The organism is Nitrosomonas sp. Nm34 (assembly GCF_900113925.1).
In the GTDB taxonomy this organism is placed as follows: domain Bacteria; phylum Pseudomonadota; class Gammaproteobacteria; order Burkholderiales; family Nitrosomonadaceae; genus Nitrosomonas.
Window position 1 is genome coordinate 1 of record NZ_FORD01000003.1, and the last position, 57,671, is coordinate 57,671.

The window sequence follows — 57,671 nt, forward strand, 5'->3', positions numbered from 1 at the left end:
CGCATAAAATAGCGATGGGGTGGATGGGCTATGCCTATTAACTGAAGAAATCCCCACTTTTTGCCATAACTCCACCAGAAAACACAAAAAAGCTTAATGCTTAACAACAAATTCTGACTACAAATACGATTCATCCAAATTAAAAATCAATTTCTGGCAAATTCGCTCTTAGTTTGGATGCTCGTGCAATATTCGGGCTAGGGCGCTGCTAAGCAAGCCGGGCAAAATTAATACACGAAATCTCGCACAGCCAGATAATTATGATTATCATATAAAGGGGTATATTGATTGGATTTCCGCCGTAAAGTCCTGTCTGTTCGAGAGAAAGAAGGATTGACGATATCCGAGGTAGAGCGACCTGATTTGATGTTGGCGTGGTAGGGTGACGCGCTGGATCAAGAACATTAAGCGCAAATCTCAAGGAGTTCACAAACACAAAATTGATCTTGATGCACTGTGGCAGGAGTGCTATTCCTGATTATCCGATACCTATCAGTACGTGCAAGCAAAACGTTCATGTGTAGCGCAGAACGCTACAAAGCACTGTGTAGCCAACGAAATCAAACTGCCGATATGTTCTTCAAACCCTACACATTCTGAATCATTCTTGGTTGGTTAGGCTAATAGCTGGTTTGAATCTCATTACGGCAAGTGCTCCGATAAAAAGCTCTGGCAACTTATTCCATTTTTAAATCTAAACTGACTTTGTCAGCTTCAACTTGCCATATTAATTATACTGCCTACGGCTCGCCTTCGCGTCATTTTTAATTTAGAAATGAAATTATAAATACGAATATGGCGCACATTACTGCGCATCAGGAATTGAATCTGGGATAATATCAGATGGCAAATAAGACTAGTAGCCACGCGCCACTTAACGAGGAAATTGAGTAAAACTGACTTCAGTTTATACAAAGAAAACAGATAAATGTAGAATCATTACCATACTAAGACAAAAGAATTCCTAAAAATTTCTTTAATTGATATCTACTTTATCGATTCAGGTAAAACTGGATTGGAATGAAACAAATGAATGAACAACACTTTCGATAAACTAAACTAAGATAAATTGTATTTATATAATATCTTAATAGCTTTTTAAGTGTAAGAAAACAATAAGCTTGGCGGTGACCTACTTTCACATGCGAAAACACACTATCATCGGCGCAACTTCGTTTCACGGTTCTGTTCGGAATGGGAAGAGGTGGTTCCAAAGCGCTATAGCCGCCAAGCGTAACCTTTTTGTTTTAAAGTAGATTAAAACAAATAAACTTTTAAATTAATTTTCCTGTCAAGAGATGTTAATTTATTCTCAAAATTATAGGATCAAGCCGCACGGCCAATTAGTATCGGTTAGCTTAACATATTACTATGCTTCCACATCCGACCTATCAACGTTGTAGTCTTCAACGAGCCTTTAGGGGGATTTACTCCCCGGGAAATCTAATCTTGTGGCAAGTTTCCCGCTTAGATGCTTTCAGCGGTTATCTTTTCCATACTTAGCTACCCGGCAATACGACTGGCGTCATAACCGGTACACCAGAGGTATGTCCACTCCGGTCCTCTCGTACTAGGAGGAGCCCCACTCAAATTTCCAGCGCCCACGGCAGATAGGGACCAAACTGTCTCACGACGTTTTAAACCCAGCTCACGTACCACTTTAAATGGCGAACAGCCATACCCTTGGGACCGGCTACAGCCCCAGGATGTGATGAGCCGACATCGAGGTGCCAAACTCCCCCGTCGATATGAACTCTTGGGAGGAATCAGCCTGTTATCCCCGGCGTACCTTTTATCCGTTGAGCGATGGCCCTTCCATACAGAACCACCGGATCACTATGACCTGCTTTCGCATCTGCTCGACTTGTCAGTCTCGCAGTTAAGCACGCTTATGCCATTGCACTATCAGCACGATTTCCGACCGTACCTAGCGTACCTTCGTACTCCTCCGTTACACTTTGGGAGGAGACCGCCCCAGTCAAACTGCCTACCATACACGGTCCCCAATCCAGCTTATGGATCTAGGTTAGAATCTCAACAACACCAGGGTGGTATTTCAAGGACGGCTCCATATACTCTGGCGAGTATACTTCACAGCCTCCCACCTATCCTACACAAGTATTGTCAAAATCCAATGTAAAGCTACAGTAAAGGTGCACGGGGTCTTTCCGTCTAGCCGCGGGTAGATTGCATCTTCACAAACATTTCAATTTCGCTGAGTCCCAGGAGGAGACAGTATGGCCATCGTTACGCCATTCGTGCAGGTCGGAACTTACCCGACAAGGAATTTCGCTACCTTAGGACCGTTATAGTTACGGCCGCCGTTTACCGGGGCTTCAATCAAGAGCTTGCACCCCATCATTTAACCTTCCGGCACCGGGCAGGCGTCACACCCTATACGTCCACTTTCGTGTTTGCAGAGTGCTGTGTTTTTATTAAACAGTCGCAGCCATCTTTTTATTGCAACCTTTCTCAGCTCTTCGCGCAAGGCGATTCACTTACTAAAGGCACACCTTCTCCCGAAGTTACGGTGTCAATTTGCCGAGTTCCTTCTCCTGGGTTCTCTCAAGCGCCTTAGAATTCTCATCCTTCCCACCTGTGTCGGTTTACGGTACGGTCCTTACATAACTGAAGCTTAGCGGCTTTTCCTGGAAGCATGGTATTACTCACTTGGCACTCCGAAGAGTGTTTCGTTATCACGTCTCAACTTAGCCGCCCGGATTTGCCTAAGCAGCATGTCTACACGCTTCAACCAGGACATCCAACACCTGGCTGAGCTAACCTTCTCCGTCCCCGCATCGCATTATGTAAAGGTACTGGAATATTAACCAGTTTCCCATCAGTTACGCATTTCTGCCTCACCTTAGGGGCCGACTCACCCTGCGTCGATTAACGTTGCACAGGAAACCTTGGGTTTTCGGCGAGGAAGCTTTTCACTTCCTTTATCGCTACTCATGTCAGCATTCGCACTTCCGATACCTCCAGCAATTTTTACAAATCACCTTCACAGGCCTACGGAACGCTCTCCTACCATTCGCACTTACGTGCGAATCCCTAGCTTCGGTGTATAGTTTAAGCCCCGTTACATCTTCCGCGCAGGACGACTCGATCAGTGAGCTATTACGCTTTCTTTAAAGGATGGCTGCTTCTAAGCCAACCTCCTGACTGTCTATGCCTTCCCACCTCGTTTACCACTTAACTATATCTTTGGGACCTTAGCTGAGGGTCTGGGTTGTTTCCCTCTTGACACCGAACGTTAGCACCCGATGTCTGTCTCCCATGCTAAAACTCTTTGGTATTCGGAGTTTGCAATGGTTTGGTAAGTCTCAATGACCCCCTAGCCATAACAGTGCTCTACCCCCAAAGGTTATACATGAGGCACTACCTAAATAGTTTTCGGAGAGAACCAGCTATTTCCAGATTTGTTTAGCCTTTCACCCCTACCCACAGCTCATCCCCTAATTTTTCAACATTAGTGGGTTCGGACCTCCACGAAGTGTTACCTTCCTTTCATCCTGGCCATGAGTAGATCATCTGGTTTCGGGTCTACACCCAGCAACTTAGTCGCCCTATTAAGACTCGCTTTCGCTACGCCTCCCCTAATCGGTTAAGCTTGCTACTGAATGTAAGTCGCTGACCCATTATACAAAAGGTACGCAGTCACCCCATACAGGGCTCCCACTGTTTGTATGCATGCGGTTTCAGGATCTATTTCACTCCCCTCCCGGGGTTCTTTTCACCTTTCCCTCACGGTACTAGTTCACTATCGGTCGATTACGAGTATTTAGCCTTGGAGGATGGTCCCCCCATCTTCAGACAGAATTTCACGTGTTCCGCCCTACTTTTTTCAATCCTAGTTCCACATCAGAATTTTCGCCTACGAGACTATCACTCTCTATGGTTCAACTTTCCAGAAGATTTGACTAATTCCAATGCTAAAGATTGATGGCTGATCCCATTTCGCTCGCCACTACTTTGGGAATCTCGGTTGATTTCTTTTCCTCTAACTACTTAGATGTTTCAGTTCGTTAGGTTCGCTTCGCTCATCCTATATATTCAGATGAGGATGATCCTTGCGGATCGGGTTTCCCCATTCGGACATCTCCGGATCAAAGCTTGTTTATCAGCTCCCCGAAGCTTATCGCAGATTTCCACGTCCTTCATCGCCTGTAATCGCCAAGGCATCCACCACATGCACTTATTTGCTTGACCCTATAATTTTGAGAACTTCTTTTCTTGATACACAACTCCAGATTTTTAAAATACTACCGATCTTTCCAGATAATATTTTATGCTCCAACAAATATTAATCAATTGATTCAATTAATATTCATATATCAGCTTTTATGTTTCTGAATTTGTTTAATTTACAATCTACTTTTTCTATTTTTTTAAAGAACAAAGCCAAACCAGCAATAAAATATAATCTTATTTTTCATGATTACCGAGAGATATTTTTCTCGAACCATCAAGATTGGACATAATATGGTGGAGGTGAACGGGATCGAACCGATGACCCCCTGCTTGCAAAGCAGGTGCTCTCCCAGCTGAGCTACACCCCCTATCTGGTGGGTCTGGGTGGACTTGAACCACCGACCCCACGCTTATCAAGCGTGTGCTCTAACCAACTGAGCTACAGACCCATAAAGGATCCTATATTAGCACAACCTTTTGCCTCATATCTCATTTGCTATTTAACTTTTAAAACAACCAATAGATTGTAGGCGCTTAGCAATATTTCATTAGAAAGGAGGTGATCCAGCCGCAGGTTCCCCTACGGCTACCTTGTTACGACTTCACCCCAGTCATAACTCTCACCGTGGCAAACGCCCTCCTTGCGGTTAGACTATCTGCTTCTGGTGAAAATTACTCCCATGGTGTGACGGGCGGTGTGTACAAGACCCGGGAACGTATTCACCGCGACATGCTGATCCGCGATTACTAGCGATTCCGACTTCACGGAGTCGAGTTGCAGACTCCGATCCGGACTACGACGCGCTTTCTGAGATTAGCTCCCCCTCGCGGGTTGGCAACCCTCTGTACGCGCCATTGTATTACGTGTGAAGCCCTACCCATAAGGGCCATGAGGACTTGACGTCATCCCCACCTTCCTCCGGTTTGTCACCGGCAGTCTCACTAAAGTGCCCAACTGAATGATGGCAATTAGTGACAAGGGTTGCGCTCGTTGCGGGACTTAACCCAACATCTCACGACACGAGCTGACGACAGCCATGCAGCACCTGTGCCTCGATTCCCTTTCGGGCACTTCCACATCTCTGTGGAATTTCGAGCATGTCAAGGGTAGGTAAGGTTTTTCGCGTTGCATCGAATTAATCCACATAATCCACCGCTTGTGCGGGTCCCCGTCAATTCCTTTGAGTTTTAATCTTGCGACCGTACTTCCCAGGCGGTCAACTTCACGCGTTAGCTACGTTACCAAATCTTTTAACAGATCCGACAACTAGTTGACATCGTTTAGGGCGTGGACTACCAGGGTATCTAATCCTGTTTGCTCCCCACGCTTTCGTGCATGAGCGTCAGTGTTAATCCAGGGAGCTGCCTTCGCCATCGGTGTTCTTCCACATCTCTACGCATTTCACTGCTACACATGGAATTCCACTCCCCTCTATCACACTCTAGTCATATAGTTTCAAACGCAATTCCCAGGTTAAGCCCGGGGATTTCACATCTGACTTATACATCCGCCTGCGCACCCTTTACGCCCAATAATTCCGATTAACGCTTGCACCCTACGTATTACCGCGGCTGCTGGCACGTAGTTAGCCGGTGCTTCTTATGTCGGTACCGTCATTCATTATGGATATTAGCCATAACTATTTCTTCCCGACCGAAAGAGCTTTACAACCCGAAGGCCTTCTTCACTCACGCGGCATGGCTGGATCAGGCTTGCGCCCATTGTCCAAAATTCCCCACTGCTGCCTCCCGTAGGAGTCTGGGCCGTGTCTCAGTCCCAGTGTGGCTGGTCGTCCTCTCAGACCAGCTACTGATCGTTGCCTTGGTAAGCCTTTACCTTACCAACTAGCTAATCAGGCATCGGCCGCTCTAAAAGCACAAGGTCTTTCGATCCCCTGCTTTCCTCCTTAGAGATTATGCGGTATTAGCACATCTTTCGATGCGTTATCCCCCACTTTAAGACACGTTCCGATGTATTACTCACCCGTTCGCCACTCGCCACCAGGGTTGCCCCCGTGCTGCCGTTCGACTTGCATGTGTAAAGCATGCCGCCAGCGTTCAATCTGAGCCAGGATCAAACTCTTCAGTTTAATTTAATTCTATTTGCTCAGCATTTAGCATATATTAACATCTATACACTATTTACCTTGTATAACTCTTAGTTACTAATTTAATATCAATCAAATTAGTTATATTTACTAAGCGCCTACATCTATTGGCTGTTTATTTTTTTAAAGAGCTGGTTGCTTTTTTTTCGTCTCAAGCAACAGAGATGTGCATTATACAGACCATATTTTCTCCGTCAAGCTTTTTAACATTTTTTTTAAAATAAATTTTCTCAATCAACGAATACAATAAACTCACATCGATTATTTGATTATTGTTTCAATAGTTTACAGGCATATTACAAAATATTACCATCCTGTTATTCTCTATTGATTCAAGCGACATGTTTCAACTTTGCATGTTACTGCGCTTTTCCAGGATTAATTGGTTGCGCTATAAAGTAATGCTCACCACCTGACAATGAGTGACAGCAAATTACGATTTATTATTTGCCAGCCGCTACAAACACAAACAGGGCAACCCCTGAACCACTCTGATTGTTACTCAGAATACTCTTTTGCCTTCACTTCCAGAGTAATCCTTAATTCACGCTCAGTAACTGGCCAGATCAATTTTAATTTGACAGCCTGCATAATCTTTTCATAGCCTCCCTCCGATTGAGATACAGAAAAGTGAGGTTGCGCACAAAATCTGATTGGAGCAGAAGTACTCATTAGCAGCATACCCTGCAGAACCACATCCTCCATAGCGATGTTAGTGATATCCGCCAAATCCATATATTGCCCAAAACCGCCCAACACCGTGGATTCATCTTTAACATAACGGCCACCTGGACCATCACAACTGGGCATAGCTAAATTGATTTCGGTTTCCAGATGGCCCTCTACATTCCCCGACAAGTGATAGGAAACTAAAAGGCGGTTGCCAGAAAGCTCCAGTACCTTAACGACTTCACCTTGATCGTTTTTGGACAAGAAACGGATACGAGACTCATCTTGTGATTCGAGATGATAAATTAATGACACTTTATTTAGGTTGTCAAAAAACAGGCTTTGCGGATGAGCGTCAACCTGTAAGTCAGAAAGAATAATTTGATTCTTAAAATTGATCCGATCATGCGCAGATGCAATACCCGTACCGCTATGTTTGGGTATTTCAAGTGCATTGGGTTGTATTTTGCAGTAGTAATGTTCTATTTGACGACGTAACGTGTCACCAAAATTATGCTTGAGCTGATAGGCATCAAATTCACATAGGCTCGCATTGCCATCAAGCTTAACTACAGCCTGGAGTACTTGATTATGTAAATAGGCTTCTTCCACACCGTCCAGATCGGTATCCTCGATAAAAAAAGCAGGACGTGGTGCACACTCATCCAACAAACCTTCTAATTCGACAACATTATTGTATATAGCTCGTCGCAAATGCGGGAGATATAGACCACCGAACAAGCCATGCCAATAAGCATCATTGGCTTGTGCAGCATACAATTTTTGTCGCATCGCATCAGAGCATTGCGTTACCGGCAGCGCAGCAAAACGGGCAGAAAGGGATAGCATACGCTTGTGCATCCAGTTCGATTCAGGGTAACGAGAAAAAAAATTTTTCCAGATACCTCCGCGTAGAAAGGATTTATTATGCTCATACCAGCCAGTTGCTTTTGCCTGGCGCACTAGATCAGCATAAGCATTAGCTGGTCCAGCAGGTAACGTCCATTCATTCATCTCAATGTAGGAGGTAGTCGGCAGATAAATTATTCCATGAGATTTTTCCAAAGCATGATAATCATGATAATGTCGAGGAAAAATTTTGGGAGAAGCCAGTACACCTTGAATAAATTGCTCAAGCCAGCCCTTCTCATATACCCACTGATAGGTCTCAGGCCAAATGCCAAATTTCTCGATATCATCGAAATAAATAGCGGCAACACCCTTGTTTGTTGTTGAGTTTTCAGCTAGAGACTCAATATAGGCCACCGCTTCATGTGCTGGGGAAAAAGGTAACTTATAACGAAGCATTTCAGATATAGGGAAAAGATCCAAGGCGCGATCATCTTCCTCGGTGGTAAAGAAACCATTGAGTTCTGCTTTGGTTTTGCCCGCACACATAAAATGATAATCATCTACGATAACGTAGCGAATCCCGCAATCTACCAACGCGGGCACCACGGTTGATTCCCATACCCGCTCAGTGAGCCAAGCACCCTGTGGACGCTGCCCGAATCTTTCCTCTAATTTCTTGGAAAAAGTTTCAATTTGTCCAATACGGTCCCGATTGGGAATAACCGCTAATACTGGTTCTGTTTCTCCCGCACCGAAAAGCTCTACTTGCCCCCGCATGACCATCTCACGCAATAAAGCCATATCATTGGGGTAATGCTCAAATAAGAAATCAAGTAGCCATCCAGAAAAATGAAGAGCAAACTTAAAATCTGGATAACGATATAAAACTTGTAAAAAAGGTCTATAACAACGCAAATGCGCATCGACTAAAACTTCTGCAAAGTTTCCAACCGGCTGATGCGCATGAACACCAAATAGTAAAGAGATAGATTGAGATGCCACTAAGTTTCACTCGTTTTATGTTATGGACAGTTTGAAGCTCCTAAACTAATGCATTTTTTATTTTATGAAAACAATTTCATACCAGGCGTCTATTCTTTTTACTTTGACCCGCTTTACGATGAGCGCCGCATCGTTTCAATCACCTCAGTATATCTTCCACCCTGACTGATTGGCTCCAGCACGATTGCGGGTACTGGCAATTTCAGCAAACGATAGAGGTTGGCAAGATTTTTTCGAAACAATTGATCAAAACTAGCAACTGCCTGTGCAGAATTATAATCACCAAACCACCAGAACCAGTCAGAACTCTCACATGATGCAAGCTGCTGTTCTACCATTAATTTTTCTTCATCCGTCAGACGCCCGCTCTTCATTACAAAATCATAACTCTGTTTAGCTGTACATAATAGATCCCAGGCTAAATTTTTGTCATGATCACCTATCCAAGTAGAAAAGCTTCCGTAAACCCAGCTTCCTGCAGCTAGTACAGGTAAAATTTGGGTTTCAGCCTGCGTATCAATTAAATTCACAATATAATCACGATAAGTCGTTGTTTGAATGAATGGGTGGTTTTCAAGCAAATCGTAAAGATCTTTGAGAAAATAGTAACCATTATAAGGATAAGACTCCCAGGCATTTTCACCATCAAGAATGACACTTACAATGGGATACGTAATTGCCTGCACCTCATGATGAATTTTCTCAAGCATATGGATAAAATTTTCTGCTGCATCGCGCCCAAACCATTTTGAATATTCGAACCCGATCATATCGGATAATTTGTCATCACGAAAAAAACAAAACATCCCGTTTTTTTCCTCAGATACTTGGTAGGGGCGGTAAAGATAGTGATTCCGATTCGGTAACGATTGATTCGGAAACGATTTACGCAAGCTGTTAACCAATACACCCTCACCACTGGCACTCCATTGGCAGTCCAATTCCATGAAGATATTCAGCAAATCTTTTGATATCCCCCCTTCAGCAGGCCAGAAGCCCGCAGGCTGCGTATCAAAGTATTGTCTGTGACGATTGATAGCTGACTTTACATGAAAGGTAACGCGCTCACATCCTCCCGGATAAATTGCATTCGAAGGTAAAGTAGCCTCGGGAAGACTATCACGCGCTGACGAGAAATCAATCAGCAAAGGAGCCAACGGATGAAAATGAGGCGTAGTGGATAGTTCAATTTGACCGCTGGCAGCAAGTTCACGGTAACGTGGAATCAATTCCTGAATAAGCTTTCCAATAAGATTAAATAGCTGCAATCTATCTGTATAACTAAAATTTTTACCTTGCGCCATGAGCTTTACCACAAACTCATGGCTTCGCCGCACACTTTCCCCCGTCCATGCAAGGTGATACCACATTAACAGATCAGCCAGATACTGACCGGAAACATAGATTAAATCCTTATCCCCCTGCCTTTTGAGCATATCGTACACATCATGCAAATGTTGATAGGCAGGATAAGGTTTTAGCATGGTGGCATGATTGCTCTGAAAGCAGCTATTCAGTATAGATGCACGTTCATTCACCGTGATCATATTCAGATCGGGCGTAGCAAGCAGGCGTAATAATGGATCACGTATTTTTTTCTGTGTAAACTGCTGTGCATAATCTTCAAGTTGATCCAACAATATGGGCACAAAATTGACGATCGCCTTGACACAGGGATGTTGTTCTAAGTGATGCGCCATATCAGTGTAATCTTTGATGGCATGCAAATATACCCACGGCAGCAAGAATTCACCTGTGTCACGGTCCCGGTAATCGGGTTGATGCATATGCCATAGTAAAGCGAGATTCAGTGGTTTCATGAATTAAAAGCAGATTGCCTATCTAATTACTCAAAAAAATATGAATTCTTAGTTAAGACCCGTCATATGGGCATGCCCAAGAACACCATGCCGATTATGCTGATCCATTCCTAAATCAAGCCTGACTCTGCTGGCTTCACCTTGCTGTATTATTCATACTGCCTGCCGCTCGCTTTCACGCTATTTTTGATTCGGAAATGGAATGGCTTACTAATGAATTGAGGACGGTATTACCCTCTACCAGCCCCCCCTTTTCAGATGCTTAACGAACATAATGTATGCTTTGACCCAGCATTTCGGGCGTTATGAGTGTAATCCCTTTTTTCGTTACATAGAATCGCTTGCTGTCTTCTTCTGGATCGAATCCAACTTTCAATCCTTCCGGTATGACGCAGTTTTTTTCAACGACCACGCGCTTCAAATGGACATGCCGACCTATATCTACATTAGGAAGCACGACCGAGTCCTCGACGATCCCATAGCTTCGAACTTGGACATTGGAAAATAATAATGAGCGACGAATGGTTGCGCCACTAATAATACATCCCCCCGAAATCGTAGAATCAAGCGCATGTCCTCGTCGATCGTCACCATCAAACACAAATTTGGCAGGCGGTAATTGTTCCTGGTAAGTCCAGATCGGCCAGTCTTCATCATATAGATTAAGAGCAGGTGTAATGGTCGTAAGATCGATATTAGCTTCCCAGTAAGCATCCACTGTCCCCACATCGCGCCAGTAAGGAATACCGGCAGCCATATTGACACAACTGCTATGAAAGCTATGTGCATAAACACGATGATGATTCACTAAGTACGGAATCAAATCTTTACCAAAATCGTGCGAAGAATGAGTGTCATCGTGATCGCGAATCAATTGTTCAAACAGAAATGAAGCATTAAAGAGATAAATACCCATGCTAACCAATGCACGATCTGACTGACCTGGCATGGAGGCGGGATGATCAGGCTTCTCAGTAAAACTAGTCACATGCCATTTATCGTTTACCGCCACCACCCCAAAAGCAGTGGCTTCTTCCAGTGGTACCTCCAAGCAGGCAATAGTGATGTCTGCGCCTCTTTTTTTATGCTCGACAAGCATTCTACTGTAATCCATTTTATAAACATGATCACCACCCAATATCAGAACATAGCCAGGAGCATGATAACGCAAAATATCAAGGTTCTGAAAAACAGCATCGGCAGTCCCTTGATACCAAGTTTCTTCAGTTCGCTGTTGAGCTGGAAAAAGCTCGACATATTCTTTGAACCGCCCATCAAGAAAGCTCCAGCCACGCTGGATATGGCGAATCAGGCTCTGCGCTTTATATTGAGTAACCACTCCAATACGCCGCACACCCGAATTGACACAATTCGACAGAGGAAAATCTATAATACGGAACTTACCACCAAACGGCACAGCTGGTTTAGCACGCCAGTCTGTTAGATGATGTAAACGGCTGCCACGTCCTCCTGCGAGTATTAATGCAAGCGCGTTATGTGTAAGCATTCAATATCTCCCGATCTGAGAAGATCCATTTAATTGATAATATGAATATGGATAATCAATACATCAATCACAACACAAGCAATCCAGCATAGAAAATAAGCCCATCTAGTAGATGTTATAGCGTTACTATAGTCAAGCTCGCCACTTTATACTTTAGAATATGAGTTGTATTATGTAATCTATTGTATTTATAGCATCTTATCTTACTGGATCTTAATTGTCATTTCCAGACATAACCCTCTCTTGTTTTCTTGTTAGTTACTATCGAGGCCTATGAAATCTGAACTTGTACATACCAGCACTGATTCATTGCAAGAAATGTTGTTAGCGGCACGATTACATAACCCATTTGATTACCTGGGCGTGCACAGGGAGCAGGATGATGCGCTGGCAACAAGAGTATTCCAGCCTTATGCTGCCAATGTCTGGATTCAGACAGCCAATGGTTTTGAGCCAATGACACGGATCCATGATGAGGGTATCTTTGAATGGCATAGCAAAATACCTCCCATGCACCCCTATCTCTTGCGAATCGAGGAAAAGACTTCACTGGGAGCCGTGCGTGAATGGTATGACCCCTATGCTTTTCCTGTGCAAATTTCCGATTATGAGCTGTATTTATATAATGAAGGCAATCTGCGTCAAGCTTATCGAACCCTGGGTGCACAGTTGACTGCCATACATGGAATTGCCGGTGTCCGCTTTGCGGTCTGGGCACCCAATGCTGAACGTGTCAGCATAATTGGTGATTTTAATCGTTGGGATGGGCGAATACATCCAATGGCTGTTCATCATCATAGCGGCGTATGGGAATTATTTATTCCTGGTTTACCAAGTGGCACCCTTTACAAATATGAGATTCGCAATCGTAATACTGGCGATATCTTGATCAAGACAGATCCTTTTGCAAATTATCATGAGCTGCGCCCCAGCAATGCAGGCCGCACTCCAATGGAAGAAAACTTTGTTTGGCAGGATACAGATTGGATGCAGAAACGAACTGGCTGGGACTGGTTACATGCACCACTCAATATCTATGAAATTCATGCAGGCTCATGGAAACGGCATCCCGATGGGCGTTTCTATACTTATCGTGAGCTTGCCCAGCATTTGATTCCTTATCTGCTCGACATGGGCTATTCACATGTTGAATTATTGCCGATATCAGAACACCCACTTGATGAGTCCTGGGGTTATCAGACAACAGGCTATTTCGCGATATCAAGTCGATATGGCTTGCCAGAAGATTTCAAATTTTTTGTGAATGCTTGTCATCAAGCAAACATCGGAGTCATCCTGGATTGGGTGCCAGCCCATTTTCCTCAGGATATTTTTTCCTTAGCCCGCTTCGACGGCACTGCCCTTTACGAGCATGAAGATCCTCGTCTGGGATTCCATCAAGACTGGGGAACATTTATTTTCAATTATGGGCGTAATGAAGTGAGATCGTTTTTACTCTCAAGCGCGCATTATTGGTTAAATGTATTCCATATCGATGGATTACGTGTGGATGCAGTAGCTTCAATGCTTTATCTGGATTACTCACGCAAAGCAGGAGAATGGTTACCCAATAAATACGGTGGCCGGGAAAACCTCGAGGCGGTAGATTTCCTGCGCGAACTCAATATTATGGTGCATGAAGCGTTTCCCGGCGCGATTACTTTGGCGGAAGAATCTACCTCGTGGCCAGCAGTATCACGTCCCACTTATGTGGGTGGATTAGGGTTTTCCATGAAATGGAACATGGGTTGGATGAATGACACGCTTACTTATATGAAGCTTGACCCCATTCACCGTCGTTATCAGCACAATAATTTAACCTTTAATCAGTTATACGCCTACACCGAAAACTTTGTATTGCCACTATCACACGATGAAGTGGTGCATGGTAAAGGCTCTTTGTTAGCCAAAATGCCAGGCGATGTCTGGCAGAAATTTGCCAACTTGCGTTTGTTGTTTACCTACCAACTGACTTGCCCCGGCAAAAAACTTAATTTTATGGGTAACGAATTTGCTCATGGGTCTGAATGGCAAGTTAATAAAGAGCTTGATTGGAATTTGCTGGAATATGAGCCTCATCGCGGCGTACAAATGGCATTACGCGACCTGAATCATCTTTATATGAATACCCCCGCATTACATCAGCTTGATTTCTTCGCGGAAGGGTTTAGCTGGGTCGATTGTCATGATGCAGAGCAATCTGTCATTAGCTATCTGCGTCATGCGCAAGATGGTTCGTTTAGGCTGATTGTATTAAATTTTACGCCAGTCACGCGCATGAAATACCGTATCGGCACGCCTGTCAGCGGCTCCTACCAAGAAGTATTTAATAGTGACTCCGCTTATTATGGCGGGAGTAATATAGGAAATGCTGGCTGGATTACCACAACCGGAGAACCCTGTTTAAGTTTTGCTGATTCCCTCATGATCACGCTGCCACCATTAGCTGGGATTATTCTGAGGCCGAGTAATACTTAAACAGCCTAGTACCTCACCGAACTTTCTATTCATAGTCAGTAGCGTTTACATCCATGACATCAAACAAAGAAGGCATATTGGGGTTAGTCTGGATTATCTTCATAAACAAAAAATTTACGCAGAGCGATTACTCTTCCGTTTTTAATGCCTTGATCCATTTGCGGTATAACTGATCGGCAATGGTATTCAATTTCGACACGCGAGACTTCAGATTCATTTGCATGGCATCAGCTGATTGCACTGCAGGACTGGCCTGATTCTGTATAATTTCTGTCGCATTCATTCTACTCCAGCTAAGCACCATGTCTTCGGTCATCTCCACATGGCACTGCATTCCCAGATGAATTCCTAATGCAAATGCCTGATTTTGGCAATAATCGTTGGAAAGCAGCAATGAACTTCCAGCAGGTAAAGAAAAGGTCTCCCCATGCCAGTGAAATAGTTCAAATTCTTTTACATCCTCTAACCATTCGCGCGCAACCGGATTATCCGCCACGCGGACTTTTCCCCAGCCCAATTCTTTGATAGGATTCGCCTCAATAATACCTCCAAACGCTTTGGACATAAGTTGGCCACCCAAACAATGCCCCAATACAGGCACATCATGAGCTACTGCTTGCTTAATCAGGTTAAGTAATAAGTCAATCCAAGGCAGGTTATCGTTGACGCTCATGGGGCCTCCCATCAGAGCCAAGCCACTAAATGGATAAATATTACCAGGAAGGCCCTCCCCCTGATCGATGCTGATTAGCTGCCAGGGAATATGATTGTTGTCGAGAAATGTGGCAAAATAGCCAGGTCCCTCAATAGGGGAAAATCTAAAAATTGCAATTGGTTTCATGGCGATAACCTTTCTGGTATAACAAATCTTTAACTGCTAATTGTAGCTTTTTCCATTGAGTTCTTTCTTCTGATTGTATTTTTAAATGATTTTGTGAACCGGGACCATTCGACGCACTTTTTTCAGGCTCAATTTAATCGATGCCAATCACCTTTCAATCAGCTTGACAGATCAGGAGGAATAACGCTCTGTTTTTCCATTCTTTTAATCAACAGTTATGGCCACACACAACACTACGTTCTCTGATCTGGTTCGTTTAGAGCAATTGCGCCACATTGAAACGGGCAAAGCAGAAGCGCTGTCATACGCAAGCATCGCTGATATGGAAACCCACGCTGTTTCTGATTTCAATTACCCTGTTTTTCTAAAACGGCTAACCACCCGTGCCCGGCGCCTGATTCAGGATAATGCGCTAGCTACAACATTACAATATCCCCAAAAACTTTTTATCCGTGCGAGCCGAATAAGCTTAATAAGCTCGGCAATTTTGGGCGCATTGGCAGCAGGTAATGCAATAGGCGAGTCTTCCACGCTCAACATATATTGGTTATTAGCAGTTTTGCTCGGCTTCAATTTAATTTCCATTATGCTGTGGGTGATAGGTATTTCATTCAAATCACAGGGATTGAGTGCAGGGGTTGTCGCTCAGCTGGCTTGCTGGTTACCCTATCGTCACAAGGAAAAGGAGAGTGATACGATTGCTTTACTTGCCGCACGCGGCTGGTGGGAAGCCAATTTGACTGGTACAGTTGGCAAATGGCGCATCAGTATTCTCACTCATCAATTCTGGCTGACTTATCTGGCGACCGGGATAGTCTTACTGGTGCTGCTCATGATGGCAAAGCAATATGACTTTATTTGGGGAACGACATTACTACCAGAAAGCAGTCTTCCTGAACTGACTCAATGGCTGAGTAAACCTATGGAATTTTGGGGTCTGGTTCCTCCCGACAGCTCTCAGATTGCAGCAAGCCGAGTGAGCGCGATTATACAAGAACAAGATGCGGAAACCAGAAGTGCCTGGGCCAAATTCTTGTTGAGCGCCTTATTGCTCTATGGCATTGCGCCTCGGCTTATATTGCTACTTGTTTCTGTGCTGATGCTAAAACTAGCTGAGCATCGCTTCAAAATAGATCTCTATTTACCTTACTATATTACTTTACGACAACGTTTAATGGCGCATCAACTTGAGTCCAGCGTCATTGATGCAGACCCGAATATAGTCGTAGATAAAAAGATCACTCCTCGACAAGTTGGCCAGGGTATATTGCAAAATGCACTCGCAATTGGGATTGAACTTGATGATCATATCGTTTGGCCAGATGGCATGAACTGCAGCAAAAATGTCATTGATCAGGCATCGTTTTCGGAAGCAGCCAACATCATCCAGAAATCCGATAGTGCGTTGCTGATTGGTGTGGCTGCTCATCGCCTGCCAGACAGAGGCGTGCAACGTACCATCCGGGATCTGATGACTTATACCTCTGGAGAGGTTTGGTTAGTTTTACTGCGCAGCCGCGCAGCCATTCCCGTTGCCGACACACGCAAACTCGCATGGTTCAGAACGGCTGAGGCATGCGCTATTCCCGCTGAATGTGTTATCACTCAATAACCATGAATGTAGCAGATAAAGCATCACACCAGGATATTCCCTCATTGATAAATATTGCAGTGGTAGGCCACACTAATACCGGTAAGACCTCGCTGATTCGCACCATGCTGCGAAGCAATCAATTCGGTAAAATCGAAGATAGTGCAGGAACGACTCGCCATGTTGAACGGGCAACTATTTTTGCTGATAATGAAGCCATATTGAATTTACATGACACCCCTGGTATTGAGGATTCTCATGCACTGTTAAGGCAACTTAAATCGATTGGCACGCATCATAAATCGTTTTCACCCATCGAAATATTAGAAAAATTCATTGCCACCACGTCTATCGATGATCCATTAGAACAAGAAGCCAAGGTCATCAGGCAAATATTGCGCAGCGATGTCCTATTGTACATCATCGATGTGCGCGAGCCTGTATTGGAAAAATATCTGATGGAAATCGAGGTGCTCAGCAAGGCTATGAAACCCATCATCCCGGTTTTCAATTTTATTGCCAACCACACAGCAGAGCTTGCCATCTGGCGAAAAAAACTGGCTGCTTTCAATCTTCATACCTCATTAGAATTCGATACAGTCGCCTTTTCTTTTGAGGCGGAGAAGCGGTTGTATCAAAAAATACAAACTCTGGTGGAATCACACTATGAGCAATTGCAGAAACTCATCAATTACCGCGCCACGGTATGGGACCAACTCTGCCTGTCTGCAGCCAGACGCATCGTTGAGTTGATTGTATCGGTTGCCTGCTATCGTGAAAGCAAACGGAACCAGAGCGATAGTCATGCAAATTCAACCGCCGTCCAAAAATTAAAGGATTTCGTGAGAAAATCCGAACAAAGCTGTTTAAGAGATTTGCTAACCATTTTTAATTTCTCAGAGAAAGACATTGCTCTCCAAAAAATTCCTGTCAGCAATGGCCAATGGCAGCTTGATATATTTGCTCCCGGGGTTCTCAAGGCGTATGGTCTTGATATTGGCAGTGCTGCACTCAAAGGTGCAGCAACAGGCGCAGGAATTGATCTGATGGTGGGTGGGCTAAGCTTAGGAGCAGCCACTGCCTTGGGTGCGATCGCTGGCACTGGCTGGTCAACATTTAAACGCTATGGCAAGGAGATCAAAGCCAAAATTCAAGGCATGCAATGGTTGTGTGTGGATGAAAGCACGCTGCAGATACTCTACCTCCGTCAGCAGCAATTGTTGTCAAAACTGATGCATCGTGGTCATGCTGCGTACCAGGCAGACCAGATTGATACGACCACTGTATCTGCTTCAGAAAAATTACCCAGTAACTGGCCCGATATAATCAATACCCTGCAACAGAATCCGATATGGTGTAAACCTTCTACCGCTCGAAATCAAGATCCACAATATCAAAATATTGAAGCCAAACTGATCAATGCATTGCTAGCTAACGGCTAATTCCATTTCCAAATCAAACATGACGCGAAGGCGAGCTGCAGACAATCTCAATAATATGGCAAGGTGAAGCCGACAAAGTCAGTTTTGATTTAGAAATGCAATCAAACCCATCTGACGCTCGTCAAGAAACAGGCAGTAGTCATCTCCAGCACATGGCGGATAGAACGCGCACCGACACCGCCAAGATAACTCACAGTTCTCTTATATTTGGGAAAATATCGTAGATTCAGCTTTCATTCAGGATCTGCTGGATAAGATGACAGTCAGTATCGCACATGATGAATCCATCTCAATTATTAGTTGCTGAAACCAGCACAATGAGCATCACTGAATGGTGTAATTTGATAATTAATTTTGTTTAGCCTGGATATTTTGCCAAGCTGATTTAGCGAAATATCCAGGCTAACTCCACCAAACTCAAATAAAAATTGATATGAACAGATTCAAACTGATTTGTATGACTGTCGTCTTGGCTTGCTCGATATCGGCAGCTTCAGCATGGACCGCTGATGGGGATAGTATCGACTTTGATAAGAGTGATCTTGGAGACGATTTTGATTCTGATGTTGATTTTAGTAATGATTTCGGTAGCGATTCCGGAGAAAACTTTGATTGGAACGGAGATTTTACAAACAGTTTTGTGACAAGAGATATGGATCAAAGGGAAGACTTTTATCCAAGTGCAGATTCGGAACAGAGTAGCCTCATTTATCAAAACGAAAATTTTACTCAGCCGGAAAATTTTGAGCGAGCCGATAATCCAAGCCCAGGACGAGACTTTGAGCAATACAATGAGGTTATGACAAAGGATTACGCTAATCATGATATGGTGGGATCTGTTCATCAAGATAAGCAGTCTGTCGAACTCACTCACCCTCCGCAGGAAGGTGAGTTTGTCCCGGATAATGAATTCGCCCCAATTCATCAAGCTACCAATGGAGATTCCACTCAGCATGGTCAGCCTATTCAGCAGGATGGATCAGCTCAGGCAGACTCGTCCATCCAAACCAATGTTGCTCAGGGTGATTCTTTAGCCCAGAACATTCATATTCAGAACGCTCACTCGCTTCAGAATAATGAACATGATCACCACGGTGCACTTAGCCACGGTATTTTGCATGGTCAGCATCACGCACATTACCATGATTTTGGTATTGGATTTGGGCTAGGTATCGACCCAGGATGGGGAGCTGGTCCTTTTTATTCTTTCATCCCTTTCAGCAGCTTTGGTTATTATGGATATGGTGGTTTCGCACCTTATAATAGTTTTGGTTTACACAGCAGTTTCGATTCTTTTGGAGGAATTGGTTTTTATAGTGGCTATGTTCCTATTGCTTATGCTGGCTTTGGCTCCTATGGCCGTTTTGAAAGTTACTATCCGTCAGGTGGCTTCCCCGCGGTGATTGCTGATCCGGCATTCCCAATAACCATGACCAGCGTGCCGCCCAGCAAACCGGCTTATATTCAACAACAGAATGTTTCACAACCTGCTCCTGAGCCAAAAACCAATTATTGGCACTATTGTCGAAAACCAGAAGGGTACTATCCTTATGTTAGGAAGTGCCCTGATGGTTGGGTAAAAATTCCTTCACAGCCTTCTTAATTAAATTTCAAAGGAAATCTGGTTATGCCAAGAATTACTAAAATATCCATGCTGCTGTCACTCACGCTGCTCACAGCATGTGTTCACATACCGACGGGACCAGGCGTAATGGTTTTACCCTCAGCAGATAAAACGTTTGAGCAATTTAGATCGGATGACTTGCTCTGTAGACAATTTGCGAGCGAGCAAGTCAGCGAACAAACGCCACGCCGTGCATCCATATTCAGCGGTATGGAAACCGCCGCTCTTACAACTGCATTAGGCGCCATCGCAGGCACTGCTTTTGGTGGCGGACGAGGTGCGGCCATTGGTGCAGGGAGTGGCTTATTGGTGGGAGGATTGGCTGGCAGCAGTTCTGCACAATCTTCAGGAAATATCAATCAACAGCGCTACGATACAGCTTATATGCAGTGCATGTATGCCAATGGTCATCGCATCCCCTCTCCCGGGCGTTTTGTCAACGAGGGATACTCAAGCAGCGGTAGCAAGCCGGCACCCCAACGTGCTCCTTCAGACAGCTATCCACCTCCCCCTCCAGGCAGCCCTCCGCCGGCTCCTCCCTACTAAATTTATTTAATGATACTATTTCAAACGTCAATAAGTAGAATCATGAAATAATCCCATAGCGTAAATAGCGTAGTGAGTCGGATCGAGAATTGCGTCGATCTTACCGCAGGTAAAATGACCATACCTTACGTTCTGGCCGATGGTCATGAATATAGAGTTGAAATGGATCAACGCGATAATTAAATGAACTGGGAAGTTACTTTTGCAGAACCAGGCGGTCAATAATCATGCTTCATTGTGGATGGCTCCCCGCCCGATGGACAGGTGGGGTTGTATACTACTTGTCCGCTCATCTTCATCATATAAACGCATTAACCCTCATTCTCGCGCGATCTCATCTTCTAAGATAGCTGTTCTGAAAAGCCGGTCATGCTGAACCATACCATACGCTGGCGATCAAATTTTTGCTGAACTTATTTGAAAAAATGGGGATCCACATGAAAAAACGCACTTGGCTGAAAGGGTTGGCTACATTGATCACACTGCCTTTTATCTCATCCTATCCACGCGAGTTAGGTGCCGAACAACAAAGGAGCACAAAAATTAAAATCGATCCGATAACCGTTGCCCCGCTCAATAAACCGCATGAAGCGTGGCGTTCGTTATTGTCACCCGAGGCTTACCAGGTATTGTTTGAAGAAGACACGGAGCCTCCTGCAAGCAATCCTCTTAACCAAGAATATCGTGATGGCACCTACATTTGTGCCGCTTGCTATTTACCCTTATTCGATAGCAAACATAAATATGATAGCGGTACCGGATGGCCCAGCTTTACCCAACCTATTTCTGGCCATATCGGCACCAAACGTGATTTCAAGCTGATCTGGCCTCGCACCGAGTATCACTGCGCACGCTGTGAGGGCCATCAGGGCCATGTCTTCAATGATGGCCCACCGCCACGCGAAGAGCGCTGGTGTAATAATGGATTAGCGCTAAGGTTTATCCCTAAAGAAGAAGCACTCCCCGAACTGAGGGGATAAAACATAAAGGCTGAAAGATTAAATCAAATTACATGAAATGAATAGCCGATGGGCTGACATATGGCTATTCTTAATATTGGCTGCCCTTGCAGGCTGGCAGTAGCCGGATCGGATTGATCTGACCGGCGCTGACAAATCGTTTCTTAAATCAAACGCTTGATAAAGCTCATGGTATGATCGAAACCATGTCGGGATATATCAGTGGCTACTTACGAGTCAATCAGCAAGACAGAACTGACCACGTCGAAGTCGTACAGATTATTTTGGGCCAACCAAAAACAGCTCTCAGCATTATATAATCCCATTTGAGTATCTTATACTATTTACAAATCAAAGATGATGAGAAGGCGAACCGCAGACAGCATCAATAAAGCAGCAAGGTGAAGTCGACAAAATCGGAATCGATTTAGCAATAAAATGATTGGTGTATCGGGTCTATAGGCTAGCCTATTTTTAATCAGCACTGTCAATGTCCTCCTCAAAACACGATCATATAAAAGCTGAATTTCTCAATCCGCTGTTAGAGCAAAATTTGCAGCAATGGAAGCAAATATGTCCTTCCATTCAGGAAATCGAAATTCCTGATAAACATTTTCTCTATCGCCAAGGGGAAAGCTGCGCAAATCTTTTTTGGATAAAAGAAGGTATCGTAAAACTTACCTATCTCACGATCCAGGGTAATGAGTTGACGCTTGCTTTAATAAAATCAGGGTGTGTCATTGGACAACTGCAGCATGATTGCGCTAAACCAATCATGCAAGAAAGCGCACAGGCTCTGGGAAAAGTCTCGTTCTATCGGATAGAATATGAAGATTTCAGAAAGTTGATATATCGCTGGCCGGAGTGGTCATGGGCTGTTTTCGAGACCATGTCTAACCGTCAGCAGCAGATTGAACGCAAACTCCGCACTATCCTTACTCAGCCAGTTGGCAAACGGGTTGTTGCAACACTCCTTGATCTTGCTCAATTATTTGGAACACGATGTAAACATGGATATTCATTGGAAGTTTTCCTCACTCAGCAAGAGCTGGCAGATCTAGTAGGTGCCAGCCGTTCTGTAGTCAGTACCATCATGAATGAGTTTAGAAATCGAGGATTACTTGACTATACGCGCGAGCAGATTTGTATCAACGATGCCGCATTAATCAATGAGCAATCGTTTGATTAAACTCAGCTGTTGCGATATTTACCCTAAGCGGTTGTTGTCTAGCTAACAGACATTGGCAGTAACACCGTATTAAAGTACTGACTGTTACTCACCATCAATAAAGGAGCAGTCAAATGAAAATAATTTCACCACGTAACCATGGCTATTTGGATTTCCTGACAGTGGTTATATTTTTACTCGCACCTACCTTATTAGGTTTAAGCAAAATACCCGCAATGCTTGCATATGGGTTGGCTGCAGTTCATCTTGCTGTTACCTTGATTTCCGGTTTTCCCTTTGGCGCCTTCAAGATAATTCCCTTTACGTTGCAAGGCTGGATCGAGCGCATAGTTGGGCCGGTATTAGTGGCAGTTCCCTTCATCCTAGGTTTCGCTGACGAGTTTATCGCTCGGAATTTTTATATTGCCATGGGACTTATTATTATTGTGGTAGGATTACTGACAGACTATCGAGGTGAAAATCGCTCAATCTTTATGACGATAAAAGACTAATTTTCTAAAAAATGGCTATCACCAGGATATGAAATAGGTATAGGCACCACAGCCCGACAGGAATGCTTACGTCACACAAAGAGAGCGCCAGGATTCAACACCTCGCATGCTTTTTAGCACATCACTGGAGGAAGTACCATGCCTATACCAATCGTTATTTTGATACGGCTCTTACTGATCATTTGCGCAACATTGCTTCTTACTCCTATCAAACAAGCAGTAAGCGCTTCGCCATCCCTCTTTTACACTGTTCTACCCTTAAACATTAGTAAAAAAGATTGCCTGAGTCGTGCATACACAGCAATTGCTTCTGAAGTAACAGGACAAATCCTGCAGCGTGCAGATGATGTTGCGCTAGTCAACAACGATTATAACCTGGCCGTGCATTGCCGACGAACCAGTGATAAAAAGAGTTTCATCACCATCATGGTCACCCACCAATCGAGTTTCCAGGAAGCCAAAGAGCTTGCTTTGAGTATTCAGCACGCAATGGAAACCGGCTCGCTCAGATGAGCCTGTTGATTGAAAAATTTCAGGCCACCTCTAAAAATAGTTGGACATGAAATAAGATAAGCAATTGTTTCTGCCAGCACCTTCATTCCGACCTCCCAGTTCACATACATATCTATATAAAAAACCGTAACTGGACAAGGTGTAGCGTGCAATGATCCGGTTGGACCGTATGCATCGAGGCCACAGATCTGCTCCTTCTATGAGCACAATTTGCGCGATACTAGGGAGTGGCCTACTATACAGCTACATGAAAGAATTAGAATTGCGAAAAAGTGTTTCTCTAGTCCTGACATAGCCTTTTCCTTAAGCGATCAACTGCGATTGGCAGGTTCATTTATCAATAGCCAATTTCCCCTCAAGAATTTTTCATTATTTCTATCACATCTCACTTATGTCGCTAATTAGCGACAAATTACTTCACGTAAAAACAGATAGTTATACAAATGACACGAGATATGTTAATAAATTGGCGACAATTTATTTATAATCTTTCAACCTTATTTTAGTCAAGTATTTGATTATATTATATAAAATTTATTGGCACATATATTGCTCACAGAGAACATAATAATAATTATTATTAATTGTTTCTTGATTTACATCAAAGTATCGTAACTGATAATTATTAATAATTACTTTATTAAGTATCTAATCCATTATCAACAACAAAACATCAATAACCTCCAGGGCTGATTCCGGTATTGGGTGATGATTTCGCTTAATCAAGTGTTTGAAAGTTTTATCTTAATTTTTAAATGTTAGGTATGAAGCATTAGTAGATATCGTCAAATTGCAAGCAGTATCAGCTTACTTATGATGCTGGCAGCGCACTCTTGCAGATGCCAATAATTATCAATTCATTCAAGTGCAGTCAAAAGCTACCTACTATTGAAGCATTACGCTTAATCAACGTTATTGCCACAAATTTATTTCAGTAGTTACAAGCTTGTCTGGCCACCTCAGGGTTTAGAAAGTGTGCTTTTTTTACCTTTACAAATCTATAGCCCTGTTGAGGTGAGAAACCTCACAGATAAAGACTGCCTTTAAAAGCAAATTAACTTTTTCTAGCGGTTGCGCTTAACCCCCACACAAGAAATATCAATCTTATTTAATTTAATGAGGGCTTGGATCATGCCAAATGATTTTAAGAAATTAAACTCCGTAATGTTACGACTCGTATTGTTAATTCTCTTGCTATGCATTATGCCAAATGCAATAGCGCAGGAAGAAGATGATTCTGAGGGAGAAGCCCCAGACATCGTTCTCCGGGGTGATGGAAAATGCACAAAATGCCATGACGAGACCAGCGATTATCCTGTGTTTGCCATTGGCAAAACCAAACATGGGACTGTGGCTGATAGTCGTACTCCAACTTGTACAAGCTGTCATGGAGAGAGTGATCAGCATATGAATAACGACGATGCGATGCCGCCACCACCATCACGCACCTTCGGGAAGAATTCGACGACCCCTGTTTTGGAGAGGGATCAGGCATGTTTAGACTGCCATCAAGGGGGTAAACGCATGAATTGGATAGGCAGTGCTCATGCGAACCGGGATATAGCATGCACTTCTTGTCATCAGATTCATACCGACCGAGATAGAGTCCGTGACAAAATGACTCAATCAGAAACATGCTTCACGTGCCATAAGGAGCAACGCGCCCAGATTAACCGTCCTTCCCGCCATCCCATTCGAGAAGGAAAAGTGGTGTGCTCAGACTGCCATAATCCGCACGGCTCAGCTGGTCCGAGCATGACAGTGCGCGATAGCGTCAATGAAACTTGTTTTACCTGTCACATGGAAAAGCGCGGACCCTTCATTTATAACCATCCACCTGCCCAGGAAAATTGTGCAATCTGCCATAACCCGCACGGCACAACAGCACCTAACTTGCTCAAAGTGCGTTCACCTTTCCTTTGCCAGGAATGCCATGAACCCAATACTCACCAGAGTTCCCTCGGAACGATCACAGGAGCTTATGCGAGAAATACACTCGCAAGAGGTTGTATGAACTGCCACACCAACATTCATGGCAGCAATAACCCAGAAAATGTTCGCAATAATGGACTCTTTCAACGCTAATTACCAGGAGAAACAGCAACATGAAACTACCTTTTTCTTTTCAGATCAAGGTTGCCGCTACCTTGCTGATCATAGCCAGCTCGGTTTGGGCAGAACAGGATGAGAATATTAAACGGCTGACTAAGCCACAGAGCACCATTAATTTTGGCGCAGGCTATCTATTCAATGATAATGCCCGCTTTGGTCAATTTAATGGCTTACGTGATGATGGTTTTTACGGTATTTTCAATCTCGACATAATAAGAAGAAATGATGATACCGGCACCTGGTTTAAGCTACAAGGTCGTAATCTGGGTTTCAAGAACCGGGATATCCGGCTTGAACATAGCAGACAAGGTAATTGGGGTTACTTTTTTGAATTCAGCCAGACACCACGGTATGAACCCTTCACAGCCAATACTGCAGTTGGAGGCATCGGCAGCTCCCATCTGCAGGTTCCCACTACTCCCACTGCCGGAGGCCCTGAGCATCTTAAAACCGAACGAGAATCTTTTGCATTTGGTATTAATAAATTCCTGCCTGCAAATTTTGAACTGCAACTCCATTTCAAGAATGAAGATAAAGATGGCGCCCGCATATTCGGACGAGGCAATCGGTTAGGCCCGCCTGGACCCACTGCAGTAGGTGGTTATGAATTCCTTCCTGAGCCTATTAATTACACCACGCGTATTTTTGGTGCCACACTCAATTATAACGGCAAAGATCTCCAGTTATCCGGAGGTTACTATGGAACACTGTTTGAAAACAAAAATAAAGCCTTGACCACTACTGGCGGCAGCAGTGTAGGCGGAATTTTTGCCCCTGCCTTATTTACTCCTATTGCACTACCCCCCGACAATCAAGCCCACCAGGCGTTTTTATCTGGTGGGTATTCCTTTAATCCCCATACACGGGGTACATTCAAGGCTTCCTATACGATAGCAAGTCAAACAGATGGCTTCTTTCCAACCCAGCTTGCAGCTCCTGGCACTCCGAGTGATCTGCATGGCAAAGTGGACACCACATTAGTGCAAGCAGCCCTTACTTCCCGGCCGTTATCCAAGCTTAACTTACTGGCAAATTTCCGCTATGAAGATCGTGAGGATAAAACGCCAGTTTTTCTTTACAATCCGAATGCCTTTAATGTTGATTTAAATGGAAACCGTTGGACTGGATTTAACACCCCACGTTCTTTCAGGACCTTTACCAATAAATTTGAGGCGAACTACGCATTGCCAATGAATTTGCGTCTGATTGGTGGTATTGATTATGAGCACTGGGATCGGACTGGAACACCTCAAACAACAGGCCATCGAAATAGTACCGACGAACTATCCGGACGCGTAGAATTAAGGCGCACAATGGCAGAAACTTTGACAGGAACCCTCTCATATATACACAGTGACCGCTGGGGTTCACATTTTTTAACCAACACCACAGCAACAGGCCAACCATTCTTTAACCTGATCGCGCCGATCAATCTCGCTGATCGCAATCGGGACAAAGTGCGGTTATTGCTTAATTGGGAGCCTTTTGAGCCTCTATCCGTGCAAGCCGCGGTAGACCACTCATGGGACGATTATAATGGCGACCGCAATAACTCAGGCTTTGGTATAAAAAAAGGTATGGCACGAAACTACTCGCTGGATGCTGTTTATACATTTTCCGAAAATTTGCAAGCAAATGCATGGTTCTCAAGAAACGAAACACAAATCGATCAGAATTCCAGAACACCTGCGCCGCGCGTCCCCTGGTCTGTTAAGCTGGAAAATTCAAGCACTTCATTTGGCGTTGGCGTAAATGGCAAACCCCATGAGAAACTCGATATCGGCACCAACATTACTTACTCTGAAATAACTGACAAGTTTAAACAATCAATCACTGAAGTTGAATGTTGTCCCGGTAATACGCCGGTACCCGATATTAAATTCAAACAAGGTAGATGGAATTTATTTGCAAGATATGCCTTACAAAAAAATCTAGGCCTTCGCTTGGATTATATTCTGGATTATTTTAAAACGAACGAGTGGACCTGGAGCGGATGGACTTATACCGATGGCACTCGTTTAAGCCAAGATCAAAGGCAATGGGTCAATTTTCTTGGCATTTCTGCCTATATAAATTGGCAATAATTCAACGCAGAAAGAAAACTGGCCAGCTGGATAAATCTGCTGGCTAGAAAGTTCCAGGATGACAAGTTAGGGTATGGCGCCTGGTATGCGTTTTACCGTACTTATCGCTTTCAGATAAGCGATGAGTTCTTCTATCACCTTTTCCCGCGCTGGAATCTCGGCTGTCAGTGGCGGCATGGTCGTGTTATAGCGGATGCTGGATGGATTATCAATCCAGCGTTTCAGATATTCTGGTTGGATATACTCGGTCACACTCAGCGGATAATTTAATTCAGGCGCCTTGCCGCCACCTTGACCATTGATGGTATGACAGGCAATGCAGTGCTTGCGAAAATGGAGAAAGCCTTGCTGTACTTGCTGGGATGCATTGGCTGGCGGAAAAAGTGCTGGAAAACGGGTGGCAAAAGAGGCCAGTTCAATCTCTTTTATCTGATAAGGCATGTCAGCCGCGCCTTCTTCGCGTAATTCAGTTGACTTCAGACTATCCCATACCAGGTATAACGGCTCTAATTTAACCGTTTCATTATTCTGCAAGACGTTTTCCAGCGTAAACGGTGAATCATCTGCGCTAGCAAAAGCAAAATAGGCGTCATATGCAAGAAACTTTGCTACGGGAATGCTTGGCTGGTAACCATCTGCACAGAGAAAAACGATCTCTTCTGCCTCTCTCCAGTTTTTGCCAAAAATATGATCAAAAAGTGACCGTGCTGAATAAACTTGGTAAGTACGTATTCTTTTTTCATGTGGCTCATAAATTTTGAGAAAGCGCTCAGATGCAATCGCTGCGAATTCTTCCAAATGCAGGATTCGAACGATCTCACCCTTGTTTTTAAATTCAATCTTCGTATTAATCGCACTGCCTCGGGCAAATGCCAAGTTGGTTAAACCCATCACCACGTACACAACAACAAGCATGAATCCGCAATAGCAAAGATTTCTCATTTTGTTCTACCTCATGATTTTAGTTAAGCTACCTATCCTTTATTCTTCTGATAGATTTAGACTAAAATACAATGTACGCCGACACATCAGCAAATAATATCTTTAGGTGCTCAATTCATTAGAAGTAAGTAATTTTTTTGACCTGCTCTTTTGACAAACACATCGCAAGATATATCTGTCAATGCTTAAAAAGAAGATAGCAGATTATGAAAACGGCTAGCTGAATAAAACTTGATACAAACTGAACGAGAACACTGCCGATCAGCTTCATTCAAATGAACTAATTCCAAGGAATGAAAACGGTTGCTTGTACTTTACCGTACTTACTTCTATTAAAAGGCATACTGTTCCTTCGCCCCCGGCAATTTTTTCATCCTTCTGCCTAAAGCGATAGCCCTAAATCAAACTCCTCTATATTTTCTTTTATTTTGCGCTAACGCCTCCAGCTGATCAGTTACCTCTTCCCTATCCCGCGAAAGCACATCTCTGATCAGAACAGTAGCCTGTCAAAATCAGAAGGCGATAAGCTATTCAACACCTCAGCAGTGAGATCCTGCTTAAAATGATCTACTACTTGGTTCGCAATTTTTGAATACCATCCATATGAATTTACCTTTAACAGTAAATTTTATGGAAAGCTTTCTCTTCAAGCTTAGAATTATATTACAAACTGAACCTCCACCTGGTTCCTGGTGCCTGGTAATTAACAGCAATGGTTTATAAAAGTCCGAATCTCCAGCCTACGTCAGAATGACAATACCATGGCGCATTATATAATTGATACCGGCTGATTACCGACTCCATGACAAGGTTGCATAAGTTCGTCACCGCTTTGGATTTCGGCTTGCGATAGACCACTACCAAGTCTTTGAGGGTAAAATTTTGCCAGCTGTTGTAAACTCTGCCTGACAGCTTATGCTCATTCCATTACTGATTGAACCGTGACCTGACCATTCATGAGCATGGGGAGCAGCCAGTCGCGTAGAGCCACTAACTTTTCATTTTCCTGCTCTAAAATATCTTGCCTCGTAAAAATAGCGGATACTGCTGCTGTATATTTTTCAGATACATTCTTCGGCGGGAGTGCGATCTTTACTGTTTTAAGAACACTGGCCGATACTTCCTTAAAGGTTGAACCGGAAGCATACTGGGTGATTGTCTTCAAGCTACTGTTTACTGTGTAATAGATAAAGGCTGAGGAATATTCTTTATTTGGGACAAATGACTTAAAACCTTGATTTGTCGTAAGTTCATTCCGAGCAATGGCCATGTAACCTATTGGCGCTCTCGAACTCAATAAAACAGTCCCCTTTGGATATTTTTTAAGTTTAGCAGACTTGATTCCGACCTCACTGACATCTGTTGCCCCTCGGGTTATAAATTTCTTTCCTTGATTATCAGAAAGGTCGTTTGGTGTAATCCAGTGAGTGCCATTTCTACAAAAATTATCAGTTTCTGTTGTCGATGGCGTGCTTCCGCCGACTATCTGCCCTAGGTCTTCTAATGTCCCTTCAATCCATCCCTCCGGTATTTCTCGCTTCAGAGTTGGGTTGTATACCATTTTGCCACCGGAGCTTTTATAGGGTTTGCTGTTGGCGTCGGGCTTGCCATTTGAGAAGGGCTTGCCCTCCCTTCGGCGCTGCTCAGGGCAGGGAGCGAAGTCGAAGGGAAAGTCAAACTGCACAAACCAATAATCGTACAAGGTCTTCGCCACTGCTTCCAGCTCGGCATTGTTGCGGTTGTTAAGCTCGATTTTAGCGTCTAGTGACGACAGAAGATTAGCAATCTTTATTTGATCTTCCAAAGCAGGCTTGAAAGTGTCGATTTGATGAACAAAATTCCGATTCAAAGTGGGATTAGCTGAACCAGAATCAAGTTGCGCGAGCGGAAGAGCTTTCAAATAATAAAAAATATATTTCGGATCGTTACCTTTGAAGTCTTTTACCCAAAGACTCGTATCGTGAGGCCAAAAATCAGATTCAATGTAAAATGCCGTACCCAAAGTACCTTTTCGGCCAATTACTACACCCGGTCCTTTTACTTTGAATTCATTATGATAGCTAGTAACTCCACTAGAGGATACTACCGGATATAAACCATCCATTTGTGTTTTCTTTGTAATATCAAACCCTCTTTGAAGAGTTAAAATTTCTCCTATTTTTCCTTTGACCCATTTACTCATAATTTAAACTTGCCAACTGCTTTTTAATCTCCACCTCTAATTCCCGCGACTGGCTGAATAAACTCTCCAAATTATCGCTAAACCCTTTCATCTTGGTGGCAAACTGTTCCGGCGTGATGTCCACATAGTCAATCTTGACATCAAAATACTGACCGGCGCTGAGCGAGTAATTCTTGGCTGCGATTTGCTCATAAGTGACCGCCACCGAAAAATCCTCCTCCTGCCGCTTGGCATTGAACACATCGATGATGCGCTGCTCTTCTACCATCGTTAGCACAGTTTTCTGGTTTTTACCGTCCTTGATTTTCTCACCCAGACTCGAGGCATCGATCAGCACTACATCACCCTGATTGCTGGCATCGATAAACAGAATGGACACATTAGTGCCCGTGGTCGCGAAGATGTTGCTCGGCATCGACACCACACCGGCCAGCATTTTGTGTTTGACCAGATGTTCGCGGATGCCTTTGTCGATGCCGGCTTGGGCGGTGATGAAGCCAGTCGGCACCACCACCGCTGCCTTGCCGCCGGGCTTGAGCGATGTAATGATGTGCTGCAGGAACAATTGGTAGATTTCCATCTTGTCCGTGGCCTTAGCTTTGACCTTCGGGATGCCAGCAAAGAAGCGCTCCTTGCTAGTCTTGGTGTCCAGCTCGTCGCGGTAATCGCTGAAATCCATCTTGAATGGTGGATTGGAGACGATGTAATCGAAACGCTTCAGCTCGTTGCCATCCTTATGGTACGGGTGCAGCAGGGTGTTGCCCTGAATCACGTTGGGAATGGAATGCACCAGGTTATTCAGGATCAGGTTGAGGCGCAGCAGGTTGGATGACTTTTGCGAAATGTCCTGGGTGTATATGCTGCAACGGTTTTCGCCGATGGCATGGGCCACGTTCATCAACAAAGTGCCGGAGCCGGCGGACGGATCATAGCAACTGACATTTTTGATTTTGCCTTGCTGTTCCCTGGGCACCAGAATTGCCGCCATGATGCGGGCGACCGCATGCGGCGTATAGTATTCCGCGTATTTGCCACCGCTGTTGCTGTTGTAGTCCTTGATCAAGTATTCGAAAATCGTGGCGTAGAAGTCGAATTTTTGGTTGAAGATGCGCTCGAAGCTAAACTCCACCAGTTTGTTGATGATCGCGCGGCAGAAGGCATCGCGTTTGAATTCGTCGGCAATGTATTGACTGAGCTGGTCGAACAGCACCACCTTGGCGCCGCCGTCGGTTTTAACTGAGAACACGTCGTTGTTGCTGATGGCGATATCCATCAAAGTATCATCGAACAGTTTGGCGAAATCCGGCGCGTTCTGCTGGCTGAACAGGTAGCTGATGAAATGGTTCGACTTCAACCGTGCGGTATCCGCTCCCATTTGCAATTGTAGCATTTCCAGATCGTCTTCACTCAGTGCAGCCAAGGCTTCTTCCCATTTCTCCGCTGTGGCGATAGATGGGTCGATTTGCTTGGCCTCAAACGCGAATTTGTCGTTTAAAAATTTGTAGAGAAAGGTTTGGGTGATGATTTTGAACTCGTTGCCATCGTTGCCCAAGCCATAGTTGGCGCAGATGCTTTTCAGGCTGTCGATCAGGGTTTTGGTTTTTTGTTGGAACTCAAGTTCTACCACGCACGTGCTCCGGTATTAAATTCTTGCAAATATTCCGCGACGACCAGCTGATTGATATAGCGCGAGGCGTCGGGATTGAGTTTGATTTGTTGTTGTTTCATAAAGCGGTGGATAACCAGCGGCATCATGACCCGCTCAAAATAACTTTCATTGTCGAGAATCTGGGTGTTTTGCAATACTTGCTCGTCGGCATCCTGCTTGACACCAATCAGAGCCTCGAAGATTTTACGCTCTGAATCGGAAATACTGCCGCGCTCGGTTAGCCGTTTATGAATGCGGGTATATTTGGCATCGCCCTGATATTTCTGACGCAGCTGGTTGTCCTGGCGATTGAGCTCTTTGATGCGCTCGTGAATCTTATTCAGGGCATCGATGTTGGCATTCATTTCTTCTTGAGTGACTTCTGACAGATTCTTTTTCTTGAATAGCCGTTCCAGTTCTTCCTTCAACATAACGAACATGGGATCTTGCTGGTCAAAATTGCTGGCCAGCGCTTCACGGGTGCGGCGCAGGGTGTTCTTCAGCTTATCGGCCAGCACCAGTTCTTCTTCGCCGATTTTAGTGAACTTGAAGATCACCTCTTCCAGCGCCACATTCAATAAGTTAGCGGTACCGGCTCCTTGCTCGAGGGTCTCTTTGAGATTGAGCAAGTCAAGATGGTTACTGGTTTCCCGATACAGCAGATTGAGTTTTGGGAAATCCAGCCGTTCCAAATAAGCATATTCTCCTTGCAAGCGAATCAAATTGTACAGATTTTTGGCGTCAGCCAGCGCTTTTTTCAACGCCAGCACGGTCTCCCGGTCTTGTAATTCGCTGAGCTGCTGCGAAAACACTTCGGCATTTTCAATATTAAAACGGAACAACACGTCCTTGATATGCTCAATCTCAGTGGCGATTTCGGCCTGCGATTTGAACAGCTTGGAGTAATGCTCCATCTCATCGCCAAGCTCGGCTTGCAATTCGTCAAAATAAGCCTTATTAGTCGCATCGAACTCCTGGCGAATGTCGGCAAAATCCACTACATAGCCATAGCGGAAGCCTTTGTAGGTACGGTTGACCCGCGTCAAGGCTTGCAGTAGGTTGTGTTTGCGGATGACACGGCCCAGGTAAAGCTTTTTCAAGCGCTTGGCATCAAAGCCGGTGAGCAGCATATTGTAGACAAACAGAAAGTCGATTTTGCCGGCCTTGAACTCTTCCACCCAGTCTTTGCGCGCCGCCTTGGTGCCGACATCGTGCAAAATCAAAGCCGCGGATCTCACTCGATTGCTTTGTTTGCGCTGGAATCGATAAGCACTTTCTGGTTGGGCTGCTTTCGCATAGAGGGCGTCTTTAACTTGTGCTGCTGCCGGCATGGGGCTTTTGGCATACTTCGTGTTGAATATTTCAAACATCTGTTTAGCTTGTTCCGAGCTGTCACAGATTACCATGCCACCAATGCTGGCATCACTGAGTGCGCCACGGCTTTTTTCGAAATCGGTGATGATGTAATCGAGCATCGGTTCAACAAAGGTGGAATGGGCATAGACCAATTTTTTGTCGATGTCGCCTTGTTGCACTTCGACTTCTGCCAGTGCTTGTTGTAGCGTGATTTTATAATGGGTCGCGATTTCTTCCCGGATCAGCCGCAAGGTATAACCGTCGGCAATAGAGGCATTGTAGTAATACTTGTGGATATAGTCGCCAAATAGTGCACGTGAGTTGTAGTCATCACCCAGCAGTGGCGTTCCGGTGAGGCCAATTTTGATCGCGTTGCGATCCGACTGATCCAGATTAGCCAGGAAGCTCCCTCTAGGATTGTAGCTGCGGTGTACTTCATCCAAAAAGTAAACGCGCTGAATGGCGATAGCGTAGTCTTTAGTGGATACGACATCAGGATCATCTTTGAATTTTTGAATGTTGACCACCGTAATCTCCGGCTTGCCGGAGTGGTTGTGAATGACTTGCGTGACTTTGATGTCCCGGCTGAATGCCTCGCGCGAATCAATCGTGTGCACAGTCAAGCCGCGGCTGGTGAATTCGCGGTGCGCCTGAATTAGCAGGTCGAGCCGGTCGACGATGAAATAAAATTTGGGGATGATGTGCCGTCGCTGGAAGTAATCGGTTAAAAAGCGCACATTATAGTAGGCAAGTGCAGTCTTACCGCTGCCCTGCGTGTGCCAGATAATGCCTTTTTTGCCTCCCTCGTTTAGCTTGTGCTCGATGGCTTTGGTGGCGAATAACTGCGGATACCGCATGATGTGCTTTTGCAAGCCATCGGTTTCAAACACGTAGACCAAGGTGTAACGTAAAACGAAAGCAAGCCGCTCGCGGCTCAGCAATGAAGTGCAGATGCGATTAGTCGGCCGATTGGGGTCTTTGTTGGTGATGAACTCAGGATTGCTGCGGATGACTTCAAGGTTGTTATCTTTCAGCACGTTCAGTTCGGTTTCATCCGATAACGGCTTGAGTAAGGCCGTGAGATTTAAGATTTCTTCTTCGCGAAAATAGTTGAATTTGGGCTCTTGGTAAGACGGGCTGGCATAGAATGCGCCTTGGATGGGTTGAACCTCACCCTCATTGTATTCCATGTTATTAGAGAAGATCATGAACTGGATGATATTTACAAAACGCCTGAATTTTGAATTTTGGAAACGTTTATTGATCCGATCGCGCTCCGCCAGTATACCCTCGCGATTATAGGGCTTTTTAACTTCGATAAACACCAGCGGCATACCGTTGACGAGCAGGATGATATCGGGTCTGAACTCCTCATCGCCGTTTTGGTAAGTGAGTTCGGTTACGACATGAAAGCTGTTGTTGTTGAAATTCTCAAAGTCGATCAGCTTGATACCTGAGCGGGCGATGAGCCTCTCGTGGAAAGCCTGGCCTAAATCCTCATTATCTAACGCCAGTTTCATATCTTCCAGCAAACGGTCAATATCGGCCTCTTCCAAGCCGGGGTTGATCTTGCCAATCGCAGTTTTGAATAGCGCTGGAAATATATTGGTTTCCAAGCCCCAATGCTGGTCTTTAAGCGACAGATATTGGTAACCCAGACGAATTAAATGCAAGATGACAGGGATTTTGACGCGCGTATCTTCTGTGAACTTCATGAAAATCTTTAAAAGAAATTAAATCACCCTCAATTTCATTATTTGCCTTATCTGCTACCTCTTAAATTATTAATAGGCTCGGCGTAGTAATGGCTTATCTCTATAAGCAATAAAAAACCCAGATAAGAAACACTCTGGGTTTTTGGTTACTAAAATAATTTCGGTGTATTCTAAAACGGAATATCATCTTCCAGATCGTCAAACCCGCTACCTGTCTTATTATAGTTAGCAGGTTTATTAGCGTAGCTCGCACTGCTATTGTATTCCCCTTCCCTATCAGCAGATTCGAAGCTGGCGCCAGCTGCGCGGCCACCTAACATTTGCATACGATCAGCGACAATCTCAGTGGTATATCGCTCAATATTAGATTTATCCGTCCATTTACGTGTCTGCAAGCGCCCTTCAATATAAACCTGAGAGCCCTTTTTGAGGTATTCACCCGCAATCTCAGCTTGCTTGCCAAACATCACCACGCGATGCCATTCGGTTCGCTCTTGCTTTTCTCCACCTTTATCTTTCCAGGTATCGGTGGTAGCAATATTCAAATTGGCCATGGCGTCACCGCTTGGCATATAACGTACTTCCGGATCCCGTCCCAGGTTTCCGATCAGGATAACTTTATTAATTGATGCCATTTATGCACTCCCCTTCAATAATTGGACAACTTTTTCTTCATCAAACCCCTTGAGGTCGACTTTTAGATAAGCCACCTGTTCATTGGCCAATACCAGCGCTTCATAAACGCCGGGCAATGCTGCCAGTTCACGCGACAGTCCACTGGCTTGAGCCGCATCCATCTGTTCAACATGATACATTTTGGAGCGCACTGCTGCAGGTGCTTTCATGGTAGCTGCCAGATACAACCAGGTAACCAGCAATAATGCGCAGAAGGCGGCAATCGCATCCATGCCGTAATGCTGATAAAAATACCCCCCCACACTTGCGCCAACAAATGCACCCAGAAACTGGGTACTGCTGTAGACTCCAATGGCCGTTCCTTTCGCGCCAACCGGTGCGATTTTTGAAATAAGTGAAGGCAGGCTGGCTTCCAGCAGGTTGAAAGCCGTAAAAAACACCAGTAGTGCCACTGCGGTTCCCCATAAGGATTGATGCATGAGCGCCAGTAAAATTTGCCCCGCCAGTAGCAGGACGACTGCGGCAACGAAGATGAGTTTGAGTTTGGCTTTCTTTTCCCCGTAGATAATGGCAGGCACCATCAGTACCACCGATAAAACCAGTACCGGCAGATAAATCTGCCAATGTTGCTCCGCCGCCAGCCCCGCATCACGTAGTGACAGTGGCACGACCAGCCAGAGCGCCATCAATACGGCATGTAACGCAAAAATACCATAGTTCAGGCGCAATAATTGCGGATCACGCAGAACATCGGCAAAGCGTCCGGTGGATACTTCCGTATCGGAATGAAAACGGCTGATGACAGGATCAGGGATCATTTTGTTAACAACTACAATCGCCGCGATCGCTAAGATACCTGTCATAATGAAAATACCCGGTACGCCGATCCATTGGTTCAGCAAAGGCGCCAGCATCAGTGAAAGTGCAAAGGTAGCACCAATAGTCATACCGATCATGGCCATGGCTTTGGTGCGGTGCTCTTCGCGAGTCAGATCGGCGGCAAGCGCCATAACCGCTGCAGAAATCGCGCCTGCGCCCTGAATGACACGACCGGCAATGACCCAATAAATATCAAGGGCAGTCGCGGCCATAAAACTACCGATGGCGAACAGCACTAGCCCTAAATAAATAACAGGCTTACGTCCGATGCGATCAGACATCCAGCCAAACGGGATTTGCAAAATCGCCTGGGTCAGTCCGTAAGCACCCAATGCGATCCCCACCAGCGTGTAATTATCCCCACCGGGAAGATGTTCTGCAAATAGCGCAAAAACGGGCAAAATAATGAATAGTCCAAACATGCGCAATCCATACACACCGGCCAGGCCGATGGAGGCGCGCTTTTCTACCGGAGACATTTTTTCGGAAGTTGATAATGCAGACATGAATCAGATTGTGAGAAAACTGGAAAGTTAGGTATATTAGCAGGTTGACCCATACTTAGGTAGCTGATGGAACTGATTAAGATTCGCGGGGCACGCACCCATAACCTCAAAAATATCAACCTCGATATCCCACGCAATAAACTCGTGGTGATAACCGGCTTATCCGGCTCAGGTAAGTCCTCGCTCGCATTTGATACCCTGTATGCGGAAGGACAGCGCCGCTATGTCGAATCGCTATCCGCCTATGCGCGGCAGTTTCTACAACTGATGGAAAAACCCGATGTCGACCTGATCGAGGGATTATCCCCTGCCATCGCCATCGAACAGAAAGCCACTTCACATAATCCACGCTCAACGGTTGGCACCGTCACTGAAATCCATGATTACCTGCGCTTGCTGTTTGCGCGCGTGGGCGAGCCGCAGTGCCCGGAGCACGGCATTACCCTGTCCGCCCAGAGTGTCTCGCAAATGGTGGACCAGGCACTGCTATTGCCGGAAGGCACCAAACTGATGATACTGGCGCCGAGCGTGGTCGGGCGCAAAGGAGAGCAACTCGATCTATTCGACGAACTGCGTGCGCAAGGATTTGTGCGCGTGCGGCTCGATGGAGAAACGTATGAAATCGACAATCTGCCAAAACTGGAAAAAAACAAGAAGCATACCATCGAAGTGGTCATTGACCGGTTGAAAATATCGCCTGATGCCAAGCAGCGATTGGCGGAATCGTTTGAGACCGCCTTGCGTCATGCTGATGGCCGCGCCCTGGCTGTAGAGATGGAAAGCGGCAAGGAGCATCTGTTTTCCGCCAAATTCAGTTGCCCGGTATGCAACTATGCCTTATCGGAGCTGGAACCCCGCTTGTTCTCCTTCAATAACCCGGTCGGCGCCTGCCCCAAATGCGATGGGCTGGGACAGATTACCTTCTTTGATCCTGAACGGATCGTTGCCTTCCCGCATTTATCCCTTGCTTCCGGCGCGATCAAACATTGGGACAGGCGTAACCAGTTTTATTTCCAGATGCTGATGGCACTGGCCAGGCATTATGATTTTGATCTGGAAACGCCCTTCCAGCAATTGGACGAAAAAATCCAGCACATCATCCTGCATGGTTCCGGCAAGGAAAAAATTAAATTTTCTTACCTCAATGAAAGTGGTCGACCCTATCAGCAAACACATGCTTTTGAGGGCGTCATTCCCAGTCTGACGCGCCGTTATAAGGAAACCGATTCACAAACCGTGCGCGAGGAATTAGCGAAATTCATCAACTCGCGCGCTTGCCCGGATTGCGAAGGGACGCGCTTGTGCCGTGAAGCACGGCATGTGCAGGTCAATGGAAAAGCTATCTATGAAATCAGTGCATGGCCGCTCAAGCAAGCGAAATGGTTCTTCGATGAGCTAACGCTGGCTGGACACAGACAGGCAATTGCGGAACGAATCATACGGGAAATCGCCACCCGCCTGCAATTTCTCAACAATGTCGGACTCGACTATCTGTCGCTCGACCGCTCTGCTGATACCTTATCGGGCGGAGAATCCCAGCGTATCCGCCTGGCGAGTCAAATTGGCTCTGGCCTGACAGGTGTGATGTATGTACTGGATGAACCTTCGATCGGACTGCATCAGCGCGACAATGGCCGCTTATTGGAAACGCTGCAGCACCTGCGCAATCTCGGCAATAGCGTGATCGTGGTGGAACATGATCAGGATGCCATTCAGCTGGCCGACCATGTGATCGATATGGGACCTGGCGCTGGTGAACATGGTGGCGATGTTATTGCGCAAGGCACCCCGGCAGACATTCAGCAAAACGCCTCCTCGCTGACTGGTCGCTACCTTTCAGGCCGATTAGCCATCGAGGTGCCACCAAGCCGCACTTCCCCCAATCCTGAACGTATGCTGAGAATCACCGGTGCATCTGGCAACAATCTAAAGAATACCGATCTCAACTTGCCTGTTGGCCTGCTGGTCTGTATTACCGGGGTGTCGGGTTCAGGCAAATCCACGCTGATCAATGACACGCTATATTGCGCTGTGGCGCAACATCTCTATGGCAGCAGCACGGAGCCTGCGCCTTATCAGGAGCTTGAAGGCATGGCCTTTTTTGATAAGGTGATCAATATGGATCAGACACCGATTGGCCGTACCCCACGCTCTAACCCGGCTACTTATACGGGCTTGTTTACGCCGATTCGTGAACTGTTTGCCGGTGTCCCGCAGGCACGCGAGCGCGGCTATAATCCTGGGCGTTTTTCGTTCAACGTCAAAGGAGGACGTTGCGAAGCCTGTCAGGGGGATGGCGTCATCAAGGTAGAGATGCATTTCTTGCCAGATATCTATGTCGCCTGCGACGTCTGTCATGGCAAGCGTTATAACCGGGAAACACTGGAGATCCAATACAAAGGCAGAAACATCTACGAAATCCTGCAGATGACTGTGGAAAATGCTTTTGCATTCTTTGAGTCCGTGCCGGTGGTCGCGCGTAAACTGCAAACCTTACTGGATGTTGGATTGGGCTATATCACACTCGGACAATCGGCTACCACGCTCTCAGGCGGGGAAGCGCAGCGTGTAAAACTGTCACTGGAACTGTCCAAGCGTGATACCGGCCGCACGCTTTATATCCTTGATGAGCCTACTACCGGTCTTCATTTCCAGGATATTGATCTCCTGCTAAAGGTGCTGCACCGGCTGCGTGACCATGGCAATACCGTTGTCGTGATTGAACATAACCTCGATGTGATTAAGACCGCGGATTGGGTCATCGATCTTGGGCCAGAAGGGGGTCATGGCGGCGGCCAGATCATTGCCGAAGGTACACCGGAAGATATCGCGCAAAACCCGGCCAGTGTCACTGGCGAATATTTAAAACCGATGCTTGCTGCCGCGAGTAAAAAGAAAAGCACAGAGGTAAATGCTTGAACCCACGCGAACTGTTGCTCAACAGTTTCCAGGCAGCGCTAGATGCAGCTGATCCGCTAAAAATCGTCCCGACTCATTTGCCGAGTCAACCCAAAGGAAAGACCTTAGTAGTGGGAGCAGGCAAGGCTGCCGCAGCCATGGCGCAGGCAGTAGAAGCGCATTGGCCAGCGAAAGCGCATTTAGAAGGCATTGTCATCACACGCTATGGTCATGGCCTGCCTACCCGTAAAATAGCAGTCATCGAAGCAGGTCACCCGTTACCTGACCAGCATGGTGAACTGGCCACACGAGCGATTCTGGCACGCGTGCAGGCACTCGACACCAACGATTTGCTGCTCGGTTTGTTCAGTGGCGGTGGCTCCAGCCTGTTATCGTTGCCGATGACAGGCGTCTCGATGGGTGAACTTAAGGATATCACTCGACAACTGCTGCTTTGCGGTGCATCGATCCAGGAAATTAATACGGTGCGCAAACATCTATCCGCCGTACTGGGGGGCAGACTGGCTGCTGCTTGCCGTGCGCCGAGCCATTGCTTGATTATTTCCGATGTCACCGGAGACGAACCGACGCATATTGCCTCAGGCCCTTGTGCGCCTGATCCCACTACTTATGCCGACGCGCTCGCCGTGATCAAACATTATGCCATCCGCGCTTCTCCTCATGTCATGAATATTCTGCAGAATAAAAGTCAGCATAGCGAAGAAGAAACTCCCAAACCGGGTGATCCCATTTTTAGAAAGGTAAAAAATTGCGTTATTGCCACGGCACACCAATCACTCGCAGCCGCTGAGCGTTTCTTTCGCACGCACCACATCACGCCGCTGATGCTGGGCGATACCGTCACCGGAGAAGCCAGGGAAGTGGCCAAAGTATATGCGGCTATGGCAAAAGAAATCCGCCATTACGGTAATCCGTTTAAACCACCCGTAGCATTAATCTCAGGTGGAGAAACCACTGTAACGGCCAAAGGCCATGGCCGAGGTGGGCGTAATACCGAATTTTTACTCTCGCTCGCCATTGCATTGGATGGACTGAAACAAGTCTATGCACTTGCCTGTGACACCGATGGCATCGACGGCACAGAACAAAACGCTGGCGCTATCCTCACTCCCGATTCGCTCACTCGTGCTCATCAGCTTGGTCTCAATCCCAATCCCCTGCTAAATAACAATGATGCCTATACCTTTTTTGAACAACTCAATGACCTGCTCATCACTGGGCCTACTCGCACTAATGTGAATGACTATCGAGTGGTTTTGATCTTATAGAGATTTTCTATCTATTCCATGGCCGGTAACTTACTGGTTCGGCGAAATGAAGTGCCAGCTTTATTCAAGATGATTCTATTGAAGTTCTCATTCTATTTCTAAATCAAACCTGACTTTGTCGGTTTCAACTTGACGCATTATCTCTATACTTTACGCATATCACCTATTAGTCATTTTTTATATGAAAATGAAATTAATCTTCTTATTTTTCAAGCGATGAGGCCGCTTGTATCGTTTCTACTAATCACTGCAGCTACAAAATCAATTAAGCTTTTTTCACCAAGTGCCGATAACTAAAACAGATTTAGTTGCAAAAATTAAACGAGCAAGGAAGTTACCGTCTATTTTATGCAATGAAATTCTGAAGAGCGCTGAATAATTGAATGTAATTAGGTGCGAGGGAGTTGTTCCAGCAATATCACTCCAGTTCGAAGCAGATTGCTGAACTGTCAGGTCGAGTTAATGATAGTTCTCATGAAGCTTTATGTGAATATCATATACCATATGCATCGATTTAATTAATAACATTCATGCGTATTTATCAATTCAATCGAAGGAGTTTTTAAATAATGGGACATGATTCATTAGGTGGTGGACACGGAAATGGGCATGGAAATGGACACGGAAATGGACATGGAAATGGGCATGGGAATGGACATGGAAATGGAAATGGGAATGGGAATGGGAATGGACATGGTAATGGGCATGGAAATGGACACGGAAATGGACATGGAAATGGGCATGGGAATGGGAATGGGAATGGGAATGGGAATGGACATAATGAACAAAACACTCTAAATCTTAAAGAGATATTAGATCAGCTTTTAAAGGATCATACTCCAGATCATGGTCATAAGGTTGATGCACATTTAGAATATCTTAACCAATCGAAAGATGTTGAGTATTTAGAATACACAGGAAATTCACAGCATTTACAATATTTAGAAAGCTCAGAGCATTCTCAATATTTAAATATTGATGTGGAAGATTATGAAATTCCTGCTTTGCATCAGCTTGATAGTGGTGGCTATGGTAGTGATTCTCTAGTTGGTGGCTATGGTGATGACATCATCAATCTTGGTGGGCTTGGTGATCACATTATTCAGATTAATAATGACCATCTACCCTTCCAACTCGGTGATATTCATGCTGGTGCAGATATGAACCTGTCCTTTACTCATGTTTCCCAGATCAATAATAGCTTTACCTTTGAATTCACGGATGGGAATTCATCGATTACGTTAGTTGGTGTATCTGCTAGCGAAATTACTACCCATCTGGAGATATTCAATTTGGTTTAATTAAATCAACATATGTAGCATATGTTCTAGATAGCCCGCAAGAAATATGCGGGCTTTTTTTATAACCCAAAAAAATTATTGTGTATAGACATTTCATATATTCCGATCGATAGAGATTTAATGACAAAAAATATATTGATGCTGGCAATACTTATTATATATGACTAAAGCAAGCATTTTGGTGTGAGCCTGGCGCTGGTGAGCCGCACATAAAATCAGCGGAAAAGAAAAAGAATGTCAAATATGAGGCATGGTCCTATACATAGCTCTATCATCTGCTTAATTCTTCACCGGCATAGCACAATTAGGAAACTTCGCTTTCTCTCGAATATCCAATTAATACGTAGTATTACCAAGAAAACACTTATGGCGTGCAATGCGAATCACAGGTTGATCTCCATATAACAGGATATCCTCAAATAGGACTGTCATTGTTTCGAAGATATGAAATGGCAAACCATGACACAACACACCCAATTGGTGTTAAAAGAAAGCTATGCCATATTAGCAAACTTTTATATCGTCGATATCGTTGAGCTTGACAATCTCAAAAAGATCGGAAAAGTTATTATGATCATAGACGCTTACAGAGATATCAAGACGAAACGCTATTGGGACGTTCCAGAAGGGATTGCTTGATGCACTTTACTTTAATTGCAGAAGGTCATCGCTATTATGCCAAACATTCTAATTACCGGTAGTAATCGCGGACTCGGCTTGGAGTGGTGCCGTCAGTATGCGGCGACAGGTTGGCGGGTTTTCGCCACTTGCCGATTTCCTGCACAAGCGGAAGAATTGCAACAGCTGGAAATCGAACACAATACCTTAACCATACATCGGCTGGATGTCACCGATTCCGATCAAATTGGCGCCTTGGCAAGAGAACTTGCGGACTATCCTATCGATCTCTTGATCAACAATGCGGGAGTTTATTTCGAGAAATACATTCAGCCAGAGCAGGACATTGATTATGCAGCCTGGTCCCACACTTTCTGCGTGAATACGATGAGCGCATTGCGCGTGAGCCGCACGTTCCTTGATCATTTGCGTCATAGTCAAAAGCGTTTAATTGTTGCAATCAGTAGCCACATGGGCTCCATTGCCGAGATCGAAAGTCCCGGTAGTTACTACTATCGCTCCAGTAAAGCGGCGTTGAATGCCACCATGAAGGGATTTTCATTAGAGCTAAGACCGCAGCAGATAGGAGTATTATTGCTGCATCCCGGTTGGGTACGAACGCGGATGGGCGGTCCGGATGCGCCACTGACTACCCAAGAGAGCGTCAAAGGGATGCGCGCTCTAGTCGACGCCTTTGCCTTGGCAGATAGCGGTCGCTTCTTCCGCTATGATGGCAGCGAAATCCCTTGGTAATAAGACAAACTGTACCAGGAATGATCTGTTGAGCCGCTTGAGTAGTTTAAGTTGGGCGGACCTGTCTCGCCACGGCGTAGGGAATTTGCGTTAAGCTGTATGCTTTATACATGCGTTATAGAAAAAAAGAGGTGTAATTTTTAATGCATAAAATGGTGTGGTGATGATGGGCAGAATCTGGGAGCTTTTTGAATCACGCGTAAGTCATCTTCGTTTTCAGGATGAAAAAGTAGAGCTACATTTTCCCTTTACCTACATTCATTTGGAACACAAGCCGGCTGTCGTCTGGAGCCAGGAGGTGATAATGCTTATGGAGCATGCTCAGCTTGAGGTACCGTTACCACCACTGCCCAATACTGTGATCGAGGGTTATTTAGAGCTGAACGGGAAACATTATGAGCCGATCCCGCTTCCGCTACCTCAGACTCATACTCATCCTCAAAAGCAGAGTAGCCGATTATATTTGCAATTTGCTGATGAAAGTGTACTGGCGTTACATGGAGAGCATTTGGAAATCAGACTGGTGGGCGAAAAGCTATTTTTGAGCGATCGATCATGAGATCGAAGAACAAAAATATTTGAAATATGGTTACAAATTTATTCGAAAAATAAACTCTAAAAAGATCAAGTGCTCATTCTCATAGCAGCTTTTATTTTCGCCATATGGTGCCATGAGTGACAATACTGAGCTGATTTGCTGGCTGCTTCACCCTCCATTTCTTCAGCGATCTTCTTCGTTACTGGCCAATTAATCATAAAACTTTAATAGCTAAGGGCTAAAAGCTAAGCAAATTAGGTAAGTATATTGTTTTGCTTGGTCGTAATACTTTATTACTCAAAATAATGCGCCACTTCTGTATTTTTCGGTATGTAGTCAAGTTGTTGCATTAATCTTTCAAGAAATGGTCGCTGCCCTTTCAGGATTTTCTTCTTAGCCTCCTGTACTTCAAACCATCGCGCTCTATCGACTTCAGAAAACTGCTGAATTTTGCCGCTCCTGGGTGGCCATTCCATGCTAAACAGGTTACTTACGAGGTTTGAAATGTCAAAATCATGTTTTAGAGCCCATGCATGCACTATTTTCCGACTAGGCTGTTTTATTTCACCCAGGTCAATAAACATGCCGTCTACTTCATGTCCTGTTTCCTATCGAAACTCTCGTTTAGCCGCAGCGAGCGGATCTTCATCTTTTTCATATATCCCTTTTGGGATTGACCATGCTCCCTCTTCCCTTTTCGCCCAGTGAGGCCCGCCAGGATGAACCAGCATGACTTGAAGCTTGCCATCAATAAAGCGGTACAAAATAATACCTGCACTTTGAATGCTCATGAGTTAACTCTACAAAACTCACTAATTATGTCGAGAACAAAATCTATATCTCTGCTGCCTTTCTAGACGCATATTTAGGCACCTATATCACCATTAAATGTAAGGTGAGAAAAGAAAAAGGAAACAAAATTCTAAACTTGATAAGGCAGCATCAAAGAAATTAACCTCTATATAACTACTTTTCCGGGGTAGGTGTTTCGGCTCCCGGGAAAATACCCACCCGAGCGATGCCATCGCTACCAATGACGCCGCGGTACATTCCTATGGTATTGAAGCACATGGCATGATTGCCTTCTGCATCCAACACAATCAAGCCACCATCACCCCCCATGGCGGCAATTTCTGCTAGCACATTATTGGCCGCATCGGCAATCGGTTTATGCTGTAATCGCACCTGTGCTGCCGTATGGAACGCAGCTGCCGCTCGAATGAACATTTCTCCCGTGCCAGTGGCAGATACTGCAACCGAGCGATTGTCCGCATAAGTACCGGCCCCAATGATCGGCGAATCTCCCACGCGTCCGAAACGCTTGTTCGTGAGTCCGCCCGTTGATGTACCAGCAGCGAGATTACCGTGACGATCCAGCGCCACGGCACCCACCGTACCGCGCTTTTCATGCTCGTCTGGCAATAGTACACCAGCATCGTGATCGCGCAGTACGTGTTCTTTGGCAATCGCTTTTTGTAACTGATCCCAGCGGAATTGTGTATAAAAATAAGATGGATCTACGATCGCAAGGCCCTGTTCAGCAGCAAAGGCTTCAGCGCCCTCGCCCATCAGCATCACATGCGTGCTTTTTGTCATCACGGCATGAGCAGCAAGGATCGGATTGCGGATTGTTGTGACCGCAGCAACAGCCCCAGCCATGAGTGTAGAGCCCTCCATAATCGATGCCTCCAGTTCGTTGCGGCCAGTATGGCTGAACACCGAGCCTTTGCCAGCATTAAATAAGGGGCAATCTTCCATCACCACGATTGCCGCAATCACAGCATCAATGCTGCTGCCACCTGCTGCAAGTACCGCATAACCCGCCATTAAGGATTGAGCGAGCGCCTGTGTGTAAGCGTGCTCGAGTTCTGCTTTCAACTTACCACGCTTAATAGCGCCAGCGCCACCGTGAATGACCAACCGGATGGGTGAGATATCAGCCATTACGGAGTTAATTCCCATTTTTCTCCCAAGATAAACGTATTGAGCTTGTTTTTAATATCCATGAATCATTCTAAAATTACCATTGACTACTTGATTATAGAAATCTCTTATAGAAATCTCTTCGAGATTTTCTCATTCTCCAAAATGGTAAGACTGCTGCGAAGTGTATTTTATGTCACTGCAAACACAAATACTGTGTTGCGCTCGTTGCAGAGAACTGCCCTGCGGTTCCATAAAGATCGGCGAGCGTCATGCCGGCCCTGCCTGCCGTATCAGGCAGGGCTGCATGGCAGCCCTGAACCAATCCGCTCGTCTAAGCACCGCCTCGCCACGTCAGCGTGTCTTCAAGAACTCCGTCAGAGCATGCTTCTCCTCGCTGGAAAGTTCTACACCAAAATAATGCCCTTGATTTTCAATCAAATCCGGGCAGAGATTAGCACCACTGTTGGGATCGATATGAGCGAACTGGGCAATAGGCGTTCCCACTGGTAGCGTCACAATACCGGATGGAGTTGGCAATTGCACTAAGTCGGTAGTCCGCTGGATCGACCCGGGTTCGTCCCGTTTGTCAGGGTTTAACAACAGATCCATCGCGTCCTGATAAGCTGTGATAAGGCTGGCGACTGACGGATCGCCAGGGTGGCGGCCCAATCGATTATTGTGGAAGAACGGGGCTGTTGCCCATATACCAACCAGGGGCATGTCACGGTAGAAACCTGGCCCGCCAGTAGGCCGCTCCTTATATTGGTCCGAGGAAAAAGCGGCCCAGATGTGTCCAGCCATCCAGTTGGTAGTCCGGGCGCGGCAACTGTTCGTACCAATTTCCGAGAATGGATGCATCAAATCATCGGAGAGCACGTTGTGCTTGAGAGAACGGTCTCCATCCGAGTGACAGGATGCACACGCGCGCGAAAAGACTTTCTTGCCTGTACCAACGACCTTCCAGTCGATAAAGTTAGCACCCTCCGGAGCATTCACCAGACTTGGAGGACGAGGCGTTTGCAGGAAGGCGCAGAGTTTTCCTACCGACTCCTCTGCCTTCAGCAGCTCAGGACATACCTGCCTGCACTCAGCAAGATCGATGGGCGTCTGACTTCCTCCAGGGCCATTAGCAAGGTGCCCAACCATGCACTCTGCCGCACACATACCTATGTTGAAATAAACCCGAATGGCTGCCTGCTCACAACCGATATCATCCTCTCCTCCCTGCCCGTTGCGATGAACACGAGCAGGCTCGCCATTCATAGTCACATCAAAAAATGGACGGTCCGGCACGGACCAGATCGGCGTAATCATCCCGGGATTATTGATGTGATCGTTTTCTAATAAGGTGGTATCTACGGTGCCTGGCGCCCAGCTGGAGAAAATCTGGTAGCGGGGATCGTGCGGTGAAAGGTGGCCTTTGAAGATTTTCCCGATCTGCAGAAACTGATTACCGACAGTGGGGTGAATATTTTCCTGCTGTGGACGGTTCGGGTTTGCAGGAGGACGCACAGGATCAAACCCCGCATGGCAAGCAGCACAAGTAACCCCAATGAGGGGCGCCCCTCCGGAAGGATTGGGAAATTTGCGCACCCCAATAACACCGGTAGACTCGGGATCAGCGCATTTATCGAGGTAACCGGTCAATGCATCGCCTGGAGTACAATCTGGGTCATTGATAACCCCATACTCGTCGAACCGGTTATCTCGTGGCGTAGTTAACATTTGATCAAAACCAAAACGGAGACTGAAAGGCGGGTTAGGCAAAATAATACTGAAGAAATGCTCACCACCGAACGTGCTCTTAAACCAAACGTCGCGTCCCTCGGCCACATCTTGACTGTTTCCTGCAAAACATGTCCCAAGGACAAGAAGTGTAATGAAGTACGCTGTAATAGCTGATAGCATTTTTTTCATATCTGTCCTCCTTAAAAACGGCATTTCCACCAAAGGATAAAAAAATGACCACCCTATAACAATAGAATGAATGAATGGTTAAATGCCACAATGTTAGGTTTAAACTTCTCCAGAAAAATTGTGCCTCGTTTCAATCTGGTAATGCTTTAATATTTTGATATAGTTTATTATCCCGAGTGAATAGTTTTTAAAAAATGAGCCGTATGCGTGTAATTGCAAATCGCAATTGGTATAAATATATTGCTATACTGCGTTATCTCTAACTATTCCCTCTCAATTCATAAACATCGATACTTTATACCTAATCATGTTTCTTCGAACTCGTCAAGAATTTGCTCGTATAACTGCCGATCAGCATCACTGAACAAAACAAAGCGGATATGCTTAACCATCAAAAGCCTGGGAAGCATATTGAAAATTGTCTGAAAGGCGATCCTGGTAGCTAATTCCAAGGGAAAGCCAAAAAAGCCCGTCGAGATTGCCGGAAAAGCAATAGATCGGATGCGATTATTCTCGGCCAATTGCAGCGCATTATGATAACAAGAGGATAACAACTCATCAGAAGGCTCATCTTTACCGTAGACTGGCCCAAGACAATGAATAACATAACGGTTTGGTAGATTATGTGCTCCGGTTATGACCGCCTGACCAGGCAGAATAGGTGCGAACTTGCGGCATTCCTCTTCGAGGCCGGGGCCTGCTCCCCGATGAATCGCGCCTGCCACCCCTCCTCCCATTTGCAACATGGCGTTAGCCGCGTTAACAATGGCATCCATATCAGCTTGAGCTGCAATATTCCCCTGAACACACTCAACCGTTACGCCGAAGAATTCACGCTTAATCATAAATTACTTCTCCCATCATTGGGTTAGAGTAAATTGATATCCTTAACCGCTTTACTCTTTTTATTCCATTGCTAAATCAAAACTGGCTTTGCCGGCTTTATCTTACCGTATGATCGATACTGTCTGCGGCTCGCCTTTACGCCTTTTTTGATTGGGAAATAGTATTACACTTCAATGACTAGCTGTTGCAGTTTACTCTTTGTCCACCTGCTGAGTCGTGTCAGCCAAACGGTTTAGCAGAAAGTCCAGGACGAGAACTTTGAGAGCAAATAATACCCACCCAGCTTCAGCAGATTGGCAGCGATGCCATTTTATGTTTAACAAAATCCAGCTTAGCTTTTTCTACCTATAGAAATGATTGGAAACTGCCTCAGTTAAAAAACTTTTGTGATCAAATTAAGACCAAAAGTCATCCAGCTTTTTGCACGTAAGGAGGGAGAATGCATGTTTAGCAATAATAGACACTACTTGCCTGTTTTAGCGTATCGACCGGCTGAAATCGCTACCACCGTATTAACACACCACCGGCGCATATTGTTGCATGGCCCACCTGGAGTCGGCAAATCGACGCTGGCTGCTCAGTTGGCACACGAACTCAACAAGGCTGGCCAAAGCTGTTATGGTATCTGTGCTGATCCCGGTTCACCTGCCTTTGGTTTTCCAGGCGCTGTTTCTCTCGCTAGATGGCAATCGGATGATTGGCAGGTGTACAGTTATGAAGCTATCTGCAGCCTCAATGCCGGTCGTTTCCGTCTGCCATTGGTTTTAGCGATACAACATCTTATCCCATCGTCTGATAACAACATACTGTTAATTGATGCCCCTGGCGTCACCCGTGGCGTTGCTGGCAGCGAATTGCTGCAAGGTTTGTTTGAAGTAGCAGCTGTTGATGCTGTGCTCATGCTTACTGCGGCTGGTCGACCTCCAGCGCTACTCGATGAACTGCGTAGCTTGACGAGTCATATCTTCATAGTCCCAGCCAGGGTGGAAGCCAGGCAACCCGGAAAACGTAGTCGCGCTCACCAGCGTACAAAACTATGGAATGACTACCTTAAGCAGGGTATTGAACAAACGGTCGATCTGACGCAAGTAAATATTATCGGCACACCACCTCCTTTAGGTGAAGTCAGTGCCTGGGCTGGAAGGCAGGTCGCATTATTGAATCGCAATCAGACACAGGTCATGGCCGAAGTGAAGCATTTGCACGGAAAACGGCTAACTGTCAGGTTGCCATACCTACCCCATGCTTTCGACAGTTTAGTGATCCGAGATACGCAGCGTTCGCTCAGCGGTCTAGTGGAAACAGCGGTACCGTTTGCGGCAGAACCGCTCACCTACCTGCCGGCCTCCAATACGAGCGACCCTCTCCTGCAACATAGTGGGATGCAAGTGATGGGGCGAGTCGGGCAAATCGATTTCTGTCTGGTCAACGGGATTCTTGGCGACCCACTATTGCACGTACGCTTGCGGCAGCAAAGGCGGAGCCTGTTGTTCGATTTGGGAGAAGGGGTGCGTCTGCCGGCACGCATTGCTCATCAGGTAACGGATGTTTTCATCAGCCATACTCATATCGACCATATTGGTGGCTTCATAATGTTACTGCGTTCACGCATTGGAGAGTTTCCACCATGCCGTCTGTATGGGCCGCCAGGATTGGCTCAACACATCAAAGGTTTTCTGCAAGGTATTCTATGGGATCGGATCGGTGAGCGCGCACCTCGCTTTGAGGTAGCAGAAGTACATATCGACCGTTTATTGCGCTTTCGCCTCCAAGCTGGCCAGCAAGCATGTGTACCGTTAGCCGAGATCAAGTTGGAAGCAGGCGTGATCCTGCAAGAGACGGGTTTTTGCATTCGAGCACAATTGCTAGATCACCACACACCAGTGCTGGCCTACGCCTTCGAACCGACGAAAGAAACCAATATCCGCAAAGATTATCTGCAAACACATAACCTGAAGCCAGGGCCTTGGTTGGCCCAGGTAAAAAAACACCTGTTGGCCGGAAATGACGAAGCAATCATTACTCTACCTGACGGCACGATGACCAGCGTGGCGGTTATCGCAACTAACCTGGTCCTGATCAAGCCAGGCAAGAAATTAGTTTATGCGACCGATTTTGCGGATACCGCAGATAATCGCCTGCGGCTACAGGCTTTAGCTCGATACGCCCATACCTTTTTCTGCGAAGCTTGCTTTATGGAAACAGATACCAGCCAAGCTACGCAGACTGGTCATTTAACTACACGCGCTTGTGGCGAAATCGCAACAGCTGCTGAAGTTGCCAGACTAGTGCCCTTCCACTTTTCCCAGCGCTATGCTGACCAGCTACAGCAGGTTTATGATGAGATACATGCTGTCTGCTCATGTGTTGTTATGCCGCCTGTTTTGCAACCTGTTGGGCGTACTAACAAGCAGGATGAACTATCCTAGCAAAACCAACCCTAGCTTGGCTGCGTCAGTAAAAACCAGGCAATGATCAGCATCTGCACCACGATGAGAGAAATGCAAAAATGCCCCCTATGCCATAAGCTTAACTCTTCCATTAAGCAGTCAACTGAAATCTCCAGGTTTCATCTTTTATGTCCCCGGTTTCCTGGTATCCCATCCTTATTTTTGACATAAAGACTGATCAGCTCTTATTTAGCAGTCACCTAGCTAATATCACTAGCAAAAATAGTGTTCTCCAATGTCAAAGTAGGCAAGAAAATTAAACTGTGCAGTTCGTTGACCAGGACGGTCTGCCAGTAAATCAGGACCGTACCACGAGGCATCCTATTCCCTGCCGGACCAGACTCTGGCAGGCAGTATGCGCTTCGTTTCTCTGCAAACCTACCAACTGGGCTCGATAGAGTTTGCGATTGCTAACCTCAACCTCAGTGACCACCACTTCACCTGCTACCCAGCGGGTAGCAGCTTGCGCCTGGGCCTGGGCTCGTTTATATGCCTGATAAGAACCGATTTGAATTCCCCATTTGTTGTTGCTATCCACCCCGGCAGCTCTCTGGGACGCAACAGTGGCTTTTGCCTGAACAGGTCGTTGCATCATGGCTGGCTCAAGCGTTCTTACCTGCGAGGAAGCCGGTTGGGAGAGAGGAGTCGGCATACTGGCTCTCATGGCTACCACTGACCTCGCATCCACCATATTGCTGACATTACGGGCTGACTTGGCCATAACTGATTGCGTAAAGCTGCGATCCAGCAACTGGGCCATATGCTGATCGCGCGAGGTGGCACTTTGTCCTCCCATTACCACCCCAATTACCCGCCGGTTTCCCCGCTTGGCAGAAGTAGCCACATTGAAGCCAGAAGCCCGGATAAAGCCGGTTTTCAGGCCATCTACACCGGGGATGTTACGTACCATACGGTTGTGACTATGATAAGTTATACCTTTGTAACGAAAGGATTGGGTCGAAAAATAATGGTAGTACTGAGGGAAATCCTTCATTAACCGCGTAGATAAGATCGCCATATCCCGGGCCGTAGTTCTCTGTTCACTGTGCGGCAGACCGGAGGCATTGCGGAAAATAGTGGAATGCATGCCAAGCTTGCGTGCTTTATCCGTCATCATGCGGCCAAAATTAGCTTCAGTACCCCCCAGCGCCTCGGCTACTACCGCTGCCACATCGTTGGCGGAACGGACAATCAATGCTGGAATCGCATCACGTACGCTAAGGACATCACCCGATCGTAGCCTGATATTGGTCGGTGGCATAGATGCTGCATGAGTCGATACCCGCATGGAAGTATCAAGACTCATCTTCCTTTTCTCCACCGCCTCAAATAACATGTAGAGCGTCATCATCTTGGTTAGAGAGGCTGGATAACGGCTGGCATCAGCATGTGACTCGTGCAGCACTTGAGCCGTATCCACATCGATCACGATGGAAGCATGGCGGGGATTCGCCTGTACCTGGCTTACCAGGAAGAGTAACAACAATACAGCAAGGGCAAAAAAACCTTCTCTCCTTGCACCTTTCATAGCAAACATGGAACCTTTCCTTTCTGCAATCATGCAAATCAATCAATCAATGAAGTTATCTATCGATGAGTCCACTCATCATCTTGTCTTGTCAATAGATCAAATGAAACATACTGCTACTGAATAGCATATAAATTATCTTATCTATGGTCGTAACCTACGCCGCAATCGCAATGTCTTGAAACAGCCCAGGATTTAGGAAAAACGTAAATCATAGGGCCGAACTTGGTACCCATCAGCCTTCAATGGCTGCTAAACAAATTACATACAAGTGGCAAACTTAAAGGATGGATATATCATCCTTTGCATGATCATCAAATAACCTGAGCTTTTTCCTTAGCCTGCTTATTTGCATATTTCAAAAGCTATGTTCCTTTATCGTTTAACGCCTGCCGAGCAGATTGCTCCATGCATTGATTTTTTCACACACTCCACGATCTAATTGGTTCCCACCATGGGTGCATAAATACAGCGAATCCTTCCCCATGGCAATTTAAAGTCAGGTCAATGCAATAGCCGTGATTTTATCCGAATTGTGGTTAAACGCCATACCTGATTTGTGGCTATTAATACATCTAATTATTTGCACTGATTCTCTACGGAAGGATTTAAGGACGCCTTTAAAAATTCAGCGTTCTAAACAAGACAAGACGAGAGCAAAAAATGTTGACGCAGCCTATCACTGATAGGTAAGGAAACATTTTTTTGTGAACAACGAAGTATGGTGACGAGACGGGGTAAGCAGGCAATCCGCAAAGCGGATGCTCGCAAATATGAATTTTTAGAGGTACCCTTAAGGCGTATCGGATGTCTATTATTCCATCGCCAAATCAAACCTGACACAAAGGCGAGCCGCAGACCGTATCAATCATACGGCAAGGCGAAGCTGACAAAGTCAATTTTGATTTAGCAATGAAATTACCACCTCATCGAAGGAGAATTGAATAATGCTGGAATCTTCTTTTCGTCTCGGCACTATTTTTGGTATCCGTATCGGCGTGCACTATATGTGGTTTATCGTCTTCTTTTTGCTAATCAGCTCACTTTTCGTTGTATTCAGAAATCCCATCCAGAATGGAGCAGTCATGACACATTTCTGACTGCTTTGCTGGCTACATTGCTATTTTCGTCAGCATCATCCTGCATGAATTAGGCCACAGTCTGGTAGCAATCGCTCACGGAATCAAGGTGCGCGCCATCACACTCTTCGTTTTCGGGGGAGTGGCACAAATTGGGAAGGATGCAGATACTGCTGCAACCGAATTCTTCATTGCGATTGCAGGGCCTCTGGGAAGCTTTGCTCTCGCGGGCCTCTTCTATTTACTTAAGCTTTGGCTAATGCCCTACAGCGAAACCGCCACGGCAGTACTCGAGTGGTTAACAACTATTAACCTTATAGTAGCCAGCTTTAATCTCATACCTAGTTTTCCAATGGATAGGGGTCGTGTTTTCCGTGCCCTGATATGGAAAATGACTGGAAATGCTGCTAAAGGAATGCAATGGGCTGTAATGAGTGGCAAGATAGTTGCTTATGGTTTGATGATGATAGGAATGCTGCTAGCCTTGCAGCCAGCCATGCTGGTCAATGGTTTATGGCTAATGGGGATAAGCTGGTTCTTGCTTGCCATGGCAGAGGACAGCAAGCGTACTTATTTCAGGGAGCACCTGGCTGGCCATGTCTCTATTGGTGATGTAATACAAAAAGAAGCCCCGATGATAACTGCAGATATGAGCATACTATCCTGGATAGATGAAAGCATGTTGTTAACCGGCCATCGTGCGTGTCTAGTAATTGAAGATAACCAGACTATCGGCTTAGTATCACTAAGTGATGTAGTTAAGTGTCCACGTGAGCAATGGTCCAGCACGTCAGTGCGCAAAATCATGACCCCGCTTAAACGCCTTAGTATCGCACAACCGACTAACAGCATCCTTGAGGTATTACAAATCATGAATGAGAATGGCATTAACCAAGTGCCTGTACTCGACCAAAGGGAAATTATTGGCTGGATCGATCGCGAACATATACTGAAGATTTTGCAATTACACCTTGATACCGGTCGTTAGCCTCGTCAATATGGCTCCGACTATCAGAATTTATCCTGTATGCCAATAAGAAATATAGCATCCAGCCGATAAATGGCTAATTGATAATGCCTCTGCCTATAAACTGGAAATATGAGGGTTTGTTATTGACGCACATAGATCGGTAAGCGTGGCTGCCACTGGCGCCATCCGCTTACCCCTTCAGGCAAGCGCTCATGCGCACCTAATACTAATACACCCCCTTCTAATAGTCGTGTTTGTAATTTATGTAGAAATTGCATTTGTCTCTCCAAGCTAAAATAGGTAAACACTAGGTTGCGGCATAGCACCAAATGATAAGATTGCATATCTATATCTTGCTCTACATCGCTTACCGAGAAAGTGACTAGATGCTGATAAATAGGAGAAAGACAATATCGATCATTGATTTGTCTGAACGCTTTTTGACGCCATTCAGGTGCTAAACTCTTCACACTACTAAATGGATAGCACGCTTTGCACGCCTGTTGAATCATGAGTGGCTCAATATCTGTTGCAGTAATCGAAATGACCACTTCTGGATAGCGATCTTGCAAAACAAAAGTCCAGAGTAACACTAGGCTATAAGCCTCTTCACCTCTGGCGCAACCTGCACACCAGCAATAGAAGTATTTTTCACCTCGTAGTTGCAGCTGAGCACATAATCGGGGTATTAATTCACTTTCAAGTCGGTTAAAAACGACTTTATCGCGGTAAAAACGCGAGATAGTAACATGACACAAGCTGGTCAGGATTTGCCATTCAGAGACATGGTTAAGCAAATAATCACGATAAGCCAATTCATCCACAAGACCTAACTGGTTAATACGCTGACCTATACGTTTACATACTTGTTTTCTAACCCGACGAAAACCTGGCCAACGCAGCTGCATTTGCGGCAGGGCCCACTGCAAGAAATGAATACAGGTTTCATCTTTCATAAATGTTAGCTATTTAATACTTGGCTTCCTTTTCCTGTTATTGTTTTAGCACTACTTCCTATAAAAACAATGCTCTTGCATCCAGTATATTGCAAGCAATTTAATCGCATTGTTAAAACTTTATCTGGCTGGATTAATAACGCGCAGGCCAGATCGCTTGCTCTTTTTTTTCAATATAATTATTGTATTAGCATGGAATAAAAATTGTAGGCTTATGCATTATTGCTTGTCTCTTTATTATTCTTTAGCATCAACATAAAACAAAACTGAACAGTTTGATTCATTGCTTCTGCGCTGCTTCAAGTGTCAATCATAGAATCGACACAAACATTAAGCCATACTCAACCAATTATTTGGTTCAGTATGGTTCTGACGCCAGAATATTTTGGCTAAACGGATGATGAAGTTTTTCGCAGGAACTAATTCTCAAGCTGAAATTAAATATTGAGAAAAAACCAAAGAGGGATTTCAATGGAGATTGCTGACAAAACACTGAAAAGAACGGCTCTGACGTCTGTAAAAAGCATGCTGGCTACCCCGTTAGCTGGCATGGCGACATTTTTATATGCTACGTGGCAATTGGTGGTAGAGCAGCAATTTTTCTTACGCATGTTGTTTGTGGAGCGAATGGGTAAACGCGGTGTAGTAAAACTGCCGTTAGGGTATGGAAATGTATTGGCGCTAAAGAGCATCATGTTGTGTCAACATCTCACTAA

At 45.4% G+C, this 57,671-nt stretch carries 38 protein-coding genes, 2 tRNA genes and 3 rRNA genes (1 of these 43 running past the window's edge); 21 read left to right on the forward strand and 22 right to left on the reverse strand.

Features of this window, described 5'->3' with window-relative positions; all coding sequences use genetic code 11:
• Nucleotides 1-1,119 precede the first annotated feature (1,119 nt).
• The 8 genes from rrf to glgC form a co-directional block, all read right to left on the reverse strand.
• Nucleotides 1,120-1,232 (reverse strand): 5S ribosomal RNA (gene rrf / locus BM283_RS01955).
• Between the two features lie 90 nt (nucleotides 1,233-1,322).
• Nucleotides 1,323-4,212 (reverse strand): 23S ribosomal RNA (locus tag BM283_RS01960).
• 274 nt (nucleotides 4,213-4,486) lie between these two features.
• Nucleotides 4,487-4,562, reverse strand: a tRNA-Ala gene (locus tag BM283_RS01965).
• Nucleotides 4,563-4,566: 4 nt separating this feature from the next.
• Nucleotides 4,567-4,643 (reverse strand) — tRNA-Ile (locus BM283_RS01970).
• Between the two features lie 103 nt (nucleotides 4,644-4,746).
• Nucleotides 4,747-6,284: ribosomal RNA gene (locus BM283_RS01975) — 16S ribosomal RNA — on the reverse strand.
• The 16S, 23S and 5S rRNA genes sit together here with 2 tRNA genes alongside, the layout of an rRNA operon.
• A gap of 516 nt (nucleotides 6,285-6,800) precedes the next feature.
• On the reverse strand, nucleotides 6,801-8,825 hold the full coding sequence (locus tag BM283_RS01980; protein WP_090688572.1) for an alpha-amylase/4-alpha-glucanotransferase domain-containing protein: 2,025 nt from the start codon (nucleotides 8,823-8,825) through the stop codon (nucleotides 6,801-6,803).
• Nucleotides 8,826-8,938: 113 nt separating this feature from the next.
• On the reverse strand, nucleotides 8,939-10,645 hold the full coding sequence (locus tag BM283_RS01985) for a glycoside hydrolase family 57 protein (protein ID WP_090688575.1): 1,707 nt from the start codon (nucleotides 10,643-10,645) through the stop codon (nucleotides 8,939-8,941).
• Nucleotides 10,646-10,907: 262 nt separating this feature from the next.
• Nucleotides 10,908-12,152 carry a glucose-1-phosphate adenylyltransferase gene (gene glgC / locus BM283_RS01990; protein WP_090688578.1) on the reverse strand — a complete coding sequence of 415 codons (1,245 nt, stop codon included), beginning with the start codon at nucleotides 12,150-12,152 and terminating at the stop codon, nucleotides 10,908-10,910.
• A 273-nt stretch (nucleotides 12,153-12,425) separates the two neighbouring features.
• On the opposite strand from glgC, the gene glgB reads away from it, so the two are divergent.
• On the forward strand, nucleotides 12,426-14,630 hold the full coding sequence (glgB, locus tag BM283_RS01995) for a 1,4-alpha-glucan branching protein GlgB (RefSeq protein ID WP_090688581.1): 2,205 nt from the start codon (nucleotides 12,426-12,428) through the stop codon (nucleotides 14,628-14,630).
• A 127-nt stretch (nucleotides 14,631-14,757) separates the two neighbouring features.
• Here the strand turns inward: glgB and BM283_RS02000 are convergent, their stop codons facing one another.
• A complete protein-coding gene (locus BM283_RS02000; protein WP_090688585.1) occupies nucleotides 14,758-15,471 on the reverse strand; it encodes a type 1 glutamine amidotransferase in 714 nt (237 codons plus the stop codon).
• Nucleotides 15,472-15,688: 217 nt separating this feature from the next.
• Here BM283_RS02000 and BM283_RS02005 point away from each other — a divergent pair, with 217 nt between their 5' ends.
• The 10 genes from BM283_RS02005 to BM283_RS02050 all read left to right on the forward strand — a co-directional run bounded on the left by BM283_RS02005 (nucleotide 15,689) and on the right by BM283_RS02050 (nucleotide 28,022).
• Nucleotides 15,689-17,083 (forward strand): DUF2868 domain-containing protein, encoded by a 1,395-nt coding sequence (locus tag BM283_RS02005; RefSeq protein ID WP_090688588.1) that lies wholly within the window; start codon nucleotides 15,689-15,691, stop codon nucleotides 17,081-17,083.
• 2 nt (nucleotides 17,084-17,085) lie between these two features.
• Nucleotides 17,086-18,504 carry a DUF3482 domain-containing protein gene (locus tag BM283_RS02010; RefSeq protein WP_090688590.1) on the forward strand — a complete coding sequence of 473 codons (1,419 nt, stop codon included), beginning with the start codon at nucleotides 17,086-17,088 and terminating at the stop codon, nucleotides 18,502-18,504.
• A 433-nt stretch (nucleotides 18,505-18,937) separates the two neighbouring features.
• Nucleotides 18,938-20,107: a hypothetical protein gene (locus BM283_RS02015; RefSeq protein WP_139225166.1), complete on the forward strand. Its 1,170-nt coding sequence runs from the start codon at nucleotides 18,938-18,940 to the stop codon at nucleotides 20,105-20,107.
• A 24-nt stretch (nucleotides 20,108-20,131) separates the two neighbouring features.
• A complete protein-coding gene (locus BM283_RS02020; protein ID WP_090688594.1) occupies nucleotides 20,132-20,674 on the forward strand; it encodes a hypothetical protein in 543 nt (180 codons plus the stop codon).
• 437 nt (nucleotides 20,675-21,111) lie between these two features.
• A complete protein-coding gene (gene msrB / locus BM283_RS02025) occupies nucleotides 21,112-21,654 on the forward strand; it encodes a peptide-methionine (R)-S-oxide reductase MsrB (RefSeq protein ID WP_090688596.1) in 543 nt (180 codons plus the stop codon).
• Between the two features lie 469 nt (nucleotides 21,655-22,123).
• Nucleotides 22,124-22,822, forward strand: a complete 699-nt coding sequence (locus tag BM283_RS02030; RefSeq protein ID WP_090688598.1) for a Crp/Fnr family transcriptional regulator — start codon at nucleotides 22,124-22,126, stop codon at nucleotides 22,820-22,822.
• A 113-nt stretch (nucleotides 22,823-22,935) separates the two neighbouring features.
• The gene (locus BM283_RS02035; RefSeq protein ID WP_090688600.1) at nucleotides 22,936-23,313 is read left to right on the forward strand and encodes an SPW repeat domain-containing protein; all 378 of its coding nucleotides are present in this window, start codon (nucleotides 22,936-22,938) and stop codon (nucleotides 23,311-23,313) included.
• Between the two features lie 138 nt (nucleotides 23,314-23,451).
• Nucleotides 23,452-23,826 carry a hypothetical protein gene (locus tag BM283_RS02040; RefSeq protein WP_090688602.1) on the forward strand — a complete coding sequence of 125 codons (375 nt, stop codon included), beginning with the start codon at nucleotides 23,452-23,454 and terminating at the stop codon, nucleotides 23,824-23,826.
• 1,203 nt (nucleotides 23,827-25,029) lie between these two features.
• Nucleotides 25,030-25,911: a DmsE family decaheme c-type cytochrome gene (locus BM283_RS02045; RefSeq protein WP_090688909.1), complete on the forward strand. Its 882-nt coding sequence runs from the start codon at nucleotides 25,030-25,032 to the stop codon at nucleotides 25,909-25,911.
• Between the two features lie 20 nt (nucleotides 25,912-25,931).
• Nucleotides 25,932-28,022 carry an MtrB/PioB family decaheme-associated outer membrane protein gene (locus tag BM283_RS02050; protein ID WP_090688604.1) on the forward strand — a complete coding sequence of 697 codons (2,091 nt, stop codon included), beginning with the start codon at nucleotides 25,932-25,934 and terminating at the stop codon, nucleotides 28,020-28,022.
• A 66-nt stretch (nucleotides 28,023-28,088) separates the two neighbouring features.
• Here the strand turns inward: BM283_RS02050 and BM283_RS02055 are convergent, their stop codons facing one another.
• The 6 genes from BM283_RS02055 to BM283_RS02080 form a co-directional block, all read right to left on the reverse strand.
• Complete coding sequence (locus BM283_RS02055; protein ID WP_090688606.1) at nucleotides 28,089-28,964, reverse strand: c-type cytochrome; 876 nt, start codon at nucleotides 28,962-28,964, stop codon at nucleotides 28,089-28,091.
• 919 nt (nucleotides 28,965-29,883) lie between these two features.
• Nucleotides 29,884-31,146, reverse strand: coding sequence for a restriction endonuclease subunit S (locus tag BM283_RS02060; protein WP_090688608.1), 1,263 nt, complete (start codon nucleotides 31,144-31,146; stop codon nucleotides 29,884-29,886).
• Nucleotides 31,139-32,773, reverse strand: a complete 1,635-nt coding sequence (locus tag BM283_RS02065; RefSeq protein ID WP_090688610.1) for an HsdM family class I SAM-dependent methyltransferase — start codon at nucleotides 32,771-32,773, stop codon at nucleotides 31,139-31,141. The genes BM283_RS02060 and BM283_RS02065 overlap by 8 nt, the downstream gene beginning before the upstream one ends.
• A complete protein-coding gene (locus BM283_RS02070; RefSeq protein WP_090688612.1) occupies nucleotides 32,767-35,865 on the reverse strand; it encodes a type I restriction endonuclease subunit R in 3,099 nt (1,032 codons plus the stop codon). The genes BM283_RS02065 and BM283_RS02070 overlap by 7 nt, the downstream gene beginning before the upstream one ends.
• 170 nt (nucleotides 35,866-36,035) lie before the next feature.
• Nucleotides 36,036-36,500, reverse strand: coding sequence for a single-stranded DNA-binding protein (gene ssb / locus BM283_RS02075; protein WP_090688614.1), 465 nt, complete (start codon nucleotides 36,498-36,500; stop codon nucleotides 36,036-36,038).
• A complete protein-coding gene (locus BM283_RS02080) occupies nucleotides 36,501-37,886 on the reverse strand; it encodes an MFS transporter (RefSeq protein ID WP_254776091.1) in 1,386 nt (461 codons plus the stop codon).
• A 66-nt stretch (nucleotides 37,887-37,952) separates the two neighbouring features.
• Here BM283_RS02080 and uvrA point away from each other — a divergent pair, with 66 nt between their 5' ends.
• The 6 genes from uvrA to BM283_RS02115 all read left to right on the forward strand — a co-directional run bounded on the left by uvrA (nucleotide 37,953) and on the right by BM283_RS02115 (nucleotide 45,304).
• Entirely contained in the window at nucleotides 37,953-40,805 is a 2,853-nt protein-coding gene (uvrA, locus tag BM283_RS02085; RefSeq protein ID WP_090688616.1) for an excinuclease ABC subunit UvrA, read from the forward strand.
• Complete coding sequence (locus BM283_RS02090) at nucleotides 40,802-42,073, forward strand: glycerate kinase type-2 family protein (RefSeq protein WP_090688619.1); 1,272 nt, start codon at nucleotides 40,802-40,804, stop codon at nucleotides 42,071-42,073. Before uvrA ends, BM283_RS02090 begins: the two co-directional genes overlap by 4 nt.
• A 569-nt stretch (nucleotides 42,074-42,642) precedes the next feature.
• On the forward strand, nucleotides 42,643-43,374 hold the full coding sequence (locus BM283_RS18565; protein WP_175491997.1) for a hypothetical protein: 732 nt from the start codon (nucleotides 42,643-42,645) through the stop codon (nucleotides 43,372-43,374).
• 459 nt (nucleotides 43,375-43,833) lie between these two features.
• A complete protein-coding gene (locus BM283_RS02105; protein ID WP_139225168.1) occupies nucleotides 43,834-44,013 on the forward strand; it encodes a hypothetical protein in 180 nt (59 codons plus the stop codon).
• Between the two features lie 36 nt (nucleotides 44,014-44,049).
• On the forward strand, nucleotides 44,050-44,745 hold the full coding sequence (locus tag BM283_RS02110) for an SDR family oxidoreductase (RefSeq protein ID WP_090688633.1): 696 nt from the start codon (nucleotides 44,050-44,052) through the stop codon (nucleotides 44,743-44,745).
• Nucleotides 44,746-44,908: 163 nt separating this feature from the next.
• Nucleotides 44,909-45,304 carry a hypothetical protein gene (locus BM283_RS02115; RefSeq protein WP_090688636.1) on the forward strand — a complete coding sequence of 132 codons (396 nt, stop codon included), beginning with the start codon at nucleotides 44,909-44,911 and terminating at the stop codon, nucleotides 45,302-45,304.
• 272 nt (nucleotides 45,305-45,576) lie between these two features.
• On the opposite strand, the gene BM283_RS19815 is transcribed toward BM283_RS02115, so the two are convergent.
• From BM283_RS19815 to BM283_RS02135, 5 genes are all read right to left on the reverse strand, one after another.
• Nucleotides 45,577-45,867 (reverse strand): hypothetical protein, encoded by a 291-nt coding sequence (locus BM283_RS19815; RefSeq protein WP_254776092.1) that lies wholly within the window; start codon nucleotides 45,865-45,867, stop codon nucleotides 45,577-45,579.
• A gap of 24 nt (nucleotides 45,868-45,891) precedes the next feature.
• Entirely contained in the window at nucleotides 45,892-46,074 is a 183-nt protein-coding gene (locus tag BM283_RS19820; protein WP_254776094.1) for an NUDIX domain-containing protein, read from the reverse strand.
• Nucleotides 46,075-46,249: 175 nt separating this feature from the next.
• The gene (locus tag BM283_RS02125) at nucleotides 46,250-47,245 is read right to left on the reverse strand and encodes an isoaspartyl peptidase/L-asparaginase family protein (protein WP_254776095.1); all 996 of its coding nucleotides are present in this window, start codon (nucleotides 47,243-47,245) and stop codon (nucleotides 46,250-46,252) included.
• Nucleotides 47,246-47,560: 315 nt separating this feature from the next.
• Entirely contained in the window at nucleotides 47,561-49,126 is a 1,566-nt protein-coding gene (locus BM283_RS02130; protein WP_090688644.1) for a c-type cytochrome, read from the reverse strand.
• Nucleotides 49,127-49,431: 305 nt separating this feature from the next.
• A complete protein-coding gene (locus BM283_RS02135) occupies nucleotides 49,432-49,971 on the reverse strand; it encodes a macro domain-containing protein (protein ID WP_217646410.1) in 540 nt (179 codons plus the stop codon).
• A gap of 444 nt (nucleotides 49,972-50,415) precedes the next feature.
• On the opposite strand from BM283_RS02135, the gene BM283_RS02140 reads away from it, so the two are divergent.
• Nucleotides 50,416-52,401 carry an nSTAND3 domain-containing NTPase gene (locus BM283_RS02140; RefSeq protein ID WP_090688649.1) on the forward strand — a complete coding sequence of 662 codons (1,986 nt, stop codon included), beginning with the start codon at nucleotides 50,416-50,418 and terminating at the stop codon, nucleotides 52,399-52,401.
• Nucleotides 52,402-52,720: 319 nt separating this feature from the next.
• On the opposite strand, the gene BM283_RS02145 is transcribed toward BM283_RS02140, so the two are convergent.
• Nucleotides 52,721-53,959, reverse strand: coding sequence for a D-alanyl-D-alanine carboxypeptidase family protein (locus BM283_RS02145; RefSeq protein WP_090688652.1), 1,239 nt, complete (start codon nucleotides 53,957-53,959; stop codon nucleotides 52,721-52,723).
• A 938-nt stretch (nucleotides 53,960-54,897) separates the two neighbouring features.
• Here BM283_RS02145 and BM283_RS18570 point away from each other — a divergent pair.
• Entirely contained in the window at nucleotides 54,898-55,050 is a 153-nt protein-coding gene (locus BM283_RS18570) for a hypothetical protein (RefSeq protein WP_175491998.1), read from the forward strand.
• A 22-nt stretch (nucleotides 55,051-55,072) separates the two neighbouring features.
• Nucleotides 55,073-56,017: a site-2 protease family protein gene (locus BM283_RS02155; protein ID WP_302848273.1), complete on the forward strand. Its 945-nt coding sequence runs from the start codon at nucleotides 55,073-55,075 to the stop codon at nucleotides 56,015-56,017.
• 122 nt (nucleotides 56,018-56,139) lie between these two features.
• Here BM283_RS02155 and BM283_RS02160 read toward each other — a convergent pair whose 3' ends face one another.
• Entirely contained in the window at nucleotides 56,140-56,955 is an 816-nt protein-coding gene (locus BM283_RS02160) for a CheR family methyltransferase (protein WP_090688660.1), read from the reverse strand.
• A gap of 471 nt (nucleotides 56,956-57,426) precedes the next feature.
• Between BM283_RS02160 and BM283_RS02165 the strand changes: the two genes are divergently transcribed.
• Nucleotides 57,427-57,671: the beginning of a cupin-like domain-containing protein gene (locus BM283_RS02165; RefSeq protein ID WP_090688663.1), read on the forward strand. The gene runs 955 nt beyond the window's last position; only the first 245 of its 1,200 coding nucleotides appear in the window; its start codon is at nucleotides 57,427-57,429; the stop codon falls past the right edge of the window.

Coding starts and splice junctions, on each gene's coding strand:
- BM283_RS01985 (WP_090688575.1), bottom strand. CDS start 10,645: ATGAAACCACTGAATCTCGCTTTACTATGGCATATGCATCAACCCGAT.
- glgC (WP_090688578.1), bottom strand. CDS start 12,152: ATGCTTACACATAACGCGCTTGCATTAATACTCGCAGGAGGACGTGGC.
- glgB (WP_090688581.1), top strand. CDS start 12,426: ATGAAATCTGAACTTGTACATACCAGCACTGATTCATTGCAAGAAATG.
- BM283_RS02000 (WP_090688585.1), bottom strand. CDS start 15,471: ATGAAACCAATTGCAATTTTTAGATTTTCCCCTATTGAGGGACCTGGC.
- BM283_RS02005 (WP_090688588.1), top strand. CDS start 15,689: ATGGCCACACACAACACTACGTTCTCTGATCTGGTTCGTTTAGAGCAA.
- BM283_RS02010 (WP_090688590.1), top strand. CDS start 17,086: ATGAATGTAGCAGATAAAGCATCACACCAGGATATTCCCTCATTGATA.
- BM283_RS02015 (WP_139225166.1), top strand. CDS start 18,938: ATGAACAGATTCAAACTGATTTGTATGACTGTCGTCTTGGCTTGCTCG.
- BM283_RS02020 (WP_090688594.1), top strand. CDS start 20,132: ATGCCAAGAATTACTAAAATATCCATGCTGCTGTCACTCACGCTGCTC.
- msrB (WP_090688596.1), top strand. CDS start 21,112: ATGAAAAAACGCACTTGGCTGAAAGGGTTGGCTACATTGATCACACTG.
- BM283_RS02030 (WP_090688598.1), top strand. CDS start 22,124: ATGTCCTCCTCAAAACACGATCATATAAAAGCTGAATTTCTCAATCCG.
- BM283_RS02035 (WP_090688600.1), top strand. CDS start 22,936: ATGAAAATAATTTCACCACGTAACCATGGCTATTTGGATTTCCTGACA.
- BM283_RS02040 (WP_090688602.1), top strand. CDS start 23,452: ATGCCTATACCAATCGTTATTTTGATACGGCTCTTACTGATCATTTGC.
- BM283_RS02045 (WP_090688909.1), top strand. CDS start 25,030: ATGCCAAATGCAATAGCGCAGGAAGAAGATGATTCTGAGGGAGAAGCC.
- BM283_RS02050 (WP_090688604.1), top strand. CDS start 25,932: ATGAAACTACCTTTTTCTTTTCAGATCAAGGTTGCCGCTACCTTGCTG.
- BM283_RS02055 (WP_090688606.1), bottom strand. CDS start 28,964: ATGAGAAATCTTTGCTATTGCGGATTCATGCTTGTTGTTGTGTACGTG.
- BM283_RS02060 (WP_090688608.1), bottom strand. CDS start 31,146: ATGAGTAAATGGGTCAAAGGAAAAATAGGAGAAATTTTAACTCTTCAA.
- BM283_RS02070 (WP_090688612.1), bottom strand. CDS start 35,865: ATGAAGTTCACAGAAGATACGCGCGTCAAAATCCCTGTCATCTTGCAT.
- ssb (WP_090688614.1), bottom strand. CDS start 36,500: ATGGCATCAATTAATAAAGTTATCCTGATCGGAAACCTGGGACGGGAT.
- BM283_RS02080 (WP_254776091.1), bottom strand. CDS start 37,886: ATGTCTGCATTATCAACTTCCGAAAAAATGTCTCCGGTAGAAAAGCGC.
- uvrA (WP_090688616.1), top strand. CDS start 37,953: ATGGAACTGATTAAGATTCGCGGGGCACGCACCCATAACCTCAAAAAT.
- BM283_RS18565 (WP_175491997.1), top strand. CDS start 42,643: ATGGGACATGATTCATTAGGTGGTGGACACGGAAATGGGCATGGAAAT.
- BM283_RS02105 (WP_139225168.1), top strand. CDS start 43,834: ATGACACAACACACCCAATTGGTGTTAAAAGAAAGCTATGCCATATTA.
- BM283_RS02110 (WP_090688633.1), top strand. CDS start 44,050: ATGCCAAACATTCTAATTACCGGTAGTAATCGCGGACTCGGCTTGGAG.
- BM283_RS02115 (WP_090688636.1), top strand. CDS start 44,909: ATGATGGGCAGAATCTGGGAGCTTTTTGAATCACGCGTAAGTCATCTT.
- BM283_RS19815 (WP_254776092.1), bottom strand. CDS start 45,867: ATGTTTATTGACCTGGGTGAAATAAAACAGCCTAGTCGGAAAATAGTG.
- BM283_RS19820 (WP_254776094.1), bottom strand. CDS start 46,074: ATGAGCATTCAAAGTGCAGGTATTATTTTGTACCGCTTTATTGATGGC.
- BM283_RS02125 (WP_254776095.1), bottom strand. CDS start 47,245: ATGGGAATTAACTCCGTAATGGCTGATATCTCACCCATCCGGTTGGTC.
- BM283_RS02130 (WP_090688644.1), bottom strand. CDS start 49,126: ATGAAAAAAATGCTATCAGCTATTACAGCGTACTTCATTACACTTCTT.
- BM283_RS02135 (WP_217646410.1), bottom strand. CDS start 49,971: ATGATTAAGCGTGAATTCTTCGGCGTAACGGTTGAGTGTGTTCAGGGG.
- BM283_RS02140 (WP_090688649.1), top strand. CDS start 50,416: ATGTTTAGCAATAATAGACACTACTTGCCTGTTTTAGCGTATCGACCG.
- BM283_RS02145 (WP_090688652.1), bottom strand. CDS start 53,959: ATGTTTGCTATGAAAGGTGCAAGGAGAGAAGGTTTTTTTGCCCTTGCT.
- BM283_RS18570 (WP_175491998.1), top strand. CDS start 54,898: ATGCTGGAATCTTCTTTTCGTCTCGGCACTATTTTTGGTATCCGTATC.
- BM283_RS02160 (WP_090688660.1), bottom strand. CDS start 56,955: ATGAAAGATGAAACCTGTATTCATTTCTTGCAGTGGGCCCTGCCGCAA.